The organism is Fictibacillus sp. B-59209 (assembly GCF_036216745.1).
Lineage (GTDB): Bacteria > Bacillota > Bacilli > Bacillales > Fictibacillaceae > Fictibacillus_C > Fictibacillus_C marinisediminis.
Window position 1 is genome coordinate 1 of sequence record NZ_JARMMC010000019.1, and the last position, 57,671, is coordinate 57,671.

Annotated in this window: 47 protein-coding genes, 1 pseudogene and 1 other annotated feature (1 of these 49 running past the window's edge); of the genes and pseudogenes, 42 read left to right on the top strand and 6 right to left on the bottom strand. The window is 42.0% G+C overall.

Translation table 11 applies throughout. From position 1 onward, the window contains the following. Nucleotides 1-105: 105 nt before the first annotated feature. Entirely contained in the window at nt 106-1,182 is a 1,077-nt protein-coding gene (locus P4361_RS15940) for a bifunctional 3-deoxy-7-phosphoheptulonate synthase/chorismate mutase (protein WP_091005683.1), read from the bottom strand. 249 nt (nt 1,183-1,431) lie between these two features. Then, nucleotides 1,432-1,663, top strand: a binding site (T-box leader). A gap of 53 nt (nt 1,664-1,716) precedes the next feature. On the opposite strand from P4361_RS15940, the gene aroC reads away from it, so the two are divergent. From aroC to P4361_RS16015, 15 genes are all read left to right on the top strand, one after another. Continuing rightward, entirely contained in the window at nt 1,717-2,886 is a 1,170-nt protein-coding gene (aroC, locus tag P4361_RS15945) for a chorismate synthase (RefSeq protein ID WP_091005685.1), read from the top strand. Next, nucleotides 2,886-3,989 carry a 3-dehydroquinate synthase gene (aroB, locus tag P4361_RS15950; RefSeq protein WP_328090043.1) on the top strand — a complete coding sequence of 368 codons (1,104 nt, stop codon included), beginning with the start codon at nt 2,886-2,888 and terminating at the stop codon, nt 3,987-3,989. The genes aroC and aroB overlap by 1 nt, the downstream gene beginning before the upstream one ends. Further along, complete coding sequence (locus P4361_RS15955) at nt 3,982-5,082, top strand: prephenate dehydrogenase (protein WP_328090044.1); 1,101 nt, start codon at nt 3,982-3,984, stop codon at nt 5,080-5,082. The genes aroB and P4361_RS15955 overlap by 8 nt, the downstream gene beginning before the upstream one ends. A 17-nt stretch (nt 5,083-5,099) precedes the next feature. Further along, nucleotides 5,100-6,398 carry a 3-phosphoshikimate 1-carboxyvinyltransferase gene (gene aroA / locus P4361_RS15960; protein WP_062232149.1) on the top strand — a complete coding sequence of 433 codons (1,299 nt, stop codon included), beginning with the start codon at nt 5,100-5,102 and terminating at the stop codon, nt 6,396-6,398. A 188-nt stretch (nt 6,399-6,586) separates the two neighbouring features. After that, nucleotides 6,587-8,206, top strand: coding sequence for an ABC-F family ATP-binding cassette domain-containing protein (locus P4361_RS15965; RefSeq protein ID WP_328090046.1), 1,620 nt, complete (start codon nt 6,587-6,589; stop codon nt 8,204-8,206). Nucleotides 8,207-8,759: 553 nt separating this feature from the next. Next, on the top strand, nt 8,760-9,479 hold the full coding sequence (gene pxpB, locus P4361_RS15970; RefSeq protein ID WP_328090047.1) for a 5-oxoprolinase subunit PxpB: 720 nt from the start codon (nt 8,760-8,762) through the stop codon (nt 9,477-9,479). Further along, nucleotides 9,463-10,431: a biotin-dependent carboxyltransferase family protein gene (locus tag P4361_RS15975; RefSeq protein ID WP_053354280.1), complete on the top strand. Its 969-nt coding sequence runs from the start codon at nt 9,463-9,465 to the stop codon at nt 10,429-10,431. The genes pxpB and P4361_RS15975 overlap by 17 nt, the downstream gene beginning before the upstream one ends. Before the next feature lie 4 nt (nt 10,432-10,435). After that, entirely contained in the window at nt 10,436-11,194 is a 759-nt protein-coding gene (locus P4361_RS15980; RefSeq protein ID WP_328090048.1) for a 5-oxoprolinase subunit PxpA, read from the top strand. 13 nt (nt 11,195-11,207) lie between these two features. Continuing rightward, on the top strand, nt 11,208-12,383 hold the full coding sequence (locus tag P4361_RS15985) for an NRAMP family divalent metal transporter (RefSeq protein WP_328090049.1): 1,176 nt from the start codon (nt 11,208-11,210) through the stop codon (nt 12,381-12,383). Nucleotides 12,384-12,441: 58 nt separating this feature from the next. Further along, on the top strand, nt 12,442-13,005 hold the full coding sequence (locus P4361_RS15990) for a thioredoxin family protein (protein ID WP_256226911.1): 564 nt from the start codon (nt 12,442-12,444) through the stop codon (nt 13,003-13,005). 133 nt (nt 13,006-13,138) lie between these two features. Further along, nucleotides 13,139-14,071 (top strand): EamA family transporter RarD, encoded by a 933-nt coding sequence (rarD, locus tag P4361_RS15995; RefSeq protein ID WP_328090052.1) that lies wholly within the window; start codon nt 13,139-13,141, stop codon nt 14,069-14,071. 312 nt (nt 14,072-14,383) lie between these two features. After that, entirely contained in the window at nt 14,384-17,266 is a 2,883-nt protein-coding gene (locus P4361_RS16000; protein WP_328090053.1) for a 2-oxoglutarate dehydrogenase E1 component, read from the top strand. Further along, nucleotides 17,259-18,542, top strand: a complete 1,284-nt coding sequence (odhB, locus tag P4361_RS16005; RefSeq protein WP_328090055.1) for a 2-oxoglutarate dehydrogenase complex dihydrolipoyllysine-residue succinyltransferase — start codon at nt 17,259-17,261, stop codon at nt 18,540-18,542. Before P4361_RS16000 ends, odhB begins: the two co-directional genes overlap by 8 nt. 132 nt (nt 18,543-18,674) lie before the next feature. Next, a complete protein-coding gene (locus tag P4361_RS16010) occupies nt 18,675-18,920 on the top strand; it encodes a DUF2584 domain-containing protein (protein ID WP_053358262.1) in 246 nt (81 codons plus the stop codon). A 110-nt stretch (nt 18,921-19,030) separates the two neighbouring features. Further along, the gene (locus tag P4361_RS16015) at nt 19,031-20,497 is read left to right on the top strand and encodes a UDP-N-acetylmuramoyl-L-alanyl-D-glutamate--2,6-diaminopimelate ligase (RefSeq protein WP_256226916.1); all 1,467 of its coding nucleotides are present in this window, start codon (nt 19,031-19,033) and stop codon (nt 20,495-20,497) included. A 50-nt stretch (nt 20,498-20,547) separates the two neighbouring features. Here P4361_RS16015 and P4361_RS16020 read toward each other — a convergent pair whose 3' ends face one another. After that, complete coding sequence (locus P4361_RS16020; protein ID WP_328090057.1) at nt 20,548-21,618, bottom strand: DctP family TRAP transporter solute-binding subunit; 1,071 nt, start codon at nt 21,616-21,618, stop codon at nt 20,548-20,550. A 100-nt stretch (nt 21,619-21,718) separates the two neighbouring features. Here P4361_RS16020 and P4361_RS16025 point away from each other — a divergent pair, with 100 nt between their 5' ends. From P4361_RS16025 to P4361_RS16045, 5 genes are all read left to right on the top strand, one after another. Beyond that, nucleotides 21,719-23,317, top strand: a complete 1,599-nt coding sequence (locus P4361_RS16025; RefSeq protein WP_328090058.1) for a sensor histidine kinase — start codon at nt 21,719-21,721, stop codon at nt 23,315-23,317. Next, entirely contained in the window at nt 23,314-24,012 is a 699-nt protein-coding gene (locus P4361_RS16030; protein WP_328090059.1) for a response regulator, read from the top strand. Before P4361_RS16025 ends, P4361_RS16030 begins: the two co-directional genes overlap by 4 nt. A gap of 142 nt (nt 24,013-24,154) precedes the next feature. Then, nucleotides 24,155-25,426 (top strand): dicarboxylate/amino acid:cation symporter, encoded by a 1,272-nt coding sequence (locus P4361_RS16035; RefSeq protein ID WP_328090060.1) that lies wholly within the window; start codon nt 24,155-24,157, stop codon nt 25,424-25,426. A gap of 260 nt (nt 25,427-25,686) precedes the next feature. After that, complete coding sequence (locus P4361_RS16040) at nt 25,687-25,893, top strand: DUF6501 family protein (RefSeq protein ID WP_053354268.1); 207 nt, start codon at nt 25,687-25,689, stop codon at nt 25,891-25,893. 192 nt (nt 25,894-26,085) lie between these two features. Beyond that, entirely contained in the window at nt 26,086-26,613 is a 528-nt protein-coding gene (locus P4361_RS16045; protein WP_328090061.1) for an HAD family hydrolase, read from the top strand. Nucleotides 26,614-26,656: 43 nt separating this feature from the next. Here the strand turns inward: P4361_RS16045 and recQ are convergent, their stop codons facing one another. Continuing rightward, entirely contained in the window at nt 26,657-28,777 is a 2,121-nt protein-coding gene (recQ, locus tag P4361_RS16050) for a DNA helicase RecQ (RefSeq protein WP_328090062.1), read from the bottom strand. A gap of 334 nt (nt 28,778-29,111) precedes the next feature. Between recQ and P4361_RS16055 the strand changes: the two genes are divergently transcribed. After that, complete coding sequence (locus P4361_RS16055) at nt 29,112-29,762, top strand: C40 family peptidase (protein WP_091005727.1); 651 nt, start codon at nt 29,112-29,114, stop codon at nt 29,760-29,762. 123 nt (nt 29,763-29,885) lie between these two features. After that, entirely contained in the window at nt 29,886-31,409 is a 1,524-nt protein-coding gene (locus P4361_RS16060; protein WP_328090063.1) for an FAD-dependent oxidoreductase, read from the top strand. Nucleotides 31,410-31,443: 34 nt separating this feature from the next. Here the strand turns inward: P4361_RS16060 and P4361_RS16065 are convergent, their stop codons facing one another. Next, the gene (locus tag P4361_RS16065) at nt 31,444-32,160 is read right to left on the bottom strand and encodes a gamma-glutamyl-gamma-aminobutyrate hydrolase family protein (protein WP_328090064.1); all 717 of its coding nucleotides are present in this window, start codon (nt 32,158-32,160) and stop codon (nt 31,444-31,446) included. A gap of 214 nt (nt 32,161-32,374) precedes the next feature. Between P4361_RS16065 and P4361_RS16070 the strand changes: the two are divergent. Then, nucleotides 32,375-32,626 (top strand): annotated as a pseudogene (locus P4361_RS16070) (gamma-glutamyltransferase); the annotation flags it as partial. A 148-nt stretch (nt 32,627-32,774) separates the two neighbouring features. On the opposite strand, the gene cbpA reads toward P4361_RS16070, so the two are convergent. Further along, complete coding sequence (gene cbpA, locus P4361_RS16075) at nt 32,775-33,428, bottom strand: cyclic di-AMP binding protein CbpA (RefSeq protein ID WP_062232186.1); 654 nt, start codon at nt 33,426-33,428, stop codon at nt 32,775-32,777. 254 nt (nt 33,429-33,682) lie between these two features. Here cbpA and P4361_RS16080 point away from each other — a divergent pair, with 254 nt between their 5' ends. From P4361_RS16080 to P4361_RS16165, 18 genes are all read left to right on the top strand, one after another. Beyond that, on the top strand, nt 33,683-35,191 hold the full coding sequence (locus P4361_RS16080; protein WP_328090065.1) for a M1 family metallopeptidase: 1,509 nt from the start codon (nt 33,683-33,685) through the stop codon (nt 35,189-35,191). 165 nt (nt 35,192-35,356) lie between these two features. Then, nucleotides 35,357-36,679 carry a D-serine ammonia-lyase gene (locus P4361_RS16085; RefSeq protein ID WP_328090104.1) on the top strand — a complete coding sequence of 441 codons (1,323 nt, stop codon included), beginning with the start codon at nt 35,357-35,359 and terminating at the stop codon, nt 36,677-36,679. Nucleotides 36,680-36,950: 271 nt separating this feature from the next. Continuing rightward, nucleotides 36,951-37,931 (top strand): sugar-binding protein, encoded by a 981-nt coding sequence (locus P4361_RS16090; RefSeq protein ID WP_328090067.1) that lies wholly within the window; start codon nt 36,951-36,953, stop codon nt 37,929-37,931. Continuing rightward, entirely contained in the window at nt 37,928-39,325 is a 1,398-nt protein-coding gene (locus tag P4361_RS16095; protein WP_328090068.1) for a sensor histidine kinase, read from the top strand. The genes P4361_RS16090 and P4361_RS16095 overlap by 4 nt, the downstream gene beginning before the upstream one ends. A gap of 13 nt (nt 39,326-39,338) precedes the next feature. Then, on the top strand, nt 39,339-40,757 hold the full coding sequence (locus tag P4361_RS16100) for a response regulator (RefSeq protein ID WP_328090069.1): 1,419 nt from the start codon (nt 39,339-39,341) through the stop codon (nt 40,755-40,757). Between the two features lie 94 nt (nt 40,758-40,851). After that, nucleotides 40,852-42,147 carry an ABC transporter substrate-binding protein gene (locus P4361_RS16105; protein WP_256226936.1) on the top strand — a complete coding sequence of 432 codons (1,296 nt, stop codon included), beginning with the start codon at nt 40,852-40,854 and terminating at the stop codon, nt 42,145-42,147. A 76-nt stretch (nt 42,148-42,223) separates the two neighbouring features. Further along, a complete protein-coding gene (locus tag P4361_RS16110; protein ID WP_062232200.1) occupies nt 42,224-43,198 on the top strand; it encodes a carbohydrate ABC transporter permease in 975 nt (324 codons plus the stop codon). Next, nucleotides 43,198-44,019 carry a carbohydrate ABC transporter permease gene (locus P4361_RS16115; protein ID WP_256226938.1) on the top strand — a complete coding sequence of 274 codons (822 nt, stop codon included), beginning with the start codon at nt 43,198-43,200 and terminating at the stop codon, nt 44,017-44,019. The genes P4361_RS16110 and P4361_RS16115 overlap by 1 nt, the downstream gene beginning before the upstream one ends. A gap of 113 nt (nt 44,020-44,132) precedes the next feature. Beyond that, on the top strand, nt 44,133-44,609 hold the full coding sequence (locus tag P4361_RS16120) for a hotdog fold thioesterase (protein WP_091005751.1): 477 nt from the start codon (nt 44,133-44,135) through the stop codon (nt 44,607-44,609). A gap of 88 nt (nt 44,610-44,697) precedes the next feature. Then, nucleotides 44,698-45,978, top strand: a complete 1,281-nt coding sequence (egtB, locus tag P4361_RS16125) for an ergothioneine biosynthesis protein EgtB (protein WP_234293181.1) — start codon at nt 44,698-44,700, stop codon at nt 45,976-45,978. 217 nt (nt 45,979-46,195) lie between these two features. Further along, nucleotides 46,196-47,107, top strand: coding sequence for an NAD(P)/FAD-dependent oxidoreductase (locus P4361_RS16130; protein ID WP_328090070.1), 912 nt, complete (start codon nt 46,196-46,198; stop codon nt 47,105-47,107). 21 nt (nt 47,108-47,128) lie between these two features. Beyond that, on the top strand, nt 47,129-48,310 hold the full coding sequence (locus P4361_RS16135; RefSeq protein ID WP_091005758.1) for a MalY/PatB family protein: 1,182 nt from the start codon (nt 47,129-47,131) through the stop codon (nt 48,308-48,310). A gap of 307 nt (nt 48,311-48,617) precedes the next feature. Then, the gene (locus P4361_RS16140) at nt 48,618-49,115 is read left to right on the top strand and encodes a hypothetical protein (RefSeq protein ID WP_328090072.1); all 498 of its coding nucleotides are present in this window, start codon (nt 48,618-48,620) and stop codon (nt 49,113-49,115) included. 93 nt (nt 49,116-49,208) lie between these two features. Then, complete coding sequence (locus P4361_RS16145; protein WP_328090073.1) at nt 49,209-49,622, top strand: general stress protein; 414 nt, start codon at nt 49,209-49,211, stop codon at nt 49,620-49,622. A 204-nt stretch (nt 49,623-49,826) separates the two neighbouring features. After that, nucleotides 49,827-50,624 (top strand): hypothetical protein, encoded by a 798-nt coding sequence (locus tag P4361_RS16150; RefSeq protein WP_328090075.1) that lies wholly within the window; start codon nt 49,827-49,829, stop codon nt 50,622-50,624. Between the two features lie 24 nt (nt 50,625-50,648). Next, the gene (locus tag P4361_RS16155) at nt 50,649-51,014 is read left to right on the top strand and encodes an STAS domain-containing protein (RefSeq protein WP_328090076.1); all 366 of its coding nucleotides are present in this window, start codon (nt 50,649-50,651) and stop codon (nt 51,012-51,014) included. A 377-nt stretch (nt 51,015-51,391) separates the two neighbouring features. Then, nucleotides 51,392-54,349: a formate dehydrogenase subunit alpha gene (gene fdhF / locus P4361_RS16160; RefSeq protein ID WP_328090077.1), complete on the top strand. Its 2,958-nt coding sequence runs from the start codon at nt 51,392-51,394 to the stop codon at nt 54,347-54,349. After that, nucleotides 54,342-54,881 carry a DUF1641 domain-containing protein gene (locus tag P4361_RS16165; protein WP_062232220.1) on the top strand — a complete coding sequence of 180 codons (540 nt, stop codon included), beginning with the start codon at nt 54,342-54,344 and terminating at the stop codon, nt 54,879-54,881. Before fdhF ends, P4361_RS16165 begins: the two co-directional genes overlap by 8 nt. A 417-nt stretch (nt 54,882-55,298) precedes the next feature. Here the strand turns inward: P4361_RS16165 and P4361_RS16170 are convergent, their stop codons facing one another. Beyond that, a complete protein-coding gene (locus P4361_RS16170; RefSeq protein WP_328090078.1) occupies nt 55,299-56,201 on the bottom strand; it encodes a LysR family transcriptional regulator in 903 nt (300 codons plus the stop codon). Between the two features lie 119 nt (nt 56,202-56,320). Here P4361_RS16170 and gltB point away from each other — a divergent pair, with 119 nt between their 5' ends. Further along, a protein-coding gene (gene gltB, locus P4361_RS16175) for a glutamate synthase large subunit (protein WP_328090079.1) crosses the window boundary here: on the top strand, nt 56,321-57,671 show its 5' portion. It continues 3,215 nt past the right edge of the window; only the first 1,351 of its 4,566 coding nucleotides appear in the window; the start codon lies at nt 56,321-56,323; its stop codon lies off the right edge, out of view.

Sequence of the window (57,671 nt, forward strand, 5' to 3'; positions counted from 1 at the left end):
CGCAGGCGCTTGCGCCAAGAGGCTCACCGCACGCCCCGCGGAAAGCGAGCAGCCTGGAGCGGAGATCAACAGCTACCAGACTTCTTGGACAGCCCCTTTTACAATTTAGGAAGAATGAACAACCGAATGTTTTTTCAGTTCGTTCATGAACTCGTGGAATTGTGGAATATTCATTTGCTGTGCAGAGTCAGATAGAGCAACAGCTGGATCCGGATGAACTTCAGCCATTACGCCGTCAGCACCGATCGCTAGCGCTGCTTTTGCCGCAGGAAGCAATAGATCCCTTCTTCCGGTAGAGTGGGTCACATCGACCATAACTGGAAGGTGAGTTTCTTTTTTAAGAATCGGAACAGCAGAGATATCGAGCGTATTCCGTGTTGCTTTTTCATACGTACGGATTCCGCGCTCACAGAGAATGATTTGGTCGTTTCCTTGAGCTAGGATGTATTCTGCTGCGTACATGAACTCTTCAATCGTTGCAGATAGACCGCGTTTTAATAATACTGGCTTTCTGATCGCGCCAGCTGCTTTTAAAAGTTCGAAGTTTTGCATGTTGCGTGCACCGATTTGAACGACGTCCACATAATCCAGAGCTTCTTCCAGATCGTTTGGATTTAAAATCTCACTGATAACAGCGAGGTTCTCTTCATCAGCAACTTGTCTTAAGATTTTAAGTCCTTCCATGCCAAGACCTTGGAAATCATAAGGAGAAGTACGGGGTTTAAACGCTCCGCCGCGCATAAGCGTCAATCCTTGATCTTTTAATGCTTTTGCCACTTGTTTGACCTGATCGTAGCTTTCAACCGCACAAGGTCCCATCACAAAATGCTGCTCACCTGTTCCAATAAGCTCGCCTTTTATGTTTATAATGGTATCATCAGGTTTCTTTTTACGGGAAACCAGCAGCGCTTTACGGTTATCATCTTCCTGCAGCTCCAGGCTGGCTTTGAAAATTTGTTTAAAAATATATTGAAGGGTAGACGTTTCGAACGGCCCTTTATTACGGTCTTCAATCAGATCAAGAAGCTTGCGTTCACGTACAGGGTCAAAACGCTTAACACCCTGCATTTCTTTTAATTTTCCAATCTCTTGTACGATGGAAGCACGGTCGTTTAACAAATCAAGAATCTTTTGATCGACGGATTCGATCTCACTGCGAAGTTCTTCCAGTTCTTTTGACATCCTAAGCTCCTCCTCATGATTTATAAAATTGGTGTTTACTCCTTCAAAATTGTTTCTTTCATAAGGGCGGCGCCGGCCCTTTTTCGAATAATTTTTTGAGTATTGTTTGCTACTTTAAAGCACGATAGTATATCTTGTCAAGGGGTTATTTTCAGATTTCTTCAAAGGCTTTGTTAATTTTCAAAAATATGGGCCATCCCCCTTTACAATCGCCTCTAACCGTGTTAAAACTTGATATAATACAATTAAACGATCGCAATGACAGGCAACAGTAGTATTCTTCTCCCTGTTTTAAGAGAGCTGGTGGACGGTGCGAACCAGTACAAAGGAGAATGCGAATTACACCCTCGAGCTTCCTTTTTGAACGATCTTGTTTCATGGTTCAGTAGAAAAGGACGGTTTACTCCGTTATCCGTGAATGAAGTGGCGGAATGTTTTTTTCCGCAATGAGGGTGGTACCGCGAATAAATTCGTCCCTGCTATTTATAGCAGGGACTTTTTTGTATTTCTAAAGAAAAATAAGGAGGCAATATTATGAGGTATTTAACTGCCGGAGAATCACACGGCCCGCAGCTCACAACTATACTGGAAGGCATTCCATCAGGACTGCCACTGACAGCAGCAGAGATTAACGAAGAACTCTCCCGCAGGCAGAAAGGGCATGGCCGCGGAAGAAGGATGCAGATTGAAAAGGACCAAGCTATTATCAACAGCGGTGTCCGCCACGGCTATACGCTCGGATCTCCGATAACTCTTGCCGTAGAGAACCGGGATTTTAAACACTGGACGAAGATCATGGGGGCTGAACCTTTGGAAGAGGACAGTGATGAAGTAAAACGCCAGATCACAAGACCTAGACCGGGGCATGCTGATCTAAACGGAGCCATCAAGTATAACCATAGAGATATGAGGAACGTTTTGGAACGGTCATCTGCCAGAGAGACTACAGTGAGAGTAGCGGCAGGTGCAGTAGCAAAACAGCTTCTGAAGGAGCTTGGGATAAAAGTCGGCGGCCACGTGATTGAAATTGGAGGAGTCGTGGCGGAGCAGCTATCCTTTGAATCCATAGAAGACCTCCAGGAAAGAACAGAAGCTTCTCCTGTACGTTGTTTGGATGAAAAGGCTGAAAAGAAAATGATGCGTGCCATCGACGAGGCGAAGGAGAAGGGTGACTCAATCGGAGGCATCGTTGAAGTGATCGTAGAAGGCATGCCGGTCGGGGTTGGAAGCTATGTTCATTATGATCGGAAGCTTGATGCAAAGCTTGCAGCGGCTATCATGAGCATCAACGCATTTAAAGGTGCAGAGATCGGCATCGGATTTGAAGCCGCTCATAAACCGGGAAGCCTCGTTCATGACGAAATCCTTTGGAATGAAGAAGATGGTTATACTCGACGAACCAATAACGCTGGCGGATTAGAGGGAGGAATGACGACCGGAATGCCAATCGTCGTCAGAGGCGTAATGAAACCAATTCCAACTCTATACAAACCTCTTCAAAGTATTGACATTGATTCTAAGGAACCATTCCAGGCCAGCATTGAACGTTCAGACAGCTGCGCAGTGCCGGCAGCGAGCGTGGTAGCGGAAGCTGTAGTTGCTTGGGAGCTGGCAGCAGCCATTGTTGAACAGTTCGGAGTAGACAACATGGAACGAATTAAAGAAAATATCGGACGGCATAACCGTCAGGCGCGTGAGTTTTAATGGAAACCCTAAAGATTAACACGGAGTCCAAGCGATACCCCGTCTTCATAGGAGGAACTGTTCTCGATGAACTGCCTGATTTCATTCAGGCTTTGTCTCCAAAAGTGACGAGTATCCTTATACTATCTGATGAGACCGTAAGCAGCCTTTATCTCAAAGAAACGGCAGGGAAACTTGAAAGTATCGGCCAATCGCTGCATTCCTTTGTTGTACCGAGCGGCGATAAGGAAAAATCATTTCATAATTATTATGAGTGTCTGACGTTCGCTCTTGAACAAGGATTGGATCGACATTCGTTGATCCTCGCCCTTGGCGGAGGAATGATCGGAGACCTAGCCGGTTTTGTAGCAGGAACATATATGAGAGGCATCCGTTTCATACAAGTGCCAACAACTCTATTAGCTCATGACAGTGCGGTAGGCGGAAAAACGGGGATCAATCACCCTCTCGGAAAAAACATGGTCGGCGTTTTCCATCAACCCGAAGCAGTTTTTTATTCTACTGCTTTTTTGAAATCTCTGCCCGAAGCAGAATGGAGATCAGGATTTGCAGAAGTCATCAAGCATTCTCTTATTGCTGATGAGGAATTCTATCATTGGCTCGTTAATGAAGTTTCTGGATTACAAGATATTTCTGAAGATAAACTGGCTTATTTATTGAAGAGAGCTATTTCAATAAAAGCACAAGTCGTATCACAAGATGAGAGAGAAAGCGGATTGCGTGCGATCTTGAATTTTGGCCATACCCTCGGACATGCGATTGAGAGCAAAGCTGGTTATGGTGCGATCTCCCATGGTGATGCCGTATCAATCGGAATGCGGTTCGCATTGAAGCTCAGCGAATCTATCTCTGGCAAAAATCTTCATTATAATATGATCAGTGATTGGCTTCATGATTATCAATTTCCTGCACTTCCTCCTCAACTGGAAGCAGTAGAGTTGCTTGAAACCATGAAGAGAGATAAAAAATCGACGATGGGCCATGTGAATATGGTGCTTCTAGAGGAGATTGGACGAGCCTATGTTCAAGAAGTCAGTGACTCCTTCCTATTAGACTCTCTCCAAGAATTTATTTTGACAGACAAGGAGCAATACAGTGAATAAACGGGTTCTGCTGATTGGATTAGGCCTTATTGGCGGATCCATCGCAATGGCTATAAAAAAAGAACATTCTTGCATCATCATAGGACATGATATTTCTGCCGATCATGCCAACCTCGCAAAACGGCTCAGTATCATTGACACAATCTGTACTGATCTCCAAAAAGAAGCAGAGATGGCCGATCTGATTGTATTGGCTACACCGGTGGAGGAAACGGAAAGACTGCTTGAATGGTTTTCTGACTTTACCATCCCCCCAGGTGCCCTCATCACAGATGTAGGCAGCACAAAATCGAGAATCATGGAAAAAGCTTCTTCCATAGTAGATAAAGGCATTACATTCATCGGAGGGCATCCGATGGCCGGATCTCATAAATCAGGACCGGGCAGTGCCAAAGCACATCTGTTTGAAAATGCGTTCTATATGTTCACACCTGGGCCAGAAACTCCTGACCAAAGAATAGAAGAATTAAAGGACTGGCTAAAAGGGACACGTGCAAAATTCATCGTCATGGATGCCGAGAAACACGATCTTCTTACCGGGGTCGTCAGTCACTTTCCCCATGTCGTCGCAGCGAGCCTTGTACGCCAAGTAGAGCATTATTCCCACGCACACCATCAAGTTAACGACCTTGCTGCTGGCGGCTTTAAAGATATCACTAGAATCGCTTCCAGCAGTCCTGTAATGTGGAAAGACATTATCAAGCACAACAAGGAAAACATTTTAACCTTTATTGATGAATGGATCATGGAAATGGAATGTGTGAAGGATCTTGTTAAAAGCGGAAGCGACCAAGGATTGCTTGATTACTTTTCAGGTGCAAAACAATATCGGGATGCTCTTCCGATTAAAGCCAAAGGTGCTATCACATCGTTTTATGATCTGTATGTAGACATTATCGATGATGTCGGAGTGATTTCCCGTGTTACCTCTATTCTTGCTGAGAAAAAGATCAGCATTACGAATATCCGAGTGATTGAGGCAAGAGAGGATATTTACGGAGTACTTCGAGTCAGCTTCCAGTCGGAGGGGGACCGCCAGCAAGCAAAAGAGAGTCTTGAACACCTGCAATTTACCACCTACATTGCAATGTAGCAAAGGAGGCCAATTTGATGTCAAAACAATTAAAGCCAGTTTCCGGTCTGCAAGGAACCATCCAAATACCTGGAGATAAATCCATCTCTCACCGGGCGGTTATGTTCGGTTCAATTGCTGAAGGACGTACAACTGTTCAAGGATTCCTTCCTGGAGATGATTGTTTAAGTACCATTGATTGCTTCAGAAAAATGGGAGTCAGCATTCATCAGGAAAATGACACAGTTATAATAGAAGGAAAAGGGTTAGAAGGGCTCAAAGAACCTGTTGATATTTTGGATGTCGGAAACTCCGGCACTACGATTCGGCTTATGCTTGGCATCCTTGCAAATACACCATTTCATTCCTGTATTACCGGTGATGCATCCATTGCAAAACGGCCAATGAAAAGGGTAACCGGCCCGTTAAGGAGTATGGGTGCTGCCATTGAAGGAAGAGATGAAGGGAATTTTGTTCCTTTAAGCATACGAGGAGGCCAATGCAAGGGGACCGATTATCAGTCACCGGTTGCCAGTGCACAAGTGAAATCAGCGATCTTGCTTGCAGGGGTATCTGCTGAAGGAACAACATCTGTTACAGAACCACATAAATCCCGTGATCATACTGAGCGGATGCTTGGAGCGTTTGGCTGCAAGGTAGCTGTCGATGGCAACACAGCAAGTATAAAAGGCGGTCAAGTTTTAAAAGGAACACATATAGAAGTACCCGGAGATATTTCTTCTGCCGCTTTTTTCCTTGTCGCTGGCTCCATTGTACCCGAGAGTGAGATCACTTTGAAAAAAGTAGGGATGAATCCAACGAGGACAGGGATCATCGATGTTCTAAAACAAATGGGCGCAGATATTACCATTTCACCGATTGAAGGGGAGGGTGCTGAGCCGTACGCGGACCTTACAGTAAGAACTTCAAAACTTAAAGGAATTGAGATCAGCGGAGAGATCATTCCCAGGTTAATAGATGAGATTCCGATTATTGCTCTGGCTGCCACTCAAGCATCAGGGACAACAGTGATCAAAGATGCGGCGGAATTAAAAGTGAAAGAAACAAACAGGATTGATACTGTCGTTCACGAACTGCAAAAAACGGGCGCAAAAATTGAAGCGACCTCAGATGGGATGATCATTAGCGAAACATCATTACTAAAGGGAGCCGAAGTAGACAGCCATGGAGATCACCGGATCGGCATGATGCTTGCTGTCGCATCCTGCCTGTGTAAAGGTGAAACCACGCTGTTAAACAGTGAGGCTGTAGCCGTTTCGTATCCTGGTTTTTTCGGAGAGCTCGATCACCTGCAGAGCAAAAATATCAGAGTTTAGTTTGCACACCTTTATTATAGTAGAAAAAATTCAGTACAGAGCATAAACTGCGGAGAGGCCAATGCGCCTCTCCGCTTTTTAAGTTGTATGTGAAGGAGTTCTTTACATTCTTGCTTGGATGTATGCCCAAAGGATATGGTATGATACAATCATTGAGAGTATGGAATTAGCGAAGGAGAAATATAACTATGATCACAGTAACAAATGTAGGTCTCCGCTACGGCGACCGAAAGCTTTTTGAAGATGTAAACATTAAGTTCACCCCAGGAAACTGCTATGGCTTGATCGGAGCTAACGGAGCTGGAAAATCAACGTTTATCAAAATTCTGTCCGGTGAAATCGAACCTCAAACCGGAGATGTAAATATAACACCCGGCGAACGTCTTGCTGTCTTAAAACAAAACCACTTCGAATACGAAGAAAATGAAGTACTGCAAACCGTTATTATGGGGCATGCCCGCTTGTACCAAATCATGCAGGAAAAAGACGCGATCTATATGAAAGCCGATTTCTCTGATGATGACGGAATTAAAGCTGCCGAGCTTGAAGGCGAATTCGCAGAGCTGAACGGCTGGGAGGCAGAGTCTGAAGCTGCCATCCTTTTAAAAGGATTAGGTATCGGTGAAGATCTTCATTATAAAAAGATGGCTGACCTTTCAGGGTCTGAAAAAGTAAAAGTATTGCTTGCTCAGGCTTTATTTGGGAAACCGGATATTCTGCTTCTGGATGAGCCGACAAACCACTTGGATCTGCGTGCGATCCAATGGCTTGAAGAATTTTTGATCAACTTTGAAAACACAGTTATTGTGGTATCCCATGACCGCCACTTCTTGAATAAAGTTTGTACCCACATGGCAGATTTGGATTTTGGCAAGATTCAGCTTTATGTTGGAAACTATGATTTCTGGTATGAGTCCAGCCAGCTTGCATTAAAAATGGCACAGGAACAAAACAAGAAAAAAGAAGAGAAAATCAAAGAACTTCAAAATTTCGTTGCCCGATTCAGTGCGAATGCATCTAAATCAAAACAGGCAACCTCCAGAAAAAAATTGCTCGACAAAATCTCGTTGGATGATATTCGGCCCTCTACTCGCCGTTATCCTTTCGTAAACTTTTCCATTGACCGTGAAATCGGCAATGACCTTCTTATGGTGAAGGACCTCAACAAAACCATTGATGGGGAAAAAGTATTAAACAACGTTAGCTTTACAATGAATAAGGGTGATAAAATTGCATTTGTCGGCAAAGACGAAAACGCAGTAACTGTCCTCTTTAAAATCTTAATGGGTGAAATGGAAGCAGACAGCGGCAGCTTCAAATGGGGAGTTACAACATCACAGGCTTATTTCCCAAAAGATAATACTTCCTATTTTGAAAATAATGAGCTTAACCTTGTTGACTGGCTGCGCCAATACTCTCCTGTCGATCAATCAGAAAGCTTTTTGCGTGGTTTCTTGGGACGTATGCTGTTTTCCGGTGAAGAAGTACTGAAAAAATCAAAAGTACTTTCTGGAGGAGAAAAGGTCCGCTGTATGCTTTCCAAAATGATGCTCAGCGGCAGCAATGTCTTATTATTGGATGATCCGACAAATCACCTGGATCTAGAATCCATTACTGCATTGAACAATGGTTTGATCAGCTACAAAGGGTCTATCTTATTTACATCTCATGACCATCAATTTGTTCAAACCATCGCAAACAGAATTGTTGAAATTACACCGAATGGACTTCTTGATAAACAAATGTCCTATGATGAATTTCTTGAAAACGAAGAGCTTCAAAAACAAAGAGAAAAGATGTACAAATAAAAAAACGGCCCTAGGCCGTTTTTTTATTTGTACAAACTTCCAATTGCCAGCAAAAAAGTGGTATTGAATAGTCTCGAAAAGCACCGGTACAGCTCTAAGTTTACTTTTTATTTTTTGAGGTAATTATAACCAGATAAAGACAGTTAACAAGCCAAAGAGAAAAGCAGCAGCAAGAGATAAAACAATTAATGAAACGGAATAAAAATAATAAACCAGAAGCTCAGAACCTAATGCATATGGGATGGAGAACACTAAGATAATCGTTGCTATTGACGGAAAAATCCAGAAATAAGTTTATTTGAAATGGCCACCGTTCCGATTCCTTTCTCCGATTGATTTTTTTTAATCGGGAAATATAGACTATATACTTCTAATCCAATCGCACTATATTGGGAATTTTATGTAAATTCCATTTATCTGAAAATATTAACATTGCTTTCTATGAATTGTCATATTGATATGGTAGAATAATTTCCCATTGTCTGAATTCCCTTGTTTTTTTAATTTTTTCTTTGTATAGTTTGAATATTATTAATTTAGAAAGGATGCTGAAATGTTTCAAGATATTAATTATTTCCGCTTTGGGGAAGCTGGAATTCTCATGGAATTTGGCCATGAGGTCAGTGAAGAAATGAATCAGCAAATTCATGAAATCTCTGGATGGCTCAATGAAAACCCTTTTGATGGGTTTATTGAAACAATTCCTGCTTACACCACACTTACTGTACTATACGATCCTATGAAATTTGTACACCCTGAAAAATCAGCATTCGAACTGGCAAAAAATCGGGTTGAAATGCGTATTGAATCTATGCCAAAAGAAAGCGCTGCCGCAGGAAGGGTAATAAGAATTCCAGTTTGTTACGGGGGAGACTTTGGTCCTGACCTTCAGAACGTGGCGAAATTTAACAAGCTTACAGAAAAAGAAGTGATAAAAATACATACTGAGAAGACCTGCTACGTATATATGCTCGGCTTCGCGCCCGGGTTTCCTTTCTTAGGAGGCATGTCTTCTGAAATTGCTGCTCCAAGGCTTTCCTCTCCCCGCCTGTCCATTCCAAAAGGAAGCGTGGGAATTGCAGGAGAACAGACAGGGATTTACCCAATTGAAACTCCCGGTGGCTGGCAATTGATCGGCAGGACGCCCCTGGAACTGTTCAGGCCTACTGAAAATCCGCCAACACTGCTTGAGGCTGGAGATCAAGTTGAGTTTTATGAGATTACAACAGAAGAATATCATTCATGGGAGGCTGAAGATGACCATCAAGATTGATAAACCTGGGATGCTGACCAGCCTTCAGGATCTCGGACGCTATACTTATCAGCAATATGGGGTCATTGTAAATGGAGCGATGGATCCTTTTGCACATACTGCAGCCAATCTGCTAGTTGGAAATCCGGAAGGAGAAGCAACGCTTGAAGTCACACTGACCGGCCCTAAGCTTACTTTTGGGATTGATACATACATTGCTATCTGCGGTGCTGATCTCACCCCGTCTATTAATGAAAAACCCATTGAGAACTGGAGGACAATCTCCGTTAAACAAGGGGATGTTCTGGAATTCGGAAAGTGCAAGTGGGGATGCCGGGCCTACATTGCTGTAGCTGGAGGTTTTGATACTAAGCGGGAGATGGGGAGCAAAAGCACATATTTGCGTGCAGGCATTGGAGGTTACAAAGGCAGAGCACTCAAAGAAGGTGATACTCTATCAGTCTGTTCAGATGGAGACTCCTTTCATCCGGTTTCATTAAATTGGTTTGTAAGTCATGAGTTAAGAGCAGTTTACTCAAATAAGAACACCATCCGAGCAGTTAAAGGAAGACATTTTGAACTTTTTACAAAGGAAAGCCAAGCAGCTTTTTTTAATGAAGGATTTAAGATCTCTACTCAGTCTGACAGAATGGGGTATAGGGCTGAGGGTACGGCCCTGCAGTTGGAAGAACAACGAGAGATCCTTTCCGAACCTGTCCTTTTTGGAACAGTTCAAGTTCCATCAGAAGGCAAGCCCATCATATTAATGGCCGATCGCCAAACGACAGGCGGATATCCCAAAATTGCACAGGCGGCGTATGTTGACTTGCCAAAGCTTGCACAGGCAAAACCGGGAGACTCGATTGTCTTTCAAGAGATATCAGACGAAGAAGCACAGATTAATTATATAATTCAAAAAATACAGCTGAACTACTTAAAAACCGGAATCGGCTTAAAGAACAGGGAGAGGTGAGGACATGAATTTTTCGGTAGACTTGAATTGTGACATGGGTGAAAGTTTTGGCCGTTATCAAATTGGCTTTGATGAAGAAATGATGGATTTTATTTCATCCGCTAATATTGCTTGCGGTTTTCACGCTGGCGACCCTTCTATTATGAAACACACCGTTCAGCTCGCTTTAGAAAAAAAGGTAGCCATTGGAGCGCATCCAGGTTTGCCTGACCTCATGGGGTTTGGACGCCGAAATATGTATCTTACTTCTGAGGAAGCCTATGAATATGTCCTTTATCAAGTTGGAGCATTATCAGCCTTTGTACGAGCAGAAGGCGGAAGGCTTCGCCATGTCAAACCGCATGGAGCTTTGTACAACATGGCTGCGGTTAACAAGGATCTCTCTCTCGGAATTGCTAAGGCGGTCTATAACATGGATCCTGATGTAACTCTGTTTGGACTTGCGGGGAGCCAGTTGATTGAAGCTGGAAAAGAAATTGGGCTCCAAACATGCAGTGAAGTTTTTGCTGACCGAACCTATCAGGCTGACGGCACACTTACTCCGAGAAACGAACCGAACAGTGTTTTGACCGATGATCAGCAAGCGGTCGATCAAGTCATAAAGATGGTTAAGTACGATAAGGTAGGCACTCCTGCCGGCGATATCGGAATTAAAGCAGAGACCATCTGTATCCACGGTGATGGAGAGCATGCCCTGTCTTTTGCACAAAAGATAAACAAAGCATTCGAGAAAGAAGGCATTCAACGACTACAACACAGATAAGCGAGGTAAACGAATGAATCAAAAAAGCAATTGGCAGCTCCTGTTAGGGGCCGCATTTTTAATGGCAACATCTGCTATCGGGCCAGGATTCTTAACACAGACTACTGTATTTACACAATCTTTAGCTGCAAGCTTCGGATTTGTTATTTTAATATCCATTCTTCTTGATATCGGAGCACAATTAAACGTTTGGCGAATTATAGCTGTGTCTGAGCGAAAAGCGCAGGATATAGCGAATTTGATGCTTCCGGGACTCGGCTATTTCATTGCTCTGCTTGTTGTTATTGGCGGACTTGCTTTCAATATCGGAAACGTGGGGGGAGCTGGTCTGGGAATCAATGTAATGTTCGGCGGAATTTCTCATGAGGCTGGTGCAGTGATCAGCGGGGCGATTGCCATCTCCATTTTCTTGGTTAAAGAAGCCGGAAAAGCGATGGACCGTTTTACACTGGTCGCAGGTTTTGTTATGGTAGCTCTCACAGTTTATGTTGCGATTACTTCCTCGCCGCCGGTAGGTGAAGCAGTGACAAAGACATTTGCACCTGACAAAATTGATTTTGCAGCTATCGTTACTCTCGTCGGCGGAACGGTCGGCGGATATATTACATTTGCCGGTGGACATCGACTGCTTGATGCTGGTGTTAAAGGTGAAAAAGCGTTAGGGGAAGTGAACAAAAGTGCAGTATCGGCTATCGGGATCGCCTCGATTATGCGTATTTTCCTCTTCCTTGCAGCTCTTGGAGTCGTAGCAAGCGGCGCAACATTAAATCCTGACAATCCGCCAGCTTCCGTATTTCAGCATGCCGCAGGAAACATAGGCTACAAGCTTTTTGGAATTGTGATGTGGTCGGCTGCAGTTACGTCAATAATCGGTGCTGCCTACACGTCTGTTTCATTCATCCGAACGTTTCATCCTAAACTTGAAAAATACGGAAACCTATTGATTGTAGTCTTTATCTTATTCTCAACACTATGCTTTGTCGCGATTGGAAATCCAGTTAAAATCCTAGTGTTTGTAGGGGCATTAAATGGAATGATCCTGCCGATCACGCTCGGTGTTATGCTTGTCGCTGCCTACAATAAAAAAATTGTCGGTTCTTATAAGCATCCGTTATGGATGACCATCGTAGGCGCTATTATCGTCATCGGTATGGCAGCCATGGGTATTGATACTTTCATGAGTCTTTAATACTTTTCAAATTCATCCTGAAACCTTTACAATATAAACTACGAAAGAGGTGAGCAGGTTGAAAAATTTAAATGAATGGTTTCAAAAAGCTTTAACAAAAGACGAATATATTGAAAGTATGCAAGTCAATAAGGAAGAGCTGATGTCGATCTACAACAGCTTCTCCCTTAATGAGGAAGACAAGGATTTTTATCAGCAGTTTCCTGTTCTTGAACTGAAGGCAGCAGTGCTTACGGCTGACTGGTGCGGTGATGCTTTGCTATGTGTTCCGGTCATTCAGAGAATTGCAGAATATGCTGGTATCGAGCTGCGCTTTTTAATCCGTGATGAAAATCTTGAGCTTATGGATCGATATTTAACGAACGGTACAGCGCGCGCCATTCCGAAATTCATTTTCATGGATCAAGAGGGAAATGAGAAAGCGGTATGGGGGCCTCGTTCTCCAGAGGTACAGTCTCTGATCATGCACGAACGAAGCACTTTGCCTGCAAAGGAAGATCCATCTTTTGAAGAAAAACAAAAAGAGATGTACAAGAATTTCAGAGCTCGGATGACAACAGACCAAGCTCTATGGGAATCCGTCAATAATAGCATAAAAGAGGAACTGAAAAATCTTTTGTAAGAACAGCTTAAGGGAGCAGCTCAAAAATGGAGCTGCTCCCTTTGTCATGCAGGCAAACTATTTTGTCATAAATTTGGCACCCACTATAATAGAGAAATAAGACGCAGAGAACTGAAAGAATTGAGGCGTAAAAATGGAAAAACAAACTGAACAATCTATCGGCATCTGGTACGCTGCTCTTTCGTACTTGATGTGGGGCTTTCTTCCGCTTTACTGGAAGCCTCTCCAATCTGTTGAATCTGGAGATGTACTTGCCCATCGGATCCTCTGGTCTTTTGTATTTATGATACTGGTCATCCTTTTTATGAAGAAGACATCATCTTTCTTCAGCAATTTACAAAGCCTATTCTTACAAAAGAAAAACTTTTTTGCGGTTTTGTCTTCATCTCTTTTAATCAGTGCCAACTGGCTGATGTATATTTGGGCCGTGAATAATAATCATGTCGTTGAGGCTAGTCTGGGCTATTACATCAACCCGCTTGTCAGCGTGTTATTGGGGATTATTGTTCTGAAGGAAAAGTTGAATTATTGGCAGATCGTTTCATTCGGGGTCGCACTCATCGGGGTGGGTCTGCTAACATTCCAATACGGAAAATTCCCATGGATTGCCGTATCCCTTGCATTGAGCTTTGGTCTGTATGGCCTCACCAAAAAAATGGGCAGCTATGATTCTATCCTTGGGCTGACTTATGAAACCATGTTTGTGGCACCTCTTGCCCTCATCTATATCGTTTTTGCCCAGCAGAAGGGTACGGAAGCCTTTGCGGCACAAAACAGCACAGTGACTTTGCTGCTGATGGGAGCGGGAATAGTAACTGCCATTCCTTTATTATGTTTTGCACAGGGCGCTAAACGGATTTCTTTATCCATGATCGGATTTCTGCAATACATCGCACCGACCATCATGCTCATCCTTGGGGTCTCCCTCTATCATGAGGATTTTTCAAATACTCGTCTTTTTTCTTTTATTTTAATTTGGATGGCTCTGGTTATCTTCTCAATTTCTAAAACAAGGTGGATGGCTCGCTTACAGCCTAAAAATAAGCATAAAACATACGGTACTTGAGCATTTTTCGCCGTAATTCTCTACTTTTCGCCAATTTTTTTGAAAGTTAACTTTTGACCTACGCCCATACTGTGCTAAAATAACCATGAAAACGTTTAATAAAGAAGTTCAAATCTGCTTTCGCTTTATTGCAAAAGATTGAATTTACTGTGATTTGTAAAAGAATCGTTTTATTGTTGAGTATTCAGGGGATGTATTTCAATGATGATAGATTTGCTTTTGCTTTAAAAACAGGAACTTTGAGAACTTCTTGTCGTTCTCCTAATTAGTTGTTAAAAATTGATATTAAATCGCAGCAGGGGGTATCAACCAATGAGCACAAACCGTCCAAGCCAGGATTCACCATGGCAGGGATTTTACGGACCGAACCTTGGTTATGTCATTGAATTGTTCGAACAGTATTCAGCTGATCCCAATTCAGTTGACGAGGAACTAAGAAAACAGTTTGAAGAGTGGGGTCCGCCACCATCTTCAGATGAAGCAAATCAAGATGCAGGCACCAGCCTGTCTCAGCAAGCTCAATCCGGAGTTTCAGTCAGCAAGATTGTTGCCGCATCGAAGCTTGCCGAAAACATTCGTACCTACGGACATTTGGCAGCAGAAATTCATCCCCTTGAAGAAGTGTCAAAAGAAATTAAGTTGCTGAATCCATCCCATTATGGACTGAGCGAGGCGGACTTGAAAACGATTCCAGCCTCTTTAATTTGGACTGAGGCGCCAAGAGATGTTCAAAATGGATTGGAAGCGATTAAACGCCTAAAAGACATTTATACGAAATCAATGGCTTATGAGTTCAGCCATGTGCATGTTGAAGAAGAACATAACTGGCTAAATAACATGGTAGAATCTGGATTCATCTATCCTGAAATGACTGATGAAGAAAAGATTGCATTATTACAGCGCCTGACTGAAGTGGAAGGCTTTGAAAAATTCCTTCATCGTACATTTGTCGGACAGAAACGTTTTTCCATTGAAGGTCTTGACATTCTAGTTCCAATGCTCGATGAGATGATCCATCAGAGCGTTAAAGGAGGAACAAGCAACGTCATGATCGGAATGGCACACCGTGGACGCCTGAATGTACTCGCTCATACTTTAGGGAAACCTTACGAGAAAATTTTCGCTGAATTTCATCATTCGCCAAACAAGGAGCTGATTCCTTCTGAAGGTTCGAGAGGAATTAGTTTCGGCTGGACAGGTGACGTTAAATATCATCTTGGAGCAGACCGTTCCATTGAAGAAAACACAGCCAAAGCAACATTAACGCTGGCTAATAACCCATCCCACCTTGAGTTTGTTAATCCGGTAGTCGTCGGATACACTCGTGCAGCTCAAGAAGTGCGCACAGAACCTGGATATCCTAAACAGGATGTGAATAAATCATTCGCCATTTCAATCCATGGGGATGCGGCTTTCCCAGGTGAGGGAATTGTTGCTGAGACACTTAACCTCAGCCGATTGAAAGGTTATCAAACAGGTGGATCTGTTCATATTATCGCGAATAATATGATTGGATTTACGACTGAAAGTTCTGATTCACGTTCAACCAGATATTCAAGTGACCTTGCTAAAGGTTTTGAAATTCCTATTGTCCATGTTAACGCAGATGATCCGATTGCTTGTATCGCTGCGATCACACTCGCTTATCAATACCGTATGCGTTTCCAAAAAGACTTCTTGATCGACTTGATCGGGTACCGCCGTTTTGGCCATAACGAAATGGACGATCCTGCAGTAACGCAGCCTGCAACCTACGAAAAGGTAAACAGCCATCCTACTGTTCGTGCGTTGTTTGCCAAACAGCTTGAATCTGAAGGAGTAATCAAAGAAGGCCAAGGCGATACAATGGATAACGACGTTCAGCAGAAACTTCAGGCTGAATATGAAAAAGTAAAAGGCATTTCTAAAGACGGAGAAGTGAAGGATGTAGAAGTCCCTGAAACGATTGTCAAGGGATTCCCTGCTCTAGATACATCTGTTGCGATAGATGAACTAAAAGAAATCAATCAGGCTCTTCTAGAAAGACCTGAAGGCTTTACTGTCTACCCTAAACTCGAGCGGATTTTGGCGAGAAGAGCCAATGCCCTTGATGAAGGAAGCAAAGTTGACTGGGCACTTGCTGAAACACTTGCTTTTGCAACCATCTTAAGTGACGGTACGCCGATCCGTATTACCGGACAAGATGTTGAGCGTGGAACATTCGCTCAAAGACATCTGGTTCTGCATGACAGCCAAAGCGGAAAACTATTTTCACCGCTTCATCAGATTCCGCAGGCAAAAGCAGCATTCGGCATCCATAACAGCCCGCTCTCTGAAGCATCTGTTGTCGGTTTTGAATATGGATACAATGTTTTCGCACCTGAAACTCTTGTTCTTTGGGAAGCACAATATGGAGACTTTGCAAATGCAGCACAAGTCATCTTCGACCAATTTATTTCTGCCGGACGAGCAAAATGGGGTCAGAAATCAGGTCTGGTTATGCTTCTTCCACACGGATATGAAGGTCAAGGCCCTGAACATTCAAGCGGCCGAATCGAAAGGTTCCTTCAACTCGCTGCGGAAAATAACTGGACAGTGGCTAACTTATCAAGCGCTGCACAGTACTTCCATATCCTAAGACGCCAGGCCGCAATTCTGGATAAGGAAGAAGTTCGCCCGCTCGTCATCATGACGCCTAAGAGCCTCCTAAGAAATCCAAGAACATCTTCAGCAGGAAGCCTGCTTGGAGAAGGTCAATTCAAACCGGTTCTTGAGCAAGAGGGGCTTGGAAAAAATGCGGAACAAGTAAAGCGCGTCGTTCTTTGCACAGGTAAAGTTGCTATTGATTTAGCGGCTGAAGCTGAAGGTAAAGCTGAGGAATTGAATCACCTTCATATCCTTCGCGTGGAACAGCTGTATCCTTTCCCTAAAAACGAGGTTAAAGAGATTCTTGAGCGCTACCCTCATTTAGAGGAAGTCGCATGGGTTCAAGAAGAGCCGAAAAATATGGGATCATGGGCATATATCGAATCCAAGCTGCGTGCTGCCGCTCAAGAAAGCGCAAGCGTAAAGTATATTGGACGTCCAGACCGATCCAGTCCGTCAGGCGGAGACCCTGATATTCATAAAAAAGAACAAGAGCGTATTGTATCTGTCGCTCTAAGAGCAGACCAAACCAAAACGATAACTTCAGAGGGAGGCAATGAACGTGATTGAAATTAAAGTACCAGAACTAGCAGAATCCATCTCCGAGGGCACGATCGCCCAATGGCTAAAAAATGTAGGTGACAACGTTAAAAAAGGCGATAACATTGTCGAACTTGAAACGGATAAAGTCAACATTGAAATCAGCGCGGACTATGATGGCATTATTCAAGAAGTTCTTCGTGAAGAAGGCGATACGGTAGAAGTTGGCGATGTTATCGCTGTACTTAAAGAAACAGGGGATGCATCAAGTGAAGCTCCAGCTGCTTCTGAAAACAAACAAGAAACTGTACAGCCAGTTGCTGAAGCTCCGGCAGCTGCACAAAACAAGCAGCCTGAAGAAGTAAAAGAAACAGAGCAAAGAAAAGAAACAGACCGTCCATTAGCTTCACCTGCAGCACGCAAGCTTGCACGTGAACTTGGAATCGATCTTTCAAAAGTGGAAGCACGCGATCCTCTTGGACGAGTACGCCCTGAGGATGTAAAAGCAGCTTCTGAAAAACCGGCAAGCCAGCCTGAACAAAAGGCACCAAAAGCTCCGGAGAAAAAAGCATCCAATGCTCCAAAAACGGCTGAAGTGTCTGGGAAACCCGTTGAACGCATCAAACTTTCCCGCCGCCGCCAAACGATTGCAAAACGCCTCGTTGAAGTACAGCAAACAGCAGCGATGCTTACAACCTTCAACGAAGTGGACATGACGGCGATCAACGATATCCGCAAACGAAGAAAAGATGCTTTCTTGCAGCAGAATGACGTGAAACTCGGATACATGTCTTTCTTTACAAAAGCAGTTGTAGGTGCTTTAAAACAATTCCCTCTTCTCAATGCTGAGATTCAAGGTGATGAAGTACTTCTTAAGAAGTTCTATGACATCGGAATTGCAGTAGGAGCTGAGGAAGGACTAGTTGTCCCTGTTGTAAGAGATGCTGACAAGCTTAGCTTTGCTGGTATCGAAAAAGAAATCCTTTCTCTTGGTAAAAAAGCGCGAGACAACAAACTTACACTTTCTGAGCTGCAAGGCGGTACTTTCACGATTACGAACGGAGGAATTTTTGGTTCCTTAATGTCTACACCAATCCTAAATGCTCCTCAAGTTGGGATTCTGGGAATGCACGGCATTAAGATGCGTCCTATTGCTATTGATGCAGAAAGAATGGAAAATCGTCCGATGATGTACATTGCACTTTCATATGACCACCGTATCGTTGACGGACGTGAAGCAGTAAGCTTCCTTGCGAAGGTTAAAGAAATGCTGGAGGATCCAGAGTCATTATTATTACAAGGTTAAATAATTTGAAGCCGGGGGCCGAATCCCTGGCTTTTTTGTGTTAAATATGTTGGGCGGCATGTAGGCAAATGGGATATTTCCCTTTAAAATAAAGAGTAGAAAGACTAATTGAGAAAAGAAAGGGCTGAGAAAATGGGGATGCCATTAGAATTGAATACTATGATTGTTACAAAGAACAAAGAAATCCGTTTGGAGTCGTCCAATTTTTATAAGCTAATTAAAGAAGGCTATCGGCTATATCCTATCGATATCCCCCTGGAGATTCGAAAAACAAAGGAATCAAAGCCTGTGGCTATCGCTAAAATTTGTGAACTAAAATGGAAAGACGGAGATACAGAAATCACATATGAATTAATCGATCTAAATACTGTAAATTAATTCCACGCATTATTATCGAAATTTGTCGAAACGAAGTACGATAAACAGCATTGTCCAGCGAAATGATATATGTACAGCTCAATTTAGTTGAAAAAGGGGCGCACGCAGTCATGTTAATGGACGAACTATTAAAAGGGATTAAATTTGCACAACCTGAAAGCCATGACCCATCAATGCTGATTCAAGGGATTCAATTCAATTCCCGCAAAATCAGGCCGGGGGATTTATTTGTAGCTATTAACGGATTTAGCGCTGATGGGCATCGCTATATTAATCAAGCGATTGCCAATGGGGCAGCCGCGGTGGTCGGAGAACAAAATGTATATGGGTTAAACGTCCCTTATTATCAGACCTCCGACTCAAGGAAGGCATTGGCGAGGCTGGCAAGCAACTTTTATGGCCACCCATCTAAAAACCATATAATGATTGGAATAACTGGAACGAACGGAAAGACGACAACAGCTTATTTATTAAAACATATCATTGAACAGTCAGGCATGACATGCTCAATGATCGGCACAGTAAACAACATGATAAATAATCAGGCCATACAGTCCAAAAATACCACTCCAGATCCTCTTGAATTACAGTCACTTCTTGCAGAAAGCCGTGACGAAGTCGTCATTATGGAAGTTTCTTCACACGGAATTGAGCAGCAGCGGGTGGAAGGAATATTATTTGATTATACTCTTTTCACAAATTTGGGAAATGATCATCTTGATTATCACGAAAGCCTGGAAGCTTATTTTAATGTGAAAGCTCGACTGTTCAAACGAATGAAGAGCCAAGGAACAGCAATTATTGCTTCACATAATGAATGGGGAAAGAAGCTGCAGAAAAGGTTGTCCGAATCAGGGCATAATGTGCTTACATTCGGCAAACAGAGCGAGGACGAGATGCAGCTCTTGAACGTATGTACTGAGTATTTTCCAACCATTAAAGTCAGACTGGGTGATACAACAGATTTTCTCCAGATTCCTTTGCCTGGTATGCATAATGTATGGAACACTCTAGGGGCGCTGTTAACTGTTCAAAAAATGGGAATTTCTTTAAAGAAAGCTGCCTCCTACCTATCGTCGTTTAATGGAGTGCCAGGACGTTTTGAAACATTCAGCCATCCTGCGGGAGCGACCTTCATTGTTGATTATGCCCATACGGAAGACGCCATTGAATACTGTTACCAGACGGCCGAACGTGAAAATGCCGAACGGATCATTCATATTCTTGGGTTTAGAGGCAAAAGGGATCTTTCCAAGAGAAGAGATATTGTTGCGCTTTGTTCAGATGTCTGCTCACAATTGATTTTAACTTTTGATGATCTAAATGGTGTTCCCTCAGACCGGATGGTGGAAGAACTGCAAGAATTGAACGAAGATTTTGCGGACGGAAGTGCCGAGATCATACCTGACAGAACAAAGGCGATTCAGCACGCCTGGGAAAAAGCTGAAAACGGCGACTGGGTTTTCATTACAGGTAAAGGTCAGGAAACCTACAAACAATCCTTTAAATTGCCAGCTTCCACAGATATACAGACCATTCAATTCTTGAAAACGTCAAAAGATATGGTTACCAGTTAAAACGCCTCTGAACATCAGGGGCGTTTTTTATTTATGTTCAACCGCTCATACTATCGGAATAATTGTTTTTCATATTTTCTTTGGATGTTTTTTATTTCGGAGATCAATTTTCTGCCTGCTATTGGTTCATATTGTTTATAGATAGGATTCAACTTTTCAATCCATTCTATTTTTTCCTTTGATGTCAGTTCGTGGATTTGAATATTTGATTCTTTTTTTATCAGATTCAGCTGCTCTTTATTCATGGATCGATAGTGGTCCTGGTTCCACTTGACCGTTTCATTTATGGAATCTTGTATGATCAGCCTGACCTTTGCAGGAAGGCTGTGCCAATAATCCTCATTCATTAATATGGCATACCCTAAAAATCCATGGTTGCTGATCGTCATGTAATCTTGAACTCGGTAGTATTTTTTTGAATAGATGTTAGAGATCGTATTTTCTTCCCCACTAACATTACCGGATTCCAAATTTCTATAGGTTTCATTAAAATCCATCGGTTTACTCTGGCCGCCAAGAAGCTCAAACTGTTTTTTCAGTACATTGCTGGACATAATACGGAACTTTTCACCCTTAAAATCATTTGGTTGAATAACCGCATGGCTTTTATTGGTGATTTGCTTTAAACCGTTCACCCAAAAACCAAGGCCTTTTATTTTTTGGCTCTTAAGAGATGCAAGCAATGATTTCCCTATGTCTCCGTTCAGCCCATCATTGATCGCTGTTTCTGTAGGAAAAGCAAACGGCAAATCAAGAACCTGCCATTTTGATGAAACACCTCCCAGTTTTGATGTAGCAGGGGCTATCATTTGTACCCTGCCGTCCTTCAATGCCTCCAATTCCTCTTTATCGGAATACAGACTGCCGTTAGGAAATACCTCCACCTTCACTCTGTGATTGGATTTTTGATCCACCAGATCAGCAAATTTTTGCGCCGCCAATCCTTTAGGTGTGTTCTCTGCAACCACATGGCTGAATTTGATCACAACCTGTTTTCGAATGCCAGATTGTTCATCATCAAAAGCCAGGTCTTGTTCTTTGCTATTAAAATGAAACCCTATATAAAAAGAAAGCAATAAGCCTGTGACGAGAAAAATTAAAATTCCGATGATTTGCTTCATGTTCAGCCTCTTTTGTACTCTTTTTCTATTAAGTCTAGCATAACTTAAAAACCATGTTACAATATTACACAGAATTCACTGGAAGGAATGGCTTGGCCATATGAAATTTTTAAGATTACCCATCCGCTGGAAAATCATCATTTTATCGTTCGGAATTGTTCTTTTTTCCCTTTTGATCGGAGGCATTATCATAATAGGTAAAATTGTCGATATGAGGGAAGAGGAACTTGGCAAACGTGCAATGATTACTGCCCGGACAGTGGCTCAGCTTCCTGAAGTACAGAAGAAGATCCAAAAGAAAGATGGAGCTGCGGTCATCAATCCCATTGTGGAAAAAATAAGAGTGATAAATAGTACAGATTACATCGTTGTTTTAAACATGGATCATGTCAGATACTCTCATCCTGTATATAGACTTATTGGAACAAGATCAGAAGGCAAAGATGAAGAACCGGCGTTTGCAGACCATACCTACATATCAAAAGCAAAAGGAGAGCTGGGAGTTGCTGTACGTGCTTTTATGCCTGTTAAAAATGAACAGCTTGAACAAGTTGGTGTCATTATCGTTGGAAACATACTTCCGGGTTATCTTGAAATCCTGCAAAGCTTGAAAGCACAGGCCGCTCTTATAATAATATTAACCCTGTTCTTCGGCCTGCTTGGTTCCTGGATGCTGGCAAGGCACATTAAACAGCAGATGTTTGAGCTTGAGCCGCATGAAATTGTGCGTATGTATGAAGAAAGTACAGCCGCTTTTCATGCTATGCATGAAGGAGTAATTGCTGTAGATGTAAAAGAGAACATCACCATATTCAATGAAAAAGCAAAATCGATATTTCGAGTGGAAGGGAGTCTGATCGGCAAACCGATACGCGAGGTGATCCCGGATACCAGGCTTCCTGAAATTATTGAGTTTGGAAAACCCGTGTACAACCAAGAGATTAATGTGAGCGGCAAAATCATTATGAGCAATCGAATTCCGATAAAAGTCAATCATTCCGTCATCGGAGCTGTAGCGATCTTTCAGGACCGGACAGAGGTTGCAAAAATGGCGGAAGAACTAACGGGGGTAAAGGCATTCGTAGAGGCACTCCGTATTCAAAATCACGAGCATTTGAACAAGCTTCATACGATAGCGGGACTCATCCAGCTGGAAAAGCGTGAACGAGCGCTTCAGTATGTTTTTGATATATCGGAGCAACAGGAGAATCTGACGAGATTCGTTACAAAAAATATTAAAAACGACAGTATTGCAGGTCTTCTCTTAAGCAAAGTGAGCAGGGGAAAAGAATTGAAAATCAACGTCTCGATCGACAGCCAGAGCCATTTGGAAGAACTTCCTTACCTGCTCAATGAACACGATTTTGTAATGATCCTCGGGAATCTCATAGAAAATTCCATTCATGCCTTAAATGACTCAAATACTCCTGAACAACAAATTGATATCAGTATTGAACAAGACAATGAAATTTGTGCTGTCTTAGTCGAAGACAATGGCCCAGGAATCCCTGAACACCTGCTGCCTTACATTTTTGACAAAGGAGTCACTACGAAAGGTGAAAAAGGACTGGGACTTGGTTTATTTTTAGTTAAAGAGATTATAGATAAGGGAAAAGGGGACATTAACCTATCTTCCTATCCAAATGGAGGGACGAGTTTTTACATCACGTTCCCAATGAACGGGAGGAGACAGTCATGAAAAGAAAAAAGATTTCTGTTGTTTTAATTGAAGACGATCCGATGGTGCAGGAAGTCAATAAAGCATTTATTGAAAAAGTCAGCGGTTTTGAAGTGACCGGCAGTGCTGCTAACGGAGTGGAGGGTGTAAAAAAAATTCAGGAACTACAGCCGGACCTTGTCATTCTTGATATCTTCATGCCCAAACAAGACGGTCTCGAAACACTTTATCAGATACGGAAAAATAAAGAGAAAGTAGATGTTATTATTATATCTGCAGCCAAGGATAGGGACACGATACAGACGATGCTTCAACAGGGTGCGATGGATTATATCATCAAACCGTTTAAGTTTGATAGAATTAAGCAAGCTTTGGAAAGATATAAAGACTATTACACACAATTTTGTCCGGACGGTGAAATGTCTCAAAAAGAAGTGGATACTGTATTATCAGGTATACATAATGAACATCAAAATCAAGAACAAAAAGGGATTCCTAAAGGGTTGAATCAACTCACCCTGAAACAGATCATCACCTATCTACAAGAGCAATCGTATGGTAAATCTTCCGAAGAAGTAGCTGAAGGGGTCGGGATTGCCCGTGTGACAGCCAGAAGATATCTTGAGTATTTAGAAAAAAGAGGAGAAATCATACTGGATATGCAGTATGGAGGGGTGGGGAGACCGGTTAATCGATATCTCATGAGGAAATTCTAAGGTTATCTGGCTAACGAAAGACCAAAAAGACCAAAAAGGACAATATAACCTAAATATTCACTAAATTTTCAGAAAGCGTTATCATCAATTTCATGGATGATAACGCTTTCAGTATGTTATTAGCTAATAAAGGAGGAAGAACATGAAACCCCTGTTTAAGAATTTAACCTTCCAAGTCATTATTGCTATTATTCTCGGTATCACTTTGGGGCTGCTATGGCCTGAAGCCGGAAAGAACATGAAGCCATTGGGTGATACGTTCATTAACGGTGTAAAAATGATCATTGCACCTATTATTTTTCTCACCATTGTTCTAGGTATCGCCAAAATGGGGGATATGAAAAAAGTAGGTAAAGTTGGCGGTAAAGCCTTTATTTATTTTGAAGTCGTCACTACATTTGCTCTGATTATTGGTTTAATCGTTGTCAATGTCATTAAACCCGGAGCGGGGCTAGACTTTGACAAGCTGCAAAAAGGAGATGTTTCTCAATTTACTTCCGGCGGTGCAGAAGGAGGAATCAACTGGGTAGATTTCGTTACCCATATTGTACCCCAGAATATGGTCGAAGCGTTCGCGAAGGGTGATATCCTTCAAGTCCTCTTTTTCTCTATCTTGTTTGGAGTCGGATTAACGGCTCTGGGAGAAAAAGGGAAACCAGTGATTGATTTTTTTGATAAGCTTTTACAGATCTTTTTTAATGTCGTCGGTTATATCATGAAAGCTGCGCCGATAGGGGCCTTTGGAGCGATGGCTTTCACTATTGGAAACTTCGGACTTTCATCATTGCTGCCTTTAGGAAAGCTTATGATTTCCGTCTATATGACGATGATCTTATTCGTAGTCATCGTGTTGAACATCATCTGTAAAATGTATGGTTTCAGTTTATGGAAATACTTAAAGTACATTAAGGATGAAATTCTAATTGTACTTGGAACGAGTTCCTCCGAATCTGTCCTTCCCAGGATGATGAACAAGATGGAGAGTTTCGGCTGTTCCAAGTCAGTAGTCGGACTGGTGATCCCTACAGGCTACTCTTTTAATCTGGACGGTACTTCCATCTATCTTTCGATGGCCGTCGTATTCCTGGCTCAAGTTTTTAATATCGACTTAAGCCTTACACAGCAAATTACCATCATTGCCATCCTTATGTTAACATCAAAAGGTGCAGCGGCTGTTACAGGCGGCGGTTTTATCGTACTTGCCTCAACACTTTCAGCCATGCAGGTTATCCCTGTAGAAGGACTGGCTTTACTGCTTGGGGTTGACCGCTTCATGAGTGAAGCCCGGGCGATCATCAATTTGATCGGAAACGGGATCGCAACTATCGTTGTATCAAAGAGCGAGAATGAATTTGATGAGAAAAAAAGTGAAGAAGCCTTTCTTGAACTTAAGTCCCAGGGAAGAACAGCATAAAAAAAGCGCCTCCTTGGCGCTTTTTTTGATGAGTCTGTTCACAGATTGATAGGCTTTAAGAGATGGGAAACCATCTGATTGAAGGGATCGGACTAACAGATCCATCTGGAGCCCATTTTTCATATGAGGCAGCACCGCTTAAATCCTGAGCGGCATAAACACCTGAGAGAACAAAGAGGAATCAGGCTTTTCTTTTGTTCTTTTAAAAAACAAGAGATTCCTTTAAAATAAAAAGGTACACAAAAGTAGGAGGCTGAATGATGATCCACCAATCATGGGAAGACAAAGCAACGATCAAAACGGTTACATGTATCCATACAAATGCAGCAAAGTATATGGTAGACCGAGTGCTGACCGAGGGAAAAACGTACGAAGTAAAGAACGAAACAGAAGAATTCTATTTTGTAGTTGATAACTCGGGCAGAGTCGCAGGATTTTATAAAGAGTACTTTCAAGAAAAACAATAAGCCTATAGGCTTGTTGTTTTTTTGTTTGGAGAATGAACATGGATGAGAAGAAGGGAAGCAAAGTGCCCTCCCATATGATTTGGATGCTTGCTGCTTCGGCTATAATGACAATAGGCAATGCAATACCTATTCAAATAAACAGTCATCTGTAACAAATGAGCCAATTACTGTAAAAAGAAAGGATCGACAGGAATGACTAAAGCTGTATTTATTGACAGGGACGGTGTGATTAATGAAGTTATGTCGTCAAGAGTCAAACATGTTAATCATCCCAGCAACTTTTATTTTCTGAAGGGCGCTCTTGAAGGATTAAGAGAATTGACCGAAATGGGGTTTCATTTATTTGTTGTAACGAATCAAGGGGGAGTTGGGCTTGGATTCCTCCAGGAAAAAACGCTAAAGAAAATTCACGATAAAATGGTTTTAGAAGTGGAAAATGCAGGTGGTGTGATAAAAGATATCGCTTATTGCTGCCACAAGCCGAATGAAGGATGCTCCTGCAGAAAACCAAGCCCTGGAATGATATTGGACCTGGCAGACCGGTACGATATTGATCTCACTAAGAGTTTTATGATCGGGGATCGTGAAACAGATATTGAAGCAGGAAGGAAAGCCGGTGTCACCACTATAAAAATTGGCAGGGAAATAGGAAAAGCTGATTTCTTAGCAATCCATCTGCTAGAAGCAGCCGATCATATCCGATCTCGTGAAAAAAAGTAAAGAACGCTCATTTCTAGAGCGTTCTTTACTTTTACACAGACGTCTACTTATGAACCAGCTGTCTTTTATTTTTTTGAATGACCGCTTTTATTGTAAAATAGGAAACTTCTTCCCCGAGTTCTTCCTTCAATGGTTTCAACTTTTCACTTCCAAGATGATCAATAGCGTTTAAGACCATAGCTTCTTGCTCAGCCGGGATAATTCTTTCCCAGTTTAGCGGTATTCCTTCCTCTGCACAACGGAGAAGATGGTTTTCTACTGTTTGCACCGAAAGATTCCGCGTTTTGGCGATATCAGTAATAGGCTGATTTTCTTTAAAGAGTGCGTAAGTATCCAAATGGCTGTCCTTTTTTGGAGAATCTGATGAACTCTCCATTTCCGCTGCAGCAGTAGCTGAAGCAGTGAATTCCTTAAGTGTGTCCAGGAAAATCTGGCCATAACGGTCAAATTTCACTTTTCCGACGCCTTTAATCTCCAGCATTTCATCTTCATTACCAGGAACTTTTTCGCTCATTTCCTTTAGGGCACTATCCGCAAAAACGACATATGGAGGTACGTTTTCCTGATCTGCCAGTTCCTTACGCAAGTTCCTCAGATGTTCAAAGAGCTCGTTATTTTCAGTAAAGCTGGTAATCGATTTTCGTTTCTCTTTTCGATAAACCTTTTCTTCTCCCTTTAACACAAACAGTGCTCTGGGTGCCAGCATAAGGACAGGGTACTGGCTATCGGATAACTGAAGGAGGCCTTCCGCTGTCAAATAATCAATAAGCTGCATAATTTCTTTTTGAGGCCGGTTTTTCATTAATCCATACGTCGTTAGAGAGGTAAGCCCCAGCTCTTGGATTCGCTTTGTTTTCGATCCGTTCAGCACTTGTGCGACTGCTGTTTTTCCAAACCGCTGATTCATGCGTTTCACACAGGAGAAAACCATTTGCGCTTGAGTGGTAATGTCCGTTTGCTCACGCTGGTCGGTACAATTTCCGCATTTCCCGCAATCAGCTGATTCCTCATCTCCAAAGTACTCGACAATAAAACGCTGCAGGCATTGTTCAGTATGGCAATAGTCTGTCATAAACTGAAGCTTTTTGTATTCATTTCCTTTCCTTGCTTCATCCATGGTTCCTTGTTCAATTAAAAATTTCTGAAGCTGGACATCCCGTGCGGAGAAGAATAGAATACACTCACTTGGTTCGCCGTCTCTGCCCGCACGCCCCGCTTCCTGATAATATGCTTCAAGATTGCGGGGAAGATTGTAATGAATGACATAGCGGACATTCGTTTTATTAATCCCCATTCCAAAAGCATTTGTAGCTACCATGATTGCCGTATCATCAAAAATAAATTGATTTTGTGATTCCCGTCTTTCCTCTTCGGATAGGCCGGCATGATATTTTGAAACAGTAAAACCATTTTTCTTTAAAAAACTATGAAGCTGATCGACTTCATTTCTAGTCGAAGCATATATAATTCCAGAATTTGAACTGTTTTTCTTTACATATCGAAGCAGATATTCACGTTTAACTTCATCTTTAATAATAGAAAACGTTAAATTATTCCGAGCAAAACCCGTAACAAAAGTGTTTTCTGGCTGAATGTCTAACAGCCGGCAGATATCTTTTGTTACTTCCTTGGTGGCTGTAGCCGTCAAGGCGACGATAACAGGCCGCGGATGAAGTGAAGCCAGCATATCTTTGATACGCAAATAACTTGGACGGAAGTCATGTCCCCATTGAGAAATACAATGAGCCTCATCGATGGCGATCATGGATATATTCATTTTTCCTATGAGACGTCTGAACGCCATGGACTCCAGCCGTTCAGGCGCAACATAAATCAACTGATAGGCACCGTTTGCCGCTTGTTGTATCCTGTCCTGAATGTCTTCGTCAGATAGTGAACTATTAATATATGTAGAAGGAATTCCAGCATTCTCAAGGGAATCGACCTGATCCTTCATCAACGAAATAAGGGGAGAGATAACCAGGGTCACTCCATTGAGCAGCATAGCAGGAACCTGATAGCAGATGGACTTTCCTCCCCCTGTAGGCATGATCCCCAATGTATTCTTATGCTGGAAGATGCTCTTGATCACTTGTTCTTGTCCTGGCCGAAATGAAGAATAGCCAAAATGTCTTTCTAAAATTTGTTGAGCTAAATTAAACATACAATCTCCTTCCTGAACAAAAGAAAGAATAGAAAAAAAGAATTTCACAAAGGTACTAAATAAAACGGAACAATGCTTAATTATACATCAATCCTGAAAAACCTGCTGTAAATAACAAAAGAAAAACAGGGTTCTACTCTATGCTTTCTAAAATAACGATATCAATTACTTTCCACTAATGGATAAATTATTAAATGTAGTTTTTTGTTAGAAATAGATGAATAAAATAGTATTTTGTAATATTATTGTAATCTCCCTAAAATACTTTTGTTATAAATATTTTATATTATTAATTTATTGGTATCGCAAGAAAATTTTGGGGGGAAAGAGCAACTTGAAAAGATTACTTATGGGGTTGGGAATTGCAGGCATTTTAACTGCAAATCCTTTAGTGGGACAGGCAGCACTGGGAGATCATACGTTAAAATACGGAATGACTCATACAGAAGTAAAAGATTTGCAGCAAACGTTAAAAACGAAAGGTTACTTTACGTACAGCACGACTACAACCTATTTTGGTACATATACAGTGAATGCTGTGAAAAGCTTTCAAAAATCAAAAGGACTTACTGCTGACGGAGTTGCAGGGCCGGCCACCTTTAAGGCATTGGGAATCTATCCGTCCTATAGCAAAACTCAACTTGTTTCCACTGCTAAAACTTACTTAGGTGTCCCTTATGTGTGGGGTGGTGCGACACCTTCAGGCTTTGACTGCAGTGGATATATCGACTATGTATTTAAAAAATCGGCGGGAATCACACTGCCAAGAACGGTTGCAGATATTTATAAAGAAGGTACAAAGGTTACTACTCTAAGCGCCGGAGATTTGGTTTTCTTTGAAACCTATCAGACCGGTGCTTCACATGTCGGTATCTATATCGGAAACAACCAGTTTATTTCCGCTACTTCCTCAAACGGAGTCAGCATAGCTTCCATGAGTAATACATATTGGGCACCCCGGTATTTAGGGGCAAAACAAATATAAGGGAAAAGCCAGAACAGCGTTACTGTTGTTTTGGCTTTTTTTATTTATATAATTAATCAAAATCCACATGAAAATAGAAAAAGAGGGAAATATAGGAAGAAACGAGGAGGGATCTTTTTAATCATGAAAAAGAGTAAACTGCCCGATTTTTCAGAATCCTACTGGAAAGAATCCTGCCAAGTACAGGGATATGAAATTTTATCAACCGATTTAGAAGCAGATGCAGTGGTTATAGGAGGAGGAATTACAGGAATCACAACTGCTTATCTTCTGTCGAAAGAAGGGCTGAGCGTAATCCTACTGGATGGAAGTAAAATATTAAATGGGACAACCGGCCATACAACCGCAAAAATAACGAGCCAGCATGGTATAATCTATGATGAGTTAATTCAGCATTTCGGAGTAGAACAAACGAAGCTCTATTATGAAGCAAACAACGGTGCTCTGAATTTTATCAGGTCCATGATCCAGGACCATCAGATTGACTGCGATTTTTCCGAAGAAGACGCCATCATCTATGCAGAATCGGAAACCTATCTCAAACAGGTTCAAAAGGAATATGATGCCTACCAAAAGCTGAACATCAGCAGTGAATACTCTGAGAGCATCGCGTTGGATCTGGCTGTGCGAGGAGCCGTTTTGATGAAAAAACAGGCACAATTTCATCCGGTTAAGTATCTTTCCGCACTCATACAGGAGATTACAAAGAACGGCGGCAAAATCTTTGAAAATACCACCGCAGTTGATATTGAAACTGGAAATCGCCCTCGAGCCGTAACAAAAGACGGTTATAAAATTACCTGCAGACATGCTGTAATTGCTTCTCACTTTCCTTTTTTCGATGGAGCCGGGTTTTATTTTGCAAGGATGCACGCTGAACGTTCATATGCGATTGGTGTTACGACGGAAAGAGATTATCCAGGCGGGATGTATTTAAGTGCGGACAGTCCGACCCGTTCTTTAAGATACACGAATTACAATGGTGAGAAATTAATCATCGTTGGCGGTGAAAGCCATCAAACAGGACAAGGAATGTGCACAAGCAAGCACTATGAAGCCTTGGAAGCATTCAGTGAAAAGGTGATAGGTATATCCGACATCCCTTATCGCTGGTCTGCACAGGACTTAATTACATTAGATAAAATTCCTTACATCGGTCCGATTACTGCCCCCCATGAAAATATCCTGGTTGCCACAGGATACCGCAAGTGGGGAATGACGAATGGAACGGCGGCAGGTTTGCTCATAAAAGATCTGATTTTAGAAAAGAAGAATCCGTATGCCGACGTCTTTTCACCATCAAGGTTCAAGGCTGATCCAAGCCTGAAAACATTGGTTGTAGAAAATGCTGATGTTGCCAAGCACCTGATCGAAGGCAAGCTGGAGATGCCGGATAAAACTCCAGGAGATCTATCACCGGATGAAGGGGCAGCAGTTACGTACAATGGCAAAAGAGCAGGAGCGTACAAAGATAAAGAGGGAAAGCTCTATGTACTCGATACCACCTGCACACATCTCGGATGTGAGGTGGAATGGAACAATGCCGAACGCTCGTGGGACTGCCCGTGCCATGGATCGCGCTTCTCGTTTGAGGGTGAGGTACTGGAAGGCCCGGCGACCGAACCGCTGGAAAAGCTGGATCAATAGACAAAATAAAAAGTGGCTCCCTTTTTTTCGGGAGTCACTTTTTTGCTGCGGCAATTAAAGCTTGAAATATGCTCATCATTCCAGGGGAAGCTGTCAGCTCTTCTGGATGCCACTGAACACCCAGGATAAAATGGTCTTTGTTTCTGCTTTCAATGGCTTCCACGATTCCATCCGGTGCATAGGCACAGGGTAGAAGAGGCGGAGCTGCAGATTTTACGGATTGATGATGGAAGCTGTTCACTTGAAGCGTAGGAGTTCCTGCAAGTTCGTGAAGGAACGAACTCTTCTTGATCGAAACTTCATGAGTGGGAATATTTCTTGGTGCCTGTTGCTTATGTTTAACCGGCTGTTCAGTTTCAGCGGGAATGTGTTGAATCAATGTTCCTCCTAACGCAACATTGATAATGTTCATTCCGCGGCATATGCCTAAAAGCGGCTTTTTATTCTGTTCAGCTAACCTTACAGCTTGGATTTCAAATTCATCCTGCGTCCTGTTTACGATGCCAAGCTCCGGCGTTGGATGCTGCTGATAGAAGAAAGGATCTACATCATCTCCTCCAGGCAGTACAATCCCATCACACTTCAAAATCATTTGTTCTGTTAACCCCTGGTTTACAGATGGAAGCAAGACGGGAAGACCCCCCGCTTGGATAATTGCGTCACTGTATTTACGGTGTAAAATAGAGCTCTGGTTTCCATTATGTTCAGCACTTGAAACTGTAATCATGATCATAGGCGAGACTTTTTTCATAGCATTAAATCCTTTCAGGCATTATCTGTTTCTTTCCAGTATGCCCCATTTGATGATTACGTTTACAAATAAGAAGGCACGGTAAATTATTAGGATTAATTTTCTTAATATTCAAACAAAATAAAAGGAGGAAGTCTATGAAAAAGAAAGCATCGGTTACGATCAGTCTCGTCCTCAGCTTTTTTCTTATTATGGAGCCGAGCCTTGCAGTTGATCCATCCTTCATTCACTCGAGTACGATATGGAACTGAAGGCAGCAGTTGAGGAGCCAAGAATATATACCAACAATACAAGTAATTATATGAAGGAAAAAGGGATTCCTGAGGCGGCTGTTGCGAAGCTCAATCAAATAGGTCATAAATTTGGCGCAGCAGGGGATGAAATCGGCAATGTTCAAAGTATTTTTATTGAGGACTCCAGCAGAAACGGAGCTGCAATCGGTATACTCCTTATCCATCACCCGTAGCAGATAAAAGGGGCTGTCCAAGAAGTCTGTAAGCTGTTGATTTCCGTTCCAGGCTGCTCGCTTTCCGCGGGGCGTGCGGTGAGCCTCTTGGTGCAAGCACCGGCGGNNATTTTCGACTTTCTGGACAGCGTCTTTCTTATCGTCTTGCTTATAGAATTGCATTCTCAAACTCTCTTAAATCTTCTATTTCTGCTACTTTAAACCCGCTGTGTTCAATCTTATGAATCAGCTGTTCCACTTCTTCTTTTGATACAGAACGGTTAAGAGTAATAACGATCCGGCGCACGAATTGCTTGCCCGCATCCTGTGTGAAGACTCCTTCAATATTATATTCATCATTTATAGAAGAAAACAGCTTTTTCAATGATCCTTTCCCTTCTGTAGTGGAGACAGTGAGCGAATATCCGCCTTTTTTTATGCCATAGGAATCTTCAAGAATATCCATCACCTTTGAATGGGTGACGATTCCTTGAAAAAAGCCGTTTTGATCAATAACAGCCATGAAAGGAAGGCGCCGGATAGAAAACAAAACTTTAAAATATGGCGTATCCTCATACACATAGCTTTCCTCATCCTGAATCAGCTTGCTCACTGGATCGGATGTAGAACCGGCTTCATCAATGATATAATCGGACGTTGTTTCTTTATAGATCAGCCCCCGAAACTTTTCCTCTTTTTCATCAAGAACGGGAATACAGCGGTATCCTGACTGAATGAGCTGTCTTCTGCTCTCGCTGATCGATGTATTCTCTGTGACGTATGTTACTTTCGTTTTTGGTATGTAATTTGATTTAATCTTCATTTTTGACCCCCTATGGATAGAATGCATTTATCCTTACTAGTTTCGTCATTATTTGCACCATTCCCTTTTTCTATCGTTTGATATCCCGAAAATATTTTCAAAAAATTGCTATTTTTACAAATTCGTCCAAATGACCCAGGATATTATTACCTTTATTCTCCTTTGGTGTGTCGAATGATTCGTCCTTTTGTTGCAAGGAGTCACACTTTGGAATCCAGAAATAGGTAAGGCAGTTAACCAAAGGAGGATGTATCATGAAAAAACCAGCAAAAAAAGCCGTAACGATGACAACAGCTGCCTTGCTTGCAGCAAGTTTATTTACAGGGTCTGCTGCAGCAGCTGCTCAAGGGAAAGGAATCGTTTCTCCGCCGCATGTGATGAAAGGCGGCTACCAACCCATCCAAAAATACAGTCAGACACCGAAAGCTCCTTTTCAAACCCTTGCAAAACAAAGCAGCCGCTTAAATGTGATGGGCCCTTCCAAACCTAGCTACAAGATGAACGTGTTCTACGACACGGCGAAGCATCAAATTTCCGGAAAGCTTTCTGTAAAGTTTAAAAACAACTTGAAGAAAAACTTAAATGAACTTTATTTCAATCTTTGGGGCAACGCTGACATGTTTGCGGAAAATGGAGGCAGCATGGATGTCAGCAATGTAAAAGTGGATGGAAAACGGGCGGTGTATAACGTAGATGGAACTGCGCTGCATATTCCTTCCGTCAACATTAAAAAGGATAAGTCAGCCTCTGTCAGTATGAATTTTACGGTAAAGGTTCCTGAACAGCAGGACCGCTTTGGCTGGTTCAAAAATACCGTATCACTAGGAAACTGGTTCCCGATTCTTGCTGTCTATGACAAGGAAGGGTGGAATGTGGATCCGTACTTTCATGCCGGGGAATCCTTCTATTCTCTAACTGGAGACTATGATGTTACCGTCACTACGGATAAAAAACAGGTCATTGCAGCTTCCGGAACAGAGATTGGAAAACCACAAACAGTAGGTAACCTTGCCGTACACCGTTATAAAGCACATAAAGTCAGGGATTTTGCGATGGAGATGGATCCTAGCTACAAAGTAAAAAAAGGGACGGTCAACAACGTTAAAATCAATGTTTACTATACAGCTGAACAAGCTGCGTATGCGGATTCAATGCTCCAGTCCGGCCTGAAAAGCATCGATCTGTTCAGCGATCATTTTGGCACCTATCCTTGGCCAGAACTTGATATCGTTGGAATGGAAGGCTGGTTCGGCGGAATGGAATATCCTCAGCTCGTCATGATCAGTATTGCAGGACAACGTTCTCAAGAGTGGGTAAAATCCGTAACCGCGCATGAGATCGGCCACCAATGGTTCTATGGAATAATTGGGGATAACGAATATGATGAGCCTTGGCTGGATGAATCCTTTGCAACATTTTCGGCAGCTTTATATGACAATGAGTTAGATCAGCTGACTACACCAGCCGTACCCAATAAGGATTATCATCTTTCTTCTCCAGTATCAACCTATACAGCGGGTGGCAATGCAGGGATTAACGCTTACTATCAAATGATCTATGGCTATGGCTCCCGCACGCTTAATGATCTCCGTTTAAAAGTAGGGGACAAAGCATTCTATTCTGCAATGAAAGCCTACTTTAAAGAAAAGAAGTTTGGTGTGACGACGACAAAAGATTTCGTCACCATCATGGAAAGAGAAACCGGGAAAGATCTTGGAGAGTTCTTTAAAGATCACCGTGTTTATATTTCCGATCAAGAATAGAGTAACCTCATTGCAGCTAGCCGGCTCGGTACTGAGCCGGCTTTTTTACGGTTTCTATCTTCTGAAAGCTCTAATACAATGAAATCTGCCATGTTACAATTGGAGGGAGATGTTAAACAGGGAGTTGATATTGTGGAAACCAGGAAACCGCTTAAAAAAGAAACGATGCAGCATTACTTAAATAAATACCCTTTATTGAGTAAAGCCTCTAACGTGGAAGAAGTGTTTTGGAGTAATCCGCGATATACCCCAGGTCATAGCCCGGAAACTGAAACGATCCGTTTAGCAGATATTAGTGAAGCTGAAGAAAGGCTTAATCGGTTTGCTCCTTATATATCAGTGGCTTTTCCTGAAACGCGGCCAACGAACGGAATCATTGAATCTCCATTGCAGGAAATACCTGATTTTCAAATGGCAATAACAGATATTGAAGATTTGAACCATCCGGGCAAATGGCTTTTAAAATGCGACAGCCACCTTCCTATATCGGGTTCGATCAAAGCGAGAGGCGGCATTTATGAAGTATTGAAGCATGCTGAAGAATTGGCATTTCATCATCAGTTGATAACGAGGGACGAGAACTATGCAAAGTTTGCGGAAGAACCGTTTACACAGCTCTTTTCCCAATATTCCATTGCTGTCGGCTCTACCGGAAATTTAGGTCTGAGCATCGGAATAATGAGTGCGAAATTAGGTTTTAACGTAACCGTCCACATGTCGAGTGATGCAAAGGATTGGAAGAAAAACCTTTTAAGAAGCAAAGGAGTCGAAGTCATCGAGTATCGTGCGGATTACAGCTTGGCCGTTGAGGAGGGAAGGAAACAGGCCCAACTCGACACGAGGTGTTATTTTATTGATGACGAGAATTCCACTACTCTTTTCTTAGGTTACGCTGTAGCTGCCCTGCGATTAAAAAAGCAGCTCCAAGAACAAGGTATTCCTGTTGACCAGGATCATCCTTTATTTGTCTACCTCCCTTGCGGAGTGGGTGGAGGCCCAGGGGGAGTAGGTTACGGATTAAAAGTTTTGTTTAAGGAGAATGTCCACTGCTTTTTTGCTGAACCGGTACAATCTCCCTGCATGCTCATAGGGATGATGACAGGCCTTCATGAACAGGTATCCGTATTTGACTTTGGCTTAACCAATGATACAGCAGCTGATGGTTTGGCAGTCGGCCGTCCTTCCGGCTTTGTCGGGAAATTCATCGAACCGTATTTAAGCGGTATTTATACGATAACGGACGGAGAACTGTTCCGGCTTCTTCGGCTCATTTCCGACTCTGAGAAGTATTCTCTTGAGCCCTCGGCCTTAGCCGGTGCAGCTGGACCTTCCAGACTTTTAAAGACCACTGAAGGCGTAGGTTATCTCAAGAAACATCACCTGGCGGAGAAAATGGAAAATGGAACGCACATCATATGGGCAACTGGCGGCAGCATGGTGCCTGATGAAGTAATGGCAAACTACTATCAAATGGGAAGCAGAAGTTAGGTTCATAAAAGACAGGGAAGGAAGAAATGGTTATCCTCTTCATGAAAGAGTTTTATCTGTGCTTCCCTATCCATACAACCGTTTATGATGTCATCGTCACTCATAAAGTTTTCATGTTCTCTATCTATTGATTTCAGGTATATTTTCAAAAAGAACAAACCAGCCAGCCCGCTAAGAGGCTGGATTTTCCTTTATCTTCCGGAAATCGGTCTATTCAATTTTTTTACAATCCATTATTATAAGTATAAAAACGCTTACATAAGGGGTTTCTATGGGATTGAAAAAAATAGGTCTTTCCATATTTATAGCCATCTTTTTTTTAAACGCGGGTTATATGCTGTTTTTCGGAAGGGAAACGTTTCAGGTAAAGCCCTCCGCTGCACAAACACCGAAATATCTTTATCATTTTGTCCTGATATCAGAGGAAATAGATAATGAATATTGGCTGCTTGTAGAAAAAGGAGCAAAAACAGAAGCAGATAAACGTCATATTCACTTGGACTATCTCGGGCCCAAGCAGGCAAACAATGAAGAACAGCTTACCTTAATCGATAAAGCCATCGCAGGCAAGGTCGATGGGATAATGACCCAGGGATTATCCAATGAAAAGTTTAACTACCTCGTTAATAAATCTGTACAAAAAGGAATCCCACTCCTGACCGTTGACACCGATGCTCCGGACAGTGAACGCCAGGTCTATGTAGGTTCTGACAATTACAGGGCCGGCAAGCTTGCAGGAGAAGAACTGGTGAAGAATACACAAGGTAAACAAAAAGTAGGAATTGTTACCGGCCGGCTTGATGCGTCCAATCAGAAGCTGCGGGTAAAAGGATTTGAAGACGTTCTTGCTAAACATAAAAGAATCCAGGTCGCCGGCATTGAAGAATCGAACATCACAAAAAGTGGTGCGCTGCAAGCTACCTATGAATTACTCAAGAACGATCCGGATATTACGGCCTTTTTTGGGACGAGTGCTTTGGATGGCATTGGCATCAGCCAGGTCACTTCACAATATCAAAGCAAGAATAAACCTTTCATTATTTCTTTTGATACCTTGCCCGAAACCATGGCCCTTATCAGGACTGAACAAATTAATGCAACAGTCGGACAGTATCCCTATCAGATGGGCGAAAAGGCCGTCCGAACTCTTCTGTCGGTGAAAAAAGGAAAGCTGCCTCAACCGCTTCAATATACAAAAACGGATATCATCAAAAAAACGAAACCAACTAAGCTGTGGAGGGCCTCAAGATGAAAACGATCCGCAGCAAGCTGTTGCTCTATTTTTTTGTCTTTGTCATTCTATTTAACGTAGTTTCCATCTCCATTTTTTTCAGCAGCCGATCCTTTTTGTTAGAGTATGATTCTCGATTTAAGCAATTTTTGCTCCTGAACGAAATCTCACAGACGTCTGACCAGCTGTACGATAAAGCAAATCAGTATGTGGTTGAACGAAACAAAAAAGTGATTACTGAGTTTCATAAATTACGATATAAACTAAACGAAAAGACAGGATTACTTCAAAAGGATCAGAAAGGGTTTGACAATATTCAGCTGCAAACCTATGTCCATATGGTCCAAACCTTAATACAAGAATGCGAGTTATCGATCGGATTTGCCATTCAGGATGATATCGATCAGTACTCACTGCATTTAAAGGAAGCGAGGAACACGTCTTCTTATCTTCAAGACACCACATTGTCACTGATCGATCTTGAACTGACGGATTACCAATCTTTTTATGCAGACCTCGAAAAGAGAAATGAATCATTCAAGTGGTTTACTTTGTTTTTATTTAATACGACTGTGCTTCTCGCCATCTTTTTTGCCCTATGGTTCTCCAGAGGAATCAATAAACCTGTACAAATTTTATCGAAAGCCGCATCAGAAGTCTCCGCCGGAAAGCTTGATGGGAAGCCCGTACTGATCCAGTCCAACGATGAGCTGAAGCTGCTCGGTGAGACCTTCAATCTGATGCGCAAAAACATACGTCAGTACATCTCTGAGATTGAAGAAAAGTCCGAGCTCGATTCCCTGCTTAAAGAACTGGAGCTGAAGCATCTTCAAAATCAAGTCAATCCTCATTTTTTATTCAATACATTGAATACCATCTCAAGGATGGCCTTTTTTGAGCAGGCAGAGGAGACGTCAAAACTCATTCATTCTGTTTCCACGCTCCTTCGATACAGCCTGAATGATATTAATCAATCTGTCCTCTTGCGTGAAGAGGCAAAGGTAGTCATTGAGTATTTTCATATTCAGCAGACGCGGTTTTCCGACCGGATCGCGTTTCACACTAAAATTGATGAAGATTGTACGAACATCTTGGTTCCAAGACTGATTCTTCAACCTATTGTTGAGAATGCTTTTATCCATGGTGTCGAAAGTATGGAGGATGGGGGAGAGATTTTCTTGGCCATCTATACAGAAGGAGAAACAATCATAGCAGAAGTAAAGGATAATGGAGCAGGAATGCCTGCCGATGCATTATGGAAACAGACAGGTTCGGCTCATGTGGGCCATTCAACTGGCATTGGTCTGGAAAATGTCATGAGACGGATGGCGCTTTTCTATCAATCTGAAAACCTTGTAAAGATCCATTCAACCCCTGGAAAAGGTACATCGGTTAAACTTATATTTCCCCAGTAGGAGGCGGCTTCAGTTGAAAGTAATCATAGCGGATGATGAAAGCCTGGAACGGAAAGCATTACGAAGAATAATTGAAGATCACTTTCCTGATATGACCATTGCAGGAGAAGCTTCCAATGGAAGATTAGCCGTTGAAATGGCCAGAAAACACAAACCTGATTTTATGCTGATGGATATTAAGATGCCCGGTTTAAACGGAATTGAAGCTATCCAAATCATAAAGAAACAAAACCCTTCCATGCAATTTATCATGGTTACTGCCTATGAATCTTTTCAATATGCAAAAGAAGCGATGAAGGAGGGGGTAAGAGAGTATTTGTTAAAGCCCAGTACAGCAGAAGAAACGGTCCATGCGATTCAAAGAGTGTGCCAATCCATTTCTGAAGAGCAAGATAAGCAAAGCTGCTATTCCGCTACAGCAGAGATTGTTTTAGAAAATATTCTGTTGAAGATTCTGCAATATGAGCTTAACGATAAGGTTCTAGAGCAATTAGCTGTTTTATTTCCAAATATGCGGAATACCTTTATTTCTGTCATTGAATGTGAAAAAAACATTCAATTAGAGCAAGTGATTTCTGTGCTTAATAAAAGATCACCATTTCCGTTTATTTCTCTTCCTTATGGAAATCAGCTCGTTCTGCTTTTTATGAGCCACAAGAGCAATCCAATAAATGATTCTTTGCAGCTGGCAAAGAGGCTTCAAGCTGAAGTCTTTGAAAAATTATGGATGGGAGTGGGAAAACCATATACGGATTTAAAAGAGATCAGGCACTCCTATGAGGAAGCCGCTAAGACTGTTCATTTTCTGAAAAAGCAAAACAGCGGGCGTTTTGCTCATTTTTCCCAAGTTGATCCTGCAAAAGAAACTGGACTCGATGAGATCGTTGAGGCTATTTTCAGCAACGATTCTAATGGAGCGAAAAGTATGCTGGGAAAAGAACTGTCATCCATTCAATTAATGGATTTATACATTTTACTCAGGGAAAGACTGGTTCAGGAAGAAATAGACGTCAGTGATTTGTCCTACCCTGAAAATAGAAATGCTTGGGAGGAATTAATCAGAAATGCTTGCAGGATGATCAATGAAAACAAGGAAACGAATGATCCGATAAAACTGGCAAAGAAATATATCGATGAACACTTTCATGAAGCTGTATCTTTGGAGCAGGTAGCAGAAATGGCGGGCTTGAGCCCGACTTATTTTACTAAGCTATTTAAAGAAGAGACAGATGTTACGTTTATTGAATTTCTAACAGAAATCCGCCTTCGGAAAGCGATGAAACTGCTAAACCAAAATCAGTACAGCCTGAAACAAATTTGCTTTATGGTGGGTTATAAAGATCCGAATTATTTCAGCCGTGTGTTTAAAAAGCAGTTTTTGCTTTCGCCTAAACAATATCTCAGACAAAAAGCAGAGGACGCCAAATCATAAAAAAGTGAAGATAATGATAAAAAAGTACAGAAAATTGGCAAACAAGAACCTGCCAATCCTTTTTATACTAGTGATGTAAGCGGTAACAACGTAAATGAAGGGGGAGGTTCACTTGAAAAAGAAAGTATGGATTTATGCTGTACTGGCTTTTAGTTTGATTCTGTCAGCATGCAGCCAATCCAGCTCGGGACAGAGTGATCAGAAGAAAAGCTCTGGCAAGCTGGAGATTTTCAGCTGGTGGACAGGTGCCGGTGAAGAGGACGGATTAAAAGCTCTTATCAAGCTATTTAAAGAAAAAAATCCTGATATCCCAATCGAGAATGCGGCTGTAGCCGGAGGAGCAGGCACGAATGCCAAGGCAGTACTGGCAAGCCGTATGCAGGGGAATGATCCTCCTGCTACTTTCCAGGTACATGGCGGTTCTGAACTGAACGACGGCTGGGTGGCTGCAGGCAAGATGGAGCCTTTGAATGATCTGTATGACAAAGAAGGATGGAATGACAAGTTTCCTAAGCAGCTGATTGACATGGTCAGCAAAGACGGGAAAATTTACTCTGTTCCAGTAGATATCCACCGCGGAAACGTTCTCTGGTACAACAAGAAAATTTTCACTGATAACAATCTTGAAGCTCCAAAAACGTTTGATGAATTTTTCAAGGTTGCTGACCAATTAAAGAAAAAAGGAATAACACCTCTTGCCCTTGGGGATAAAGAGCCGTGGACAGCCACCATGATTTTTGAAAACGTCCTTCTCGGAACGCTGGGAAATGAAGACTATCAGAAATTGTGGAAAGGCGAAATGAAGTTTGATGACCCAAAAGTGAAGAAGGCTGCTGAAACGTATAAAAAAATGCTTTCTTATATTAATTCTGACCATAGTTCAAGAAACTGGCAGGATGCTTCTCAAATGGTCGCCAAGGGCGATGCAGCGATGAACATCATGGGAGACTGGGCCAAAGGCTATTTCGTGAATGATCTTAAGCTTAAAGTGAACGAAGACTTCGGATGGGTGCCGACACCAGGCACAGAAAATCAGTTTATGATCATCACAGATACGTTCGGACTTCCTAAAGGTGTGAAGAATGCAAAGGATGTCAAGCAGTTCTTATCTGTTTTAGGCTCAGTTGATGGCCAGGATGCTTTTAATCCATTAAAAGGGTCTATACCAGCTAGAACTGACGCGGATGTTTCCAAGTATGATGAATACGGAAAACAGACGATTAAGGAATTTAAAGAGGCACAGCTGGCTGCTAGCCTTGCACATGGTTCAGCCGCTCCTGAAGGATTTGTAACAAAAGCTAATCAGGCGGTCAATATTTTTGTAACACAAAAGAATGTGAACCAGCTGATCGATGCATTAACACAAGCGAGCAGTGAACTGAAAAAGTAAGGATTGAGAGAAAAGAGGAGGAGGACATCTCTTCCTCTTTTCTTAATACCAACAAAGATTAAGGAGGAACGGTTGGATGGAACCCAAAATATTGCCTTCTCTTCAATCAGGCACTTCATTAGCCGTTTCAGCAAAGAAACGGAAAAAACGAAATGTAGATCAGCTTTTGTCTTTTGTTTTTATTCTCCCTTCCATTTTGGCAGTAGGTGTGTTTGTCTATGGATTCATCGCCTGGTCCGGGTATGTTTCATTATCCAACTGGAACTCTCTTGTTCCAGACATGTCTTTTGCTGGGTTTAAGAATTATGTTTTCCTGTTTAAGGATTTCCGGTTTCAGGCTGATTTAAGGAATACACTGTTCTTCACGGTGTTCTTTATTCTTGCTGTTCTTGTGATGGGATTGTTGCTCGCTGTATTCCTTGATCAAAAGATCCGCGGGGAAGGGCTCTTCAGAAATATTTTCTTTTTCCCTATGGCCCTTTCTTTTGTTGTTACAGGCGTCATCTGGCAGTGGCTGCTGAATCCAGCAACAGGGGTCAATCTCTTTTTGAAGAAATTAGGTCTGGATTCCCTTTGGTATACTTCAGTAAAAATTATTCCTGGAGTGGAATGGGGGAAAATTCAGTTTGGTGTTCCTGTTGCGGTGATCGCAGTCGTCATCGCCGCTGCATGGCAGATGACCGGGTTTTCAGTGGCAATGTATTTAGCAGGATTGAGAGCCATCCCGGAAGAAATCAGAGAGGCTGCCCGAATGGATGGTGCTTCCGAATTTCAGATCTACCGTAAAATCATTTTCCCAATCGTTGCTCCGGTAACCGTGAGTGTTGTCATCATAATGGCCCATATATCGTTAAAGATCTTTGATTTGATCTATGCCATGACAGGGCCAGGAGCCAATTTTGTCACAGATGTTCCCGGCGTCTATATGTTTGAGACCACATTCAGGGGCAACTATTATGCAAACGGTGCTGCCATTTCCATCATCATGCTTGTAACCGTTGCCGTCTTTATCGTACCTTACCTTATTTCAAGCAGAAAGGGGGAATCGTGATGGCAGTACGCTCTGTTTATCGTACCCTGCTTTACGTTTTGCTGATCATCTTAAGTCTTTTCTATCTTATGCCTGTCTATGTCATGCTGATTACGAGCCTGAAACCGCTTGACCAGATTACACTGTCACAAATGTGGGAACTCCCGCATTCACTTGATTTCAGCAGTTATCAGCAGGCGTTCGAGAGACTCTCCCCCAATTTTATGAACAGTATTTATCTGGTGATTCCTGCGACACTTTTGTCCGCTTTATTAGGTTCGTTAAATGGATACGTGCTTTCTAAGTGGAAATTTAAAGGAGCCGACTGGATTTTCACCGCTATTTTGTTCGGTATGTTTATCCCTTATCAGAGCATTTTGATCCCTCTCATTCAATTTTTGCGTGAAGTAGGCCTTTATAACAGCATACCGGGTCTGATCTTTGTTCATATAGTATACGGAATTCCGATTACTACTCTAATGTTCAGAAATTTTTACGCCAGCATACCTGAGGAAATGATGGAATCAGCAAAGATTGATGGAGCTGGCATCTTTAAAATCTATCAGCATATCATCGTACCGCTCTCTATTACCGGGTTTGTTGTTGTAGGAATCTGGCAGTTCACAAACATATGGAATGAATTTTTATTTGCTGTAACGATTACAACTTCGTCGCAGCAGCCGATCATGGTAGCACTCCAAAATCTTTCAGGAAGTCAGATTGTACAATGGAATGTTCAAATGGCCGGTGCTTTATTGGCCGCTTTGCCTACTCTTCTCGTCTATATTTTCCTTGGTAAATTTTTTGTAAAAGGCCTTTTGGCAGGTTCGGTCAAAGGATAATAGTGAAGAACAGTCTGATTCGAGCAAGAGCAGGCTGTTTTTTTGTGCAAATTTTTTTATAATATTCTTACTTTTATATATACTGGCTATAAGAACGTTTAAGGAGGACTATCATGAATCAGAAACGATCGGAAGAGAACATTCACAAAACGTTTAAAAAGGAAATTTTTGAGTTCTTCGAAAATGAACCGTATGCAAAGTTTTTAGGCATCAAATTATTGGAACTAGGAGAAGGGACAGCAACAGCAGAGGTTGAAGTTGAAGCTCACATGTTAAATTCCCACGGCACCGCTCATGGAGCCGTGATTTTTGCATTGGCTGATTTTGTGTTTGCTGCCGCATGCAATTCCTATGGGAAGACTTCAGTCGGACTTTCCACCACGGTGAATTTTATGGCAGCAGGCAGAGCAAGCGCTAAACTGAAAGCGGTTGCTTCTGAAGAAAAGAAAAACAACAGAACCGCCTGGTATAACATCAGAGTTGAAAGTGAAGGAGAATTAATTGCTGTAATGGAAGCTCTTGCCTATAGAAAAAGCGGATATTTTGTTCCAGTGGAAGAGATGGAAAAGCCAATACCAGAATCCTTATAAATATCGGTTATCATTCTATGAAAGAAGGGAATGTACCACCGACAGATGAACCTTTAAAAATCACTGTTCAGTTATGAGGAGGTAAAGTATGAAAACGCAGGCAACAGAAATGAACAAAATGCTGAAGAGCTATCAGACGGTTCGATCTTTCAGTGAAATGCTGGTGCAGCCGCTGAATCTCGAGGATTTTATCATTCAATCCATGGAAGATACCAGTCCTCCTAAATGGCATCTGGCCCATACAACTTGGTTTTATGAAAAGTTTATTTTAAAAGAATTCGCCGAGGATTACCGGGGGTTTAATGACCAGTTCGATTATTTATTTAACTCTTATTATGAAACAGTGGGCCCTTTTCATCCCAGAATTCAGAGAGGACTGATCACTCGTCCTTCGGTTGAGGAAGTGTTTGAATACCGCAGTTATGTTGACGTACATATGGCTGATCTTCTGGAATCCGGCATTTCTGAAGAAAAGAAGAAAGAGCTGCTGCAGGTTCTTGAGATCGGATTACATCATGAACAGCAGCATCAGGAACTGCTCTTGACAGATATAAAGTACAATTTATCTCAGAACCCTTTTTTGCCGGCCTATCAAGAACAAAAGGAGAGAAATAAACCTTCTGCCGGTGCTGCAACTTATGTTGAACTAAAAAGCGGGCTCTTTGAAATCGGGAACAATGGTGAAATGTTTTGCTTTGATAATGAAACACCTCTTCACAAAGTATGGCTCGAACCATACAAATTGGCCACACATCTTGTTACCAATGGAGAATACTTGGCATTCATAGAGGATGGAGGATACAAGAAACCGCAGTTTTGGCTCTCCGACGGTTGGAGTGTGGTATGTAAAAATCAATGGGAATCGCCATTGTATTGGTTTAAGAGGGATGATGAATGGCATGTATATACCCTTGGTGGAGAGAAGAAGCTAGATCACGATGAACCTGTATGCCACGTCAGCTTTTATGAAGCGGACGCTTATGCAAGGTGGGCAGGTAAACGTCTTCCTACAGAACAGGAATGGGAACATGCACTGGCAGGGAAAAAAGTGGAGGGGAACTTTGCAGAAAGTGGAAACTATCATCCGGTTTCTTCCGGTTTACATGAAGATGGTCCCTTATATCAGACTTTCGGCGATGTGTGGGAGTGGACGAAGAGCCCTTACGTTTCTTATCCTGGGAACAAACCTTATGAGGGAGCTCTCGGAGAGTACAACGCAAAATTCATGTGTAACCAGATGGTGCTGAGAGGCGGATCCTGTGCCACCTCATCCTCACACTTCCGACCGACTTACCGGAACTTCTTTCAGCCGGAGAAAAGGTGGCAGTTCAGCGGCATTCGTTTGGCTGAAGACGGAAAGAGAACATAAGCTGATCCTCTGCGTTGTTGGCCATCTGCAGTGCTCTGCAACAGAGGTGCACGTCACATTGTTTTCTTCCATGATTGTTCCCCTCCATACGATCTACTTTACTTCTATGCTTTGCCTTAATTTGGGTTAAACTAAACATCATGTTCAGGTTTCAGCTTTGGCTGCGCAGTGAAAGTAAGAAAAACAATATTCTTTTCGCAAAAGATCGGGGGAGAGTATGGAAAAATCATATGATTGCATCATAATTGGCGGCGGAATTGCAGGATTACAGGCAGGTATTCAGCTAGGGCGTTATAAACACAAAACACTTATACTGGATTCCAATAATGGAAGATCCAACTTGTGCAAAAATTACCGGAATATACTGGGTTGGCCTGAAGGAGTAAGCGGAGAAACGTTAAGGCAAAGTGGAAAGAAGCAGGCTGAAAGGGTTGGTGTCATATTTAAGGAGCAAAAAGCCTCCACGTTGAATAAAAGTGATAACATCTTTACCATAACCACTGATCAGCAGGAATTCCTGCAAACCCGAACCGTATTGATTGCCACTGGCGTCATGGACAGGCTCCCTGCAGGAATCGAAAATTTGAAAAAATGTCTGGGTGAAACCATGTTTATCTGCCCTGACTGTGACGGCTATGAAGTTGAAGATAAAAAACTGATAGTTATTGGTTCAGGACAGGCTGGAGCTGGAATGGCCATCACGCTGAATTATTGGACGAAAGACATCACATATATTAACCATGAGCAAAAAGAATTGGATGAATCAACGCTTCAGGATTTAAAGGACTTAGGCATACTGCACATATCGAAACCCATACTGGAAATTATCGTGAAGGACGAGTCAATATTTGAAGGAGTCCTATTTAAAGATGGTCAAAAAATAATGGGTGAGCGTGGTTTTGTTGCCTTTGGAGGAAACAGGGTACATTCAGAACTTGCAGAGAAGCTGGGGGTTCAACTTGAGAAAAAACACATCGTTGTTAATGCAAGAACGAAAGAAACCAATATCGAAAATGTATGGGCGGCCGGAGATGTTGTCGCTCACTCCGAGCAGGTTGCCATAGCCATGGGAGATGGCGTACAGGCAGCGATTTGGATTCATAAAAGACTTCGTTCTTTAGAGCCTTAGAAAGGGAGGAACACAGAACGGATGAAAGCATTCAATGAAAGAATTGATAGATTGAACACCCACTCCGTCAAATGGGATCATACGAAAGCGATATTTGGAAAAGAAGATCTACTGCCGATGTGGGTGGCAGATATGGATTTTAAAGCTCCGCAGCCAGTCATTGATGCCATGAAACAAAGAATTGACCATGGTATTTTCGGATATTCAATGGCCACAGAAGATACAAAGCAAATCGTCATAAACTGGTTGAAGAAAAGGCATAACTGGGACATTCAAAGTGATTGGATCGTCTTTACCCCAGGTGTTGTTCCTGCTCTTTCTGCAGCGATCCATACCTATACCGACCAAAATGATGGGGTGATGATCCAGAGCCCGGTTTATTACCCGTTTGGTGACATGGTGAAAAAGAACAATAGAAAACTTTTCAGGAATTCTTTGCGCTATAACGGTGAAACCTATGAAATGGACTTTGAAGACCTTGAGTTACAGTTCCGGACGAATAATATTAAATTGATGCTCCTTTGCAACCCTCACAATCCTGTGGGCAGAGTATGGACCAAAGAGGAACTGGGGAAATTGGCAAAACTCTGCATTCAATATGACGTATTGGTTTTTTCAGATGACATTCATTTTGATCTGATCTATAAGAAGTACAGGCATACGATCTTGTCCTCTTTGTCCCCTGAAATTGAGGACAGGACGATCACAGGAATTGCTCCAAGCAAGACGTTTAATCTTGCAGGACTTCAATTTTCTACAATTATTATTCCGAATAAAACACTAAGGGACAAATTTAGTGATTATTTAGCAACAATTGGTTTTTTTTCACCAGGATCCTTGGGGATCATTGCTGCGGAAGCTGCTTATCAGCATGGGGAAGAATGGCTTGAGGGCTTAATGGAATACCTGGAAAGCAACCTGGACTACTTGAAAAATTTTATAAAAGAGAAGCTTCCCCAAATTAAAGTGATCGAACCCGAAGGAACCTACTTAGTTTGGCTGGACTGCTCCAATCTAAACATGGATCATAAAAAGTTGGAGAGCTTTATGCAAGATGTAGCAAAATTGGCATTTGATGAAGGTTATATCTTCGGGAAAGAAGGAGAAGGCTTTGAACGAATAAATATTGCCTGTCCTCTTGAAACCTTGAAAGAAGGATTAACAAGATTAGAGAAAGCGATAAATAAACAAAATGTTATTTGATGAAACCGCCCTGAATCTGATTCAGGGTTTTTTTAATTGGAAAGCTCTGTTAGTCCATGAAGTTTTTTGGTGGGGTATGATTGAAGAGCCGTCATAGCTATCACCCCTTCCTATTGGAGTAAAAGACTTGAGGGCCTCTTTTAAGCATCAGTATGCTAGGCCCTTTAAGATTGAAAATCAACAATATGCTTTAAAAAAGCCAATTGGAAAGAATTACTGTGCTAAATCAGTTGAAAACTTAAGGAATCCTTAGTAAAATGGCAAACTGTGTGAAGTGAATCGATCAAAGAGAAAGGGGGAAGTCAGGATGCATAACGTAATGGAAAGAGAAACAGCTTCGATTGAACAAGCGCGGAACAGTCTGGAATTTCAAGTGCTTCGAATGCAGAATGATTTAAAAAAAATAGCTAAAAAGTGGGATGTCCTTGGGGTCGAACAGACAAAAGATGACCATCTGACCATCGTGTACAAATTGGAAAATAAACATCAGTGTAAAATTATGCTGAATGACTGCTCCACTTCTTTTCAAGGAATTTGGGATTTTTCCATTGATGCCATTTATGACAGCAATGATAGTATCTTTATCGGAGACATTAGGGGACCCGCCAACATGGGTTATGGCTCAATTTGTATACGATATTTGAAGGAACTGGCGAAGGACCAAAACATCCCATATATAAAAGGGGACATTGCTACAAGAGACTGGGACCACGTAAACCGGCTAGTCCATTTTTATGAAAAGCACCATTTTTCAGTTCAATTGGATAACGAAAGCAAATCTGGCAGTATCGTTTGGAATGGCTAAAATGATTATTTCCTTTGAAAGTTAGAAAGCAACGTTTATAAACCTCCCGCCCGGGTATGTAAACACCCAAAAGCTTTAAAAGGAGGAATCTTTATGGGCAAGAATGTCCTGGGCGTTTTTAATTATGATGAGGAAGCAGTCATTGCTGTACAGCAGTTGAAGTCAGACGGTTATCCTATTGATGAAATCTCATTTGTCATCAACCATGATGGATTCAAAGATACTCTCGAAAAGAGGACGGGAGCTGCGGTTGATATCATTAATCAAGAAGAAACAATATTCCAAAAAATTAAAAATATTTTCTCGAATGATCCGTATACAAATAACTTTGAAGAAAAACTGGCTGGGCTAGGCCTCCCGGAAAACAAAGCCATAAACTATGCATCTGAACTAGAAGCAGGGAAGATATTAATGCTGGCAGGCTCAGATTATCAACTTGATGCGAGGGGCGAAAAGACTCTAGCAGAGTCCGAGACCTTTGGGCATGACAAAACACCTCATTCATAGCGAAACAGAAACCAGTTCCATACCTGCGAGGAACTGGTTTCATTTGATTGTAAATATTTGTTCTATATGTTATATTATGTTTATAAGTTTGTTAACAATATATTATACAGGCATCCAGCGAGGAAGAAATTTAGTTCCTCGCTCTTTTACTATCCAGACTGCTATCGCTAAGTTTTCCTTAGGGGGAGGACTAGGAGGTGCAAGATGATTAACGAATATCAATCAAAGATCAAGCACATGCCCATTCCATACTTTGAAATTGATAAAGAAATGAATATCTTGGCTCAATCCGACAAATCAATCGAAACTTTTTGTAATAAAGGAAATTTTTTAGATATTGTTGATCTCGAAAGCCGTGAGAAAGCTTTGATATTTCTTGTTTCTAAAAAACGGCAGCAAGAAATCGAGCTGGTTCTTCAGACGGCTCATTCACCTTATTCATTGTTCAGCTGTTCCATTCACTGGAATGAAGGGATCGGTTACCTTGTTTGTATTGAACAAACGGACAAACTAAAGAATCTTGAATCTAAAATTGAAAAGCAGTGCAAGCGGCTGGCTGAAACCAATTTTGAACTGCTTGAACAGAAAGAGCAGCTTGAACAATCTTTAAAACGGATATTAGAGCTTTCTGCACATTTTATTAAGTTATCTGATTCTGTAGGACTAGTTCCGCTTACTGGCGAGCTCAATCCGGAATTGATTCGAGAAAACCATTTAACCCTAACCAATATTGCACACGATGGAAAATTTACTATGGTATTTTTTGATTTCAGCAGTGTCGGTAAACTTACCAGTGAAGGCATTGAATCATTTTCACAGCTCATACACAGTCTGAATCTTGTAGGCGTAATCTGTTATGTGATCGGCCTGAAACCCGAACATGCCGTATATTTAAAAAATAAAGGCCTTAATAAAAAAACATATTTCATGCGGAACCTGGATGAAATCATTCAAGTTGATCTGGAGTACAATCCTCAAAAGAATTCAATCATGCTGCATTAAAACCTATAGGGAGGTTTTTTCAAAATGAGTATACCCATCCTAAAAGTCAATGATTCATTGCTTGTCTCCATTCAAGAAGATTTGGACGATCAGTCAGCAATACAGCTTCAGGAAGATATTCTAAAAAAGATTCAATCTACCAATGCTAGAGGTATTGTAATGGATCTCTCTTTGGTCAATCTGGTGGATTCCTTTATTGCCAAAATACTAGTTGATATTGTCAACATGTCAGATCTGATGGGAGCCAGGGTCATTGTAACAGGTGTTCAGCCTCTGGTTGCCATTACACTGAATGAGATGGGAATTTCCATGAAAAATATATCAACCGCCATTGATGTAGAAAAAGGTTTAGAATCATTAAAAGAACATAACGGAAGACTCCAAAATTAAAAACATAAATCCTAGTTTGAAAAGGGGCTGTCCTGAAAGTCGAAAATTGACCTTCAGCAGCTCCTTTTTGGCTTGAAAAACTTCAATGAAAAGTTGATTGAAGTGGAAGGTGCGAGACTCCTCGAAAATGAACTTCACATTTTCTTCGTGCGATAAAACGCTGCCGGAGTCTTCCTTGTCCTGCGGGACTAGCGGCGCTAGCGCCAAGAGGCTCACCGCACGCCCCGCGGAAAGCGAGCACCCTCGAACGGAAATCAACAGCTTACAGACTTCTTGGACAGCCCCTTTTTTTAGTAAAAGTTTAAAAATTCACGGTAAGGGTAGTGAGGAAATGAATAGTTTATAACAATTTAAGAGGAAAGCAGTGGTGAGCGATATTGTCAGATTCAATACATGTGAAAATTAACGGCATTCAAAAAACAACCCAATCAGATCAAACCGTTCTACAGCTTCTTTCAGAACATGACATTGACGTCCCCAGTGTCTGTTACCACCCTAGTCTCGGACCGATTGAAACCTGTGATACTTGTATTGTCAGTGTGAACGGAGAGCTTGTAAGATCTTGTTCAACTTCTTTAAAAAATAGAGATGTAATTGAAACAGCATCAGAAGAAGTCAGGAAAGCACAAGTCATCGGCATGGACCGGATATTACATAACCATGAATTATACTGTACGGTATGTGATTACAATAACGGCGGATGTGAAGTACACAATACGGTAAAAGAAATGAAAGTCAACCATCAGAGCATCCCGTTTGAGCATAAACCGTATGATGCAGATCAGTCTCATCCGTATTACCGGTATGATCCTGACCAATGTATTCTATGCGGACGCTGTGTGGAAGCTTGCCAGGATGTTCAGGTCACCGAAACACTGACAATTGACTGGGAAAGGGATCGCCCTCGTGTGATCTGGGACAATGATGTACCGATCAATGAATCATCATGTGTATCCTGCGGCCATTGTTCCACCGTTTGTCCTTGCAACGCCATGATGGAAAAGGGGATGGAAGGAGAGGCCGGCTACATGACCGGGATTGACCGTAAAACCCTTCGTCCCATGATTGAAATTACAAAAAGTGTAGAAACGGGTTATGGATCCATTTTGGCCATTTCAGATATGGAATCTGCGATGCGTGAGGAACGGATCAAAAAAACAAAAACCGTATGTACGTATTGCGGTGTCGGGTGCAGCTTCGACATCTGGACAAAAGGCAGAGAGATACTTAAAGTTGAACCTCAGGCAGAAGCTCCGGCAAATGGGATATCCACATGTGTTAAGGGGAAATTCGGATGGGAGTTTGTCAACAGTGAAGAAAGATTGACTAAACCTTTGATCAGAGAAGCTGACGGATTCCGGGAAGCCGAATGGGATGAAGCGATTAGCCTGATCGCGGAAAAGTTTTCTGAAATCAAGAAAGAGCATGGAGCAGACGCGCTTGGTTTTATCAGTTCTTCCAAATGCACAAACGAAGAGGCCTATTTGATGCAAAAACTAGGGAGAGCTGTCATCGGCACTAACAATATTGACAATTGCTCAAGGTATTGCCAGACACCTGCCACCCTAGGTCTGTTTCGAACAGTAGGACATGGCGGAGATTCGGGCGGTATTAAAGATATTGAGATGTCTGAACTGGTCATTGGTATAGGTACAAATACTTCTGAATCGCATCCTGTACTCTCCACAAGAATTAAACGTTCACATAAGCTGAACGGACAAAAGCTGATTGTAGCTGATTTAAGAAAACATGAGATGGCAGAACGCTCAGACTTGTTTGTCCAGCCAGCACCAGGGACTGACCTTATCTGGCTGTCAGCAGTGTCCAAATATATTCTTGATATGGGCTGGGCCGATAATGACTTTATTCAAAACAGGGTGAACGGATTAGAAAACTATGTTGAAAGTCTTGCTCCATTTACATTGGACTATGCTGAAAAGCTGACTGGTATGCCGAAAGAACAAATCATAAAAATTGCTGAAATGATTCATGAAGCGAACTCTGTTTGTGTATTGTGGGCCATGGGGGTCACACAGCACAGTGCAGGAAGCGATACGAGTACAGCCATTTCAAACCTTATGCTCATTACAGGCAATTATGGCAAGCCTGGGGCAGGTACGTACCCACTTAGAGGGCATAACAATGTACAGGGAGCAAGTGACTTTGGAAGCATGCCGAACAGACTTCCGGGCTATCAGCATATTGAAGAGGAGCAGGTGCGAAAAAATTTTGAACTGGCCTGGGGCGTGAAGCTGCCGGAAAAAATCGGCTTAAATAATCATGAAATGGTTGCTGGCATCCATGATGGTACACTCAAAGCCATGTATTTAAAAGGTGAAGATATGGGAATCGTTGATTCTAATATCAACCATGTACATGCAGCATTCGAAAAGCTTGAGTTTTTTGTTGTACAGGATATTTTCCTTTCCAGGACAGCAGAATTTGCTGATGTTGTTCTTCCTGCAAGCCCCAGCCTTGAAAAAGAAGGCACCTTTACAAACACTGAACGAAGAATTCAACGTTTATATCAGGTGTTGGAGCCTTTAGGTGATTCCAAACCTGATTGGAAGATCATTCAACATATAGCAAATTCACTGGGTGCAAACTGGAAGTATGAACATCCTAGCGATATTATGGAGGAAGCTGCTCCTCTTGCACCTTTATTTGCAGGAGTAACTTATGAACGCCTTGAAGGGTATAAAAGCTTGCAGTGGCCAGTGGCAGTGGACGGAAAGGACACGCCTCTATTATTTACAGAGGACTTTCCATTTCCTGACGGGAAAGCCAACCTTTTTCCATTAGAATGGACAAAACCAGTCCATTTTGGAAAAGAATATGATATCCATGTAAACAATGGCCGTCTGCTTGAACACTTCCATGAAGGGAATATGACATATAAAGCAAAAGGAATCACCTCAAAAACACCAAATGTTTTCCTGGAGGTTTCTCCCGAGCTTGCGGAGGAACGCGGACTGAAGAATGGTTTTCTTGTCCGCCTTACTTCACCTTATGGAAATGTTAAAGTGAGATGCCATATTACCGATCGGGTGAAAGGGAAAGAAGTTTACCTTCCGCTGAATGATAACGGAGACGCAGCGATTAACCTTCTGACAAGCAGTTATGCTGATAAAGATACCGATACACCAGCTTATAAGGAAGCCATGGCTAAGCTGGAAGTCCTGAATACTGAAGGAGTCGACCCTATCCCAAGAATCAACCATCGGAACGGAAACCCACAGCCGCAGATTGGTGTAAATGTGCAAAAGAAATGGGCAAGAAAAGATTACGTTTTTCCTGGCGACCTTGTAAAAAAGGAGATGAAGCAGGATGGCTAAAGCAACGAAAATCATAAAGAGGCTGGAAGTTACAGAGGAAGAGCAGAGAACCAGAGACTTAAAAGAAGTAGAAGATGCTTTGATTAAAAACAAAGATGCACTTCTGGAATCACTCAGTGTTATCAATCATATGCATGAAAAAGGAATCATCTCTCTGTTAAACGGGCTGTTCGGACAAGGAGACAAAGTACTTGAGATTTTGGTTAAGACTGCTGATACGCCAGAGACCTCGAACACACTTAAAAACCTTCTTTTGATGATGGGTGTATTGGGCACTCTCGATGTAAAACAGCTTGAACCCCTTTTATTGAAAGTCAACGCAGGGGCAGCCAAAGTAGCCGAACACAAAGATACCGAAGAAAAAACAAGTTATTTTGATCTTTTACGTGCACTTAAAGATCCTGAAATCAATCGCTCCATAACACTTCTCATGACATTTTTAAAAGGAATGGGCGAAAAGACCGAGCATAAAGAACGCAGCACAGAAGAATTCACGGTTCAAAGAAAAGATAAAGGCAAAAATCTTGGATGATAGAAAACGAACTCCCTGAGCAGGGAGTTCGTTTTTTATGGAATTACCTAAAATTTATCGACAATCTTTTAGCTTATTTCTGCTTTGACGCGTTCCATCCTCTGAATATCCGATAAAAGTTCCGTATTATTACACTTTTATGCAGATTTAGGAAGAATTAAAGAGAAAGTTTTACAACAAGAAAAAGTTTGCGAATTACAACAGGTGGTAATATATAGATACATTTAAAAATAAAGGTCGTTTAATAGATGCAGTGGTTTCAATCATTTGTAAAGAGGAGGTATTGGCTTGAAGTACAAAGTAAAAGATTGGCTCAGACTGACTCCCCGTGAGAGATACTTGCTTTTGTACGCTGTTGCCCTGCTTCAAAAAGAACAAAGAGCGGTATAAAGAAAAAGCTGCACATGGCAGCTTTTTTTACTGATATTGCTCAAGTTTAGAGAAGAAATGTATAACAAAGTCGTAAAACACATTTTCAGCCGGTGCCAATTCCCGTTTCTTTGGTGTAATAAGCCCAACTGTACGCTGAACAAGCGGAAAGTCAATGGGCTTTTTTACGGTGTAGCGAGGAGTGGTTTCATAGAAAGAACTATCGGGTAATAAGGTTACACCCATTCCTGCCGTAACCAGCCCTTTGATCGCATCCATATCTTCCCCTTCAGAAGATATGATAGGCGAAAAACCGGCTTCTTTACAGGCATTAATGACTACTTCCTGCAGCACATAGCCTTCAGGAAACAAGACGAAACGGTCATTTCTTAAATCACTTAAAACCAAGCTGCTTTTATCTGCCTTTGGATGGTCAGCTGGTAACAATGCGGAAATTCTTTCCGTAAAAAGGATGTGGCCTTTAACATCAGGTTGATTTACTGGAACTGGCCCTAAAAACGCTAGATCAATATCCCCATTTTTCACAGCATCGATTAAAAAATGATAAGATCCTTGACGCAGGTGAAAAGCGATGTTCGGATGCTCTTCTTTAAACGCTGAAATAATAGTAGGCAGAAGATGGCTTGCGAGGCTGGTCGGAAAACCGATCTTGATTGTACCTCGTTCGGGATCCAAATATTCTTCGATTTGTTTTCTTGCATAATCTATTGCTTTTAATGCAGTGGATGCATGGGTCAAAAAAAGTTTTCCTACAGGGGTCAGCTTTACATTTCTGCCTTCTCTCTCAAACAGTTCGACATTTAATTCTGCTTCCAGGTTGGCAATTTGCCTGCTGACTGCGGACTGTGCCACATGCAGATGCTGTGCCGCCTCGGACACGTGCTCTCGCTCTGCCACCTCGATAAAATAGTACAATTGACGAAGTTCCATTTTGATACCCTCCAGCAATCATTCTCAAAAACAGATTAATCTTATCTAAATTATATATTGTTTGGATGAATTATTAAACCTACACTATAAAAAAGACATTTGAAACGGGGGAGCGAACAATGACATTCCATAACTTACCAAAACCACAGGGCCTCTACCGTCCGGAATTTGAACATGATGCATGCGGTATTGGCTTATACGCCCATATTAAAGGATTAGCTACCCATGATATTGTAAAAAAAGGTTTAAGTATGCTTTGCCAATTGGATCACCGGGGAGGGCAGGGAAGCGACCCGCTAACCGGAGACGGTGCTGGACTTATGGTACAGCTTCCACACGAGTTCTTCAAAAAAGCATGCCCTCAATTCGATCTTTCTGAAAAGGGAAGATACGGAGTTGGCATGATGTTTCTTCCAAAAGACGAAAACGAACAGCAATCCGTTAAGAATAAATTAAACCAAATCATTGAACAAGAAGGCCAAAGCCTCATTGGATGGAGAAGTGTGCCTGTAATTGACGGAAAAATCGGAACTATCGCACAAGAAAGCTGCCCATCCATTCATCAGGTTTTTATTAAAGCCTCAGATCATACCAAGAATGAACTGGCGTTTGAGCGCAAACTGTATATCATTCGGAAACTAGCAGAGAAATGGGGAAAAGAAAACCAATTAAACTTTTACTTCTCTAGCCTTTCTTCATCCACTATTGTATACAAAGGGCTTTTGACACCTGAACAGGTAGATGCATTTTACCGGGATCTAAATGACCCTTCTTTTGTTTCAGCATTCGCTTTAGTGCATTCCCGTTTTAGCACAAATACATTTCCGAGCTGGGAAAGGGCTCATCCAAACCGGTACCTCATCCATAATGGCGAGATTAATACGTTAAGAGGCAATATTAATTGGATGAAAGCGCGTGAACAGCAATTTGCTTCTGAGGCTTTTGGAGATGACTTGGAAAAACTGCTTCCGATACTTGATACAGAAGGCAGTGATTCCTCCGTACTTGATAACGCTCTTGAGTTTTTTGTACTGGCGGGGAGAGAACTTGCACATGCAGCCATGATGCTGATTCCTGAACCATGGTCTGAAAATCCTCATATGACAGATGAAAAAAAAGCTTTCTATGAATATCATAGCTGTCTTATGGAGCCGTGGGATGGCCCCACAGCCATTTCTTTCACAAACGGCCGCCAAATCGGCGCCGTACTTGACCGAAACGGTTTACGGCCAGCGCGCTATTACGTAACAAAGGATGACTATATTATTTTCTCATCCGAGGTTGGGGTCATTGATGTAGAACCAGAGAATGTACTCTACAAAGATCGGTTAAGCCCAGGAAAAATGCTCCTTATTGATCTAGAAAAGGGAAGAATTGTTTCAGATAAAGAAATTAAAACTGAACTTTCCCATGCCAAGCCTTATCGCTCATGGCTTGAGGAAAATCTGATCCATCTGGACAGCGGCTCAC

Excerpts from the sequence above, each read along its gene's own strand:
- P4361_RS15975 (WP_053354280.1), top strand. The coding sequence starts at position 9,463 with ATGACCATCAAGATTGATAAACCTGGGATGCTGACCAGCCTTCAGGAT.
- recQ (WP_328090062.1), bottom strand. The coding sequence starts at position 28,777 with ATGTTTAATTTAGCTCAACAAATTTTAGAAAGACATTTTGGCTATTCT.
- P4361_RS16080 (WP_328090065.1), top strand. The coding sequence starts at position 33,683 with ATGAAAAAACCAGCAAAAAAAGCCGTAACGATGACAACAGCTGCCTTG.
- P4361_RS16000 (WP_328090053.1), top strand. The coding sequence starts at position 14,384 with ATGAGCACAAACCGTCCAAGCCAGGATTCACCATGGCAGGGATTTTAC.
- P4361_RS16010 (WP_053358262.1), top strand. The coding sequence starts at position 18,675 with ATGGGGATGCCATTAGAATTGAATACTATGATTGTTACAAAGAACAAA.
- pxpB (WP_328090047.1), top strand. The coding sequence starts at position 8,760 with ATGTTTCAAGATATTAATTATTTCCGCTTTGGGGAAGCTGGAATTCTC.
- aroA (WP_062232149.1), top strand. The coding sequence starts at position 5,100 with ATGTCAAAACAATTAAAGCCAGTTTCCGGTCTGCAAGGAACCATCCAA.
- P4361_RS16150 (WP_328090075.1), top strand. The coding sequence starts at position 49,827 with ATGATTAACGAATATCAATCAAAGATCAAGCACATGCCCATTCCATAC.
- P4361_RS16095 (WP_328090068.1), top strand. The coding sequence starts at position 37,928 with ATGAAAACGATCCGCAGCAAGCTGTTGCTCTATTTTTTTGTCTTTGTC.
- aroC (WP_091005685.1), top strand. The coding sequence starts at position 1,717 with ATGAGGTATTTAACTGCCGGAGAATCACACGGCCCGCAGCTCACAACT.
- P4361_RS16085 (WP_328090104.1), top strand. The coding sequence starts at position 35,357 with ATGCAGCATTACTTAAATAAATACCCTTTATTGAGTAAAGCCTCTAAC.
- P4361_RS16025 (WP_328090058.1), top strand. The coding sequence starts at position 21,719 with ATGAAATTTTTAAGATTACCCATCCGCTGGAAAATCATCATTTTATCG.
- P4361_RS16130 (WP_328090070.1), top strand. The coding sequence starts at position 46,196 with ATGGAAAAATCATATGATTGCATCATAATTGGCGGCGGAATTGCAGGA.
- rarD (WP_328090052.1), top strand. The coding sequence starts at position 13,139 with ATGGAAAAACAAACTGAACAATCTATCGGCATCTGGTACGCTGCTCTT.
- P4361_RS16140 (WP_328090072.1), top strand. The coding sequence starts at position 48,618 with ATGCATAACGTAATGGAAAGAGAAACAGCTTCGATTGAACAAGCGCGG.
- P4361_RS16045 (WP_328090061.1), top strand. The coding sequence starts at position 26,086 with ATGACTAAAGCTGTATTTATTGACAGGGACGGTGTGATTAATGAAGTT.
- P4361_RS16120 (WP_091005751.1), top strand. The coding sequence starts at position 44,133 with ATGAATCAGAAACGATCGGAAGAGAACATTCACAAAACGTTTAAAAAG.
- cbpA (WP_062232186.1), bottom strand. The coding sequence starts at position 33,428 with ATGAAGATTAAATCAAATTACATACCAAAAACGAAAGTAACATACGTC.
- P4361_RS16065 (WP_328090064.1), bottom strand. The coding sequence starts at position 32,160 with ATGAAAAAAGTCTCGCCTATGATCATGATTACAGTTTCAAGTGCTGAA.
- P4361_RS16060 (WP_328090063.1), top strand. The coding sequence starts at position 29,886 with ATGAAAAAGAGTAAACTGCCCGATTTTTCAGAATCCTACTGGAAAGAA.
- P4361_RS16030 (WP_328090059.1), top strand. The coding sequence starts at position 23,314 with ATGAAAAGAAAAAAGATTTCTGTTGTTTTAATTGAAGACGATCCGATG.
- P4361_RS16115 (WP_256226938.1), top strand. The coding sequence starts at position 43,198 with ATGGCAGTACGCTCTGTTTATCGTACCCTGCTTTACGTTTTGCTGATC.
- P4361_RS16110 (WP_062232200.1), top strand. The coding sequence starts at position 42,224 with ATGGAACCCAAAATATTGCCTTCTCTTCAATCAGGCACTTCATTAGCC.
- P4361_RS15980 (WP_328090048.1), top strand. The coding sequence starts at position 10,436 with ATGAATTTTTCGGTAGACTTGAATTGTGACATGGGTGAAAGTTTTGGC.
- P4361_RS16155 (WP_328090076.1), top strand. The coding sequence starts at position 50,649 with ATGAGTATACCCATCCTAAAAGTCAATGATTCATTGCTTGTCTCCATT.
- P4361_RS16015 (WP_256226916.1), top strand. The coding sequence starts at position 19,031 with ATGTTAATGGACGAACTATTAAAAGGGATTAAATTTGCACAACCTGAA.
- P4361_RS16145 (WP_328090073.1), top strand. The coding sequence starts at position 49,209 with ATGGGCAAGAATGTCCTGGGCGTTTTTAATTATGATGAGGAAGCAGTC.
- P4361_RS16165 (WP_062232220.1), top strand. The coding sequence starts at position 54,342 with ATGGCTAAAGCAACGAAAATCATAAAGAGGCTGGAAGTTACAGAGGAA.
- P4361_RS16135 (WP_091005758.1), top strand. The coding sequence starts at position 47,129 with ATGAAAGCATTCAATGAAAGAATTGATAGATTGAACACCCACTCCGTC.
- P4361_RS16170 (WP_328090078.1), bottom strand. The coding sequence starts at position 56,201 with ATGGAACTTCGTCAATTGTACTATTTTATCGAGGTGGCAGAGCGAGAG.
- P4361_RS16040 (WP_053354268.1), top strand. The coding sequence starts at position 25,687 with ATGATCCACCAATCATGGGAAGACAAAGCAACGATCAAAACGGTTACA.
- P4361_RS16105 (WP_256226936.1), top strand. The coding sequence starts at position 40,852 with ATGAAGGGGGAGGTTCACTTGAAAAAGAAAGTATGGATTTATGCTGTA.
- P4361_RS16090 (WP_328090067.1), top strand. The coding sequence starts at position 36,951 with ATGGGATTGAAAAAAATAGGTCTTTCCATATTTATAGCCATCTTTTTT.
- P4361_RS15940 (WP_091005683.1), bottom strand. The coding sequence starts at position 1,182 with ATGTCAAAAGAACTGGAAGAACTTCGCAGTGAGATCGAATCCGTCGAT.
- P4361_RS15985 (WP_328090049.1), top strand. The coding sequence starts at position 11,208 with ATGAATCAAAAAAGCAATTGGCAGCTCCTGTTAGGGGCCGCATTTTTA.
- P4361_RS16020 (WP_328090057.1), bottom strand. The coding sequence starts at position 21,618 with ATGAAGCAAATCATCGGAATTTTAATTTTTCTCGTCACAGGCTTATTG.
- egtB (WP_234293181.1), top strand. The coding sequence starts at position 44,698 with ATGAAAACGCAGGCAACAGAAATGAACAAAATGCTGAAGAGCTATCAG.
- P4361_RS16035 (WP_328090060.1), top strand. The coding sequence starts at position 24,155 with ATGAAACCCCTGTTTAAGAATTTAACCTTCCAAGTCATTATTGCTATT.
- P4361_RS15965 (WP_328090046.1), top strand. The coding sequence starts at position 6,587 with ATGATCACAGTAACAAATGTAGGTCTCCGCTACGGCGACCGAAAGCTT.
- aroB (WP_328090043.1), top strand. The coding sequence starts at position 2,886 with ATGGAAACCCTAAAGATTAACACGGAGTCCAAGCGATACCCCGTCTTC.